Source organism: Moraxella sp. CTOTU48717, assembly GCF_032057165.1.
Taxonomy (GTDB): domain Bacteria; phylum Pseudomonadota; class Gammaproteobacteria; order Pseudomonadales; family Moraxellaceae; genus Faucicola; species Faucicola tetraodonis.
The window spans coordinates 230,686-288,356 of sequence record NZ_DAMBBC010000001.1 but is presented as its reverse complement, the minus strand read 5'-3'; the positions used below and the strand labels follow the sequence as shown (position 1 = coordinate 288,356).

General features: G+C 43.7%; 53 protein-coding genes and 1 other RNA gene (2 of these 54 only partly in view). 29 read left to right on the top strand and 25 right to left on the bottom strand.

Annotated features, from left to right (window positions below; all coding sequences use genetic code 11):
* Positions 1-283: the end of a WavE lipopolysaccharide synthesis family protein gene (locus RT084_RS01445; protein WP_313097342.1), read on the top strand. Its footprint begins 794 nt before the window's first position; the window shows 283 of its 1,077 coding nt (coding positions 795-1,077); its start codon lies beyond the left edge, outside the window; it ends in the stop codon at positions 281-283.
* Positions 284-385: 102 nt separating this feature from the next.
* Here RT084_RS01445 and RT084_RS01440 read toward each other — a convergent pair whose 3' ends face one another.
* The 7 genes from RT084_RS01440 to nadR all read right to left on the bottom strand — a co-directional run bounded on the left by RT084_RS01440 (position 386) and on the right by nadR (position 7,485).
* A complete protein-coding gene (locus tag RT084_RS01440; protein WP_313097341.1) occupies positions 386-1,129 on the bottom strand; it encodes a glycosyltransferase family 2 protein in 744 nt (247 codons plus the stop codon).
* Complete coding sequence (locus RT084_RS01435) at positions 1,120-2,694, bottom strand: aminoglycoside phosphotransferase family protein (protein WP_313097339.1); 1,575 nt, start codon at positions 2,692-2,694, stop codon at positions 1,120-1,122. The genes RT084_RS01440 and RT084_RS01435 overlap by 10 nt, the downstream gene beginning before the upstream one ends.
* Before the next feature lie 46 nt (positions 2,695-2,740).
* Positions 2,741-3,112, bottom strand: coding sequence for an HAD-IIIC family phosphatase (locus RT084_RS01430; protein ID WP_313097337.1), 372 nt, complete (start codon positions 3,110-3,112; stop codon positions 2,741-2,743).
* A 448-nt stretch (positions 3,113-3,560) separates the two neighbouring features.
* Positions 3,561-4,751, bottom strand: coding sequence for a hypothetical protein (locus RT084_RS01425; protein WP_313097336.1), 1,191 nt, complete (start codon positions 4,749-4,751; stop codon positions 3,561-3,563).
* Between the two features lie 153 nt (positions 4,752-4,904).
* On the bottom strand, positions 4,905-5,360 hold the full coding sequence (locus tag RT084_RS01420; RefSeq protein ID WP_219298927.1) for an Mpo1 family 2-hydroxy fatty acid dioxygenase: 456 nt from the start codon (positions 5,358-5,360) through the stop codon (positions 4,905-4,907).
* 183 nt (positions 5,361-5,543) lie between these two features.
* Positions 5,544-6,290 carry a nicotinamide riboside transporter PnuC gene (gene pnuC, locus RT084_RS01415; RefSeq protein WP_313078156.1) on the bottom strand — a complete coding sequence of 249 codons (747 nt, stop codon included), beginning with the start codon at positions 6,288-6,290 and terminating at the stop codon, positions 5,544-5,546.
* A 121-nt stretch (positions 6,291-6,411) separates the two neighbouring features.
* The gene (gene nadR / locus RT084_RS01410; protein WP_313097333.1) at positions 6,412-7,485 is read right to left on the bottom strand and encodes a multifunctional transcriptional regulator/nicotinamide-nucleotide adenylyltransferase/ribosylnicotinamide kinase NadR; all 1,074 of its coding nucleotides are present in this window, start codon (positions 7,483-7,485) and stop codon (positions 6,412-6,414) included.
* Positions 7,486-7,957: 472 nt separating this feature from the next.
* Here nadR and RT084_RS01405 point away from each other — a divergent pair, with 472 nt between their 5' ends.
* Positions 7,958-8,179 carry a PspC domain-containing protein gene (locus tag RT084_RS01405; protein ID WP_096488610.1) on the top strand — a complete coding sequence of 74 codons (222 nt, stop codon included), beginning with the start codon at positions 7,958-7,960 and terminating at the stop codon, positions 8,177-8,179.
* Positions 8,180-8,402: 223 nt separating this feature from the next.
* Here RT084_RS01405 and RT084_RS01400 read toward each other — a convergent pair whose 3' ends face one another.
* Complete coding sequence (locus RT084_RS01400) at positions 8,403-9,944, bottom strand: fumarate hydratase (protein WP_312522048.1); 1,542 nt, start codon at positions 9,942-9,944, stop codon at positions 8,403-8,405.
* A gap of 150 nt (positions 9,945-10,094) precedes the next feature.
* Positions 10,095-10,970, bottom strand: coding sequence for a rhomboid family intramembrane serine protease (locus tag RT084_RS01395; RefSeq protein ID WP_313097331.1), 876 nt, complete (start codon positions 10,968-10,970; stop codon positions 10,095-10,097).
* A 248-nt stretch (positions 10,971-11,218) separates the two neighbouring features.
* Between RT084_RS01395 and RT084_RS01390 the strand changes: the two genes are divergently transcribed.
* Both RT084_RS01390 and RT084_RS01385 read left to right on the top strand, forming a co-directional pair.
* On the top strand, positions 11,219-11,899 hold the full coding sequence (locus RT084_RS01390) for an alpha/beta fold hydrolase (RefSeq protein WP_313097330.1): 681 nt from the start codon (positions 11,219-11,221) through the stop codon (positions 11,897-11,899).
* Between the two features lie 167 nt (positions 11,900-12,066).
* Positions 12,067-13,269 carry an extracellular solute-binding protein gene (locus tag RT084_RS01385; RefSeq protein ID WP_312385624.1) on the top strand — a complete coding sequence of 401 codons (1,203 nt, stop codon included), beginning with the start codon at positions 12,067-12,069 and terminating at the stop codon, positions 13,267-13,269.
* Here RT084_RS01385 and RT084_RS01380 read toward each other — a convergent pair.
* Positions 13,266-14,057, bottom strand: a complete 792-nt coding sequence (locus tag RT084_RS01380) for a methyltransferase domain-containing protein (RefSeq protein WP_203171596.1) — start codon at positions 14,055-14,057, stop codon at positions 13,266-13,268. The two genes, RT084_RS01385 and RT084_RS01380, sit on opposite strands and share 4 nt — an antisense overlap.
* Entirely contained in the window at positions 14,054-14,524 is a 471-nt protein-coding gene (gene smpB / locus RT084_RS01375; protein ID WP_203171597.1) for an SsrA-binding protein SmpB, read from the bottom strand. Before smpB ends, RT084_RS01380 begins: the two co-directional genes overlap by 4 nt.
* A 390-nt stretch (positions 14,525-14,914) precedes the next feature.
* On the opposite strand from smpB, the gene coaD reads away from it, so the two are divergent.
* From coaD to rnpB, 4 genes are all read left to right on the top strand, one after another.
* Positions 14,915-15,439, top strand: a complete 525-nt coding sequence (gene coaD, locus RT084_RS01370) for a pantetheine-phosphate adenylyltransferase (RefSeq protein WP_007115443.1) — start codon at positions 14,915-14,917, stop codon at positions 15,437-15,439.
* Between the two features lie 43 nt (positions 15,440-15,482).
* Positions 15,483-15,746 (top strand): YfhL family 4Fe-4S dicluster ferredoxin, encoded by a 264-nt coding sequence (locus tag RT084_RS01365; RefSeq protein ID WP_007115444.1) that lies wholly within the window; start codon positions 15,483-15,485, stop codon positions 15,744-15,746.
* 65 nt (positions 15,747-15,811) lie between these two features.
* Positions 15,812-16,225: a PaaI family thioesterase gene (locus RT084_RS01360; RefSeq protein WP_007115445.1), complete on the top strand. Its 414-nt coding sequence runs from the start codon at positions 15,812-15,814 to the stop codon at positions 16,223-16,225.
* Positions 16,226-16,253: 28 nt separating this feature from the next.
* An RNA gene (gene rnpB / locus RT084_RS01355) (RNase P RNA component class A) lies at positions 16,254-16,608 on the top strand.
* Positions 16,609-16,741: 133 nt separating this feature from the next.
* Here the strand turns inward: rnpB and RT084_RS01350 are convergent.
* From RT084_RS01350 to hemB, 8 genes are all read right to left on the bottom strand, one after another.
* Positions 16,742-17,248, bottom strand: a complete 507-nt coding sequence (locus tag RT084_RS01350) for a BLUF domain-containing protein (RefSeq protein WP_050324054.1) — start codon at positions 17,246-17,248, stop codon at positions 16,742-16,744.
* A gap of 332 nt (positions 17,249-17,580) precedes the next feature.
* Positions 17,581-18,477, bottom strand: coding sequence for an acetylglutamate kinase (gene argB / locus RT084_RS01345; protein ID WP_076774514.1), 897 nt, complete (start codon positions 18,475-18,477; stop codon positions 17,581-17,583).
* Between the two features lie 61 nt (positions 18,478-18,538).
* Positions 18,539-20,107, bottom strand: a complete 1,569-nt coding sequence (locus RT084_RS01340) for a phosphomannomutase/phosphoglucomutase (RefSeq protein ID WP_313097323.1) — start codon at positions 20,105-20,107, stop codon at positions 18,539-18,541.
* A 112-nt stretch (positions 20,108-20,219) separates the two neighbouring features.
* Positions 20,220-20,684 (bottom strand): dUTP diphosphatase, encoded by a 465-nt coding sequence (gene dut / locus RT084_RS01335; RefSeq protein ID WP_060996361.1) that lies wholly within the window; start codon positions 20,682-20,684, stop codon positions 20,220-20,222.
* Between the two features lie 192 nt (positions 20,685-20,876).
* Positions 20,877-21,446 (bottom strand): porin family protein, encoded by a 570-nt coding sequence (locus RT084_RS01330; protein ID WP_313097322.1) that lies wholly within the window; start codon positions 21,444-21,446, stop codon positions 20,877-20,879.
* 399 nt (positions 21,447-21,845) lie between these two features.
* Positions 21,846-23,885, bottom strand: a complete 2,040-nt coding sequence (locus RT084_RS01325; RefSeq protein WP_096488620.1) for a UvrD-helicase domain-containing protein — start codon at positions 23,883-23,885, stop codon at positions 21,846-21,848.
* 224 nt (positions 23,886-24,109) lie between these two features.
* The gene (locus RT084_RS01320) at positions 24,110-24,322 is read right to left on the bottom strand and encodes a hypothetical protein (RefSeq protein ID WP_284034360.1); all 213 of its coding nucleotides are present in this window, start codon (positions 24,320-24,322) and stop codon (positions 24,110-24,112) included.
* A gap of 448 nt (positions 24,323-24,770) precedes the next feature.
* Positions 24,771-25,775, bottom strand: a complete 1,005-nt coding sequence (hemB, locus tag RT084_RS01315; protein ID WP_313097320.1) for a porphobilinogen synthase — start codon at positions 25,773-25,775, stop codon at positions 24,771-24,773.
* A gap of 150 nt (positions 25,776-25,925) precedes the next feature.
* Between hemB and RT084_RS01310 the strand changes: the two genes are divergently transcribed.
* Entirely contained in the window at positions 25,926-26,534 is a 609-nt protein-coding gene (locus RT084_RS01310) for a thioesterase family protein (RefSeq protein WP_082168224.1), read from the top strand.
* Between the two features lie 99 nt (positions 26,535-26,633).
* On the opposite strand, the gene RT084_RS01305 is transcribed toward RT084_RS01310, so the two are convergent.
* The 3 genes from RT084_RS01305 to RT084_RS01295 all read right to left on the bottom strand — a co-directional run bounded on the left by RT084_RS01305 (position 26,634) and on the right by RT084_RS01295 (position 32,963).
* Positions 26,634-28,226 carry an efflux transporter outer membrane subunit gene (locus tag RT084_RS01305; RefSeq protein ID WP_313097318.1) on the bottom strand — a complete coding sequence of 531 codons (1,593 nt, stop codon included), beginning with the start codon at positions 28,224-28,226 and terminating at the stop codon, positions 26,634-26,636.
* 76 nt (positions 28,227-28,302) lie between these two features.
* Complete coding sequence (locus RT084_RS01300) at positions 28,303-31,566, bottom strand: efflux RND transporter permease subunit (protein WP_313097316.1); 3,264 nt, start codon at positions 31,564-31,566, stop codon at positions 28,303-28,305.
* A gap of 14 nt (positions 31,567-31,580) precedes the next feature.
* Positions 31,581-32,963, bottom strand: coding sequence for an efflux RND transporter periplasmic adaptor subunit (locus RT084_RS01295; protein WP_222086117.1), 1,383 nt, complete (start codon positions 32,961-32,963; stop codon positions 31,581-31,583).
* A 288-nt stretch (positions 32,964-33,251) separates the two neighbouring features.
* Between RT084_RS01295 and RT084_RS01290 the strand changes: the two genes are divergently transcribed.
* A complete protein-coding gene (locus tag RT084_RS01290; protein WP_313097311.1) occupies positions 33,252-33,830 on the top strand; it encodes a TetR/AcrR family transcriptional regulator in 579 nt (192 codons plus the stop codon).
* On the opposite strand, the gene RT084_RS01285 is transcribed toward RT084_RS01290, so the two are convergent.
* Positions 33,827-34,936, bottom strand: coding sequence for an alpha/beta fold hydrolase (locus RT084_RS01285; protein ID WP_313097309.1), 1,110 nt, complete (start codon positions 34,934-34,936; stop codon positions 33,827-33,829). The genes RT084_RS01290 and RT084_RS01285 overlap by 4 nt on opposite strands.
* A gap of 183 nt (positions 34,937-35,119) precedes the next feature.
* Positions 35,120-36,040, bottom strand: coding sequence for a polyprenyl synthetase family protein (locus tag RT084_RS01280; RefSeq protein ID WP_313097375.1), 921 nt, complete (start codon positions 36,038-36,040; stop codon positions 35,120-35,122).
* Positions 36,041-36,480: 440 nt separating this feature from the next.
* Between RT084_RS01280 and rplU the strand changes: the two genes are divergently transcribed.
* The 17 genes from rplU to RT084_RS01195 all read left to right on the top strand — a co-directional run bounded on the left by rplU (position 36,481) and on the right by RT084_RS01195 (position 55,445).
* Positions 36,481-36,792 (top strand): 50S ribosomal protein L21, encoded by a 312-nt coding sequence (rplU, locus tag RT084_RS01275; protein ID WP_007115464.1) that lies wholly within the window; start codon positions 36,481-36,483, stop codon positions 36,790-36,792.
* Positions 36,793-36,832: 40 nt separating this feature from the next.
* Positions 36,833-37,096 carry a 50S ribosomal protein L27 gene (gene rpmA / locus RT084_RS01270; protein ID WP_036591251.1) on the top strand — a complete coding sequence of 88 codons (264 nt, stop codon included), beginning with the start codon at positions 36,833-36,835 and terminating at the stop codon, positions 37,094-37,096.
* A 355-nt stretch (positions 37,097-37,451) separates the two neighbouring features.
* Positions 37,452-38,141 carry an outer membrane lipoprotein periplasmic chaperone LolA gene (gene lolA, locus RT084_RS01265; protein WP_313097305.1) on the top strand — a complete coding sequence of 230 codons (690 nt, stop codon included), beginning with the start codon at positions 37,452-37,454 and terminating at the stop codon, positions 38,139-38,141.
* A 528-nt stretch (positions 38,142-38,669) separates the two neighbouring features.
* A complete protein-coding gene (gene ndhC, locus RT084_RS01260; RefSeq protein WP_409519584.1) occupies positions 38,670-39,203 on the top strand; it encodes an NADH-quinone oxidoreductase subunit A in 534 nt (177 codons plus the stop codon).
* Positions 39,204-39,296: 93 nt separating this feature from the next.
* On the top strand, positions 39,297-39,959 hold the full coding sequence (locus tag RT084_RS01255; protein WP_007115468.1) for a NuoB/complex I 20 kDa subunit family protein: 663 nt from the start codon (positions 39,297-39,299) through the stop codon (positions 39,957-39,959).
* Between the two features lie 145 nt (positions 39,960-40,104).
* Entirely contained in the window at positions 40,105-41,889 is a 1,785-nt protein-coding gene (nuoC, locus tag RT084_RS01250) for an NADH-quinone oxidoreductase subunit C/D (RefSeq protein WP_159769281.1), read from the top strand.
* Positions 41,890-41,902: 13 nt separating this feature from the next.
* Entirely contained in the window at positions 41,903-42,412 is a 510-nt protein-coding gene (gene nuoE / locus RT084_RS01245) for an NADH-quinone oxidoreductase subunit NuoE (RefSeq protein ID WP_007115470.1), read from the top strand.
* A complete protein-coding gene (nuoF, locus tag RT084_RS01240; protein ID WP_065263348.1) occupies positions 42,409-43,881 on the top strand; it encodes an NADH-quinone oxidoreductase subunit NuoF in 1,473 nt (490 codons plus the stop codon). The genes nuoE and nuoF overlap by 4 nt, the downstream gene beginning before the upstream one ends.
* Before the next feature lie 9 nt (positions 43,882-43,890).
* On the top strand, positions 43,891-46,887 hold the full coding sequence (gene nuoG / locus RT084_RS01235; RefSeq protein WP_313097302.1) for an NADH-quinone oxidoreductase subunit NuoG: 2,997 nt from the start codon (positions 43,891-43,893) through the stop codon (positions 46,885-46,887).
* Positions 46,887-47,942, top strand: a complete 1,056-nt coding sequence (nuoH, locus tag RT084_RS01230) for an NADH-quinone oxidoreductase subunit NuoH (RefSeq protein WP_007115473.1) — start codon at positions 46,887-46,889, stop codon at positions 47,940-47,942. Before nuoG ends, nuoH begins: the two co-directional genes overlap by 1 nt.
* A 15-nt stretch (positions 47,943-47,957) precedes the next feature.
* On the top strand, positions 47,958-48,509 hold the full coding sequence (nuoI, locus tag RT084_RS01225) for an NADH-quinone oxidoreductase subunit NuoI (RefSeq protein ID WP_007115474.1): 552 nt from the start codon (positions 47,958-47,960) through the stop codon (positions 48,507-48,509).
* Complete coding sequence (nuoJ, locus tag RT084_RS01220) at positions 48,506-49,150, top strand: NADH-quinone oxidoreductase subunit J (RefSeq protein WP_312384315.1); 645 nt, start codon at positions 48,506-48,508, stop codon at positions 49,148-49,150. The genes nuoI and nuoJ overlap by 4 nt, the downstream gene beginning before the upstream one ends.
* Positions 49,150-49,473, top strand: coding sequence for an NADH-quinone oxidoreductase subunit NuoK (gene nuoK / locus RT084_RS01215; RefSeq protein ID WP_007115476.1), 324 nt, complete (start codon positions 49,150-49,152; stop codon positions 49,471-49,473). Before nuoJ ends, nuoK begins: the two co-directional genes overlap by 1 nt.
* A gap of 7 nt (positions 49,474-49,480) precedes the next feature.
* Positions 49,481-51,382, top strand: a complete 1,902-nt coding sequence (nuoL, locus tag RT084_RS01210) for an NADH-quinone oxidoreductase subunit L (protein ID WP_036591264.1) — start codon at positions 49,481-49,483, stop codon at positions 51,380-51,382.
* 5 nt (positions 51,383-51,387) lie between these two features.
* Positions 51,388-52,974 carry an NADH-quinone oxidoreductase subunit M gene (gene nuoM / locus RT084_RS01205; RefSeq protein ID WP_065252366.1) on the top strand — a complete coding sequence of 529 codons (1,587 nt, stop codon included), beginning with the start codon at positions 51,388-51,390 and terminating at the stop codon, positions 52,972-52,974.
* Positions 52,975-54,495, top strand: coding sequence for an NADH-quinone oxidoreductase subunit N (locus RT084_RS01200; protein ID WP_312384321.1), 1,521 nt, complete (start codon positions 52,975-52,977; stop codon positions 54,493-54,495).
* A 95-nt stretch (positions 54,496-54,590) separates the two neighbouring features.
* Entirely contained in the window at positions 54,591-55,445 is an 855-nt protein-coding gene (locus RT084_RS01195) for a ferredoxin--NADP reductase (RefSeq protein ID WP_312384324.1), read from the top strand.
* Between the two features lie 88 nt (positions 55,446-55,533).
* Here RT084_RS01195 and RT084_RS01190 read toward each other — a convergent pair whose 3' ends face one another.
* Positions 55,534-56,250, bottom strand: coding sequence for a hypothetical protein (locus RT084_RS01190; protein WP_312384326.1), 717 nt, complete (start codon positions 56,248-56,250; stop codon positions 55,534-55,536).
* Between the two features lie 275 nt (positions 56,251-56,525).
* Between RT084_RS01190 and RT084_RS01185 the strand changes: the two genes are divergently transcribed.
* Positions 56,526-57,437, top strand: coding sequence for an energy transducer TonB (locus RT084_RS01185; RefSeq protein ID WP_313097371.1), 912 nt, complete (start codon positions 56,526-56,528; stop codon positions 57,435-57,437).
* 30 nt (positions 57,438-57,467) lie between these two features.
* Positions 57,468-57,671: the start of an HAD family hydrolase gene (locus tag RT084_RS01180; RefSeq protein ID WP_313097290.1), read on the top strand. Its footprint extends 501 nt past the window's final position; only the first 204 of its 705 coding nucleotides appear in the window; the start codon lies at positions 57,468-57,470; the stop codon falls past the right edge of the window.

Here is a 57,671-nt window from a genome sequence, read left to right as displayed (position 1 = left end):
GGCATTTTTGGCGAGTGAAGTGATTGTGCTTGATATGACAGACTACGGGCTGCGGTTACCCAAATACGAGTGGACATTGACCGATGCTTTTATGGCGATGAACTGCATCAGCCATGATGACTGGTATCAGCTGTTTTATCAATATTGGTATCCTAACCAAGTGGACGAAACCCGCTTGGCTCATGCGGATGAACGAGCGGTGATGAAAAGTATTGCCGCGGCAGAGTTTTATCAAAATAGCCCAGTCGATCAACAGCAGATTTTCTCGCGTCTTTATCCCTAAATTCGCTAAATAAAAAAGCTTACCCAACAGATGGTAAGCTTTTTTTCAACAGTTAAACAATTAAACGCCAATTTTTAAACATCAACCTTTAACCATGAGCCTTTAAACATCAATCTTTAAACCGTGGGCTTTAAGCGCTTGGTATTCATCCGGCGTACCACAAAAATCAATGTCGTCATCCGTGATTTTGACATAGCCGATCCTGCCGCCTTGCGCGATTAATAAATTATACATCGGGGCGATATAATATTCGCCGTTAACCGTCAACTGTTGGGCAATCGCTTGTTGAAACAACGATAGATACTGCTGCTTGGATTTAAAATAATACAAGCCATCACTGCAAAGATTGGAGATACGCTGTTTTTCGGTGGTTTTAATCACCCCGTCATCGTCATCGATGGCGATAAATGACCAATGGTCGCCTTCGCCTTCAAATACTTCTAAATAGCCATCAACGGACTCTACCCAGTCAGGTTTTTCAAACCCATAGCGAAAGGTATCGATGTTAAAAATATAAATCGGCTCATCGTCATCAATGCTAGGATTGCCGAGTCCCATTCCGAGTCCTAGCGCTACTGTTTCAGCTTGTCCTGCTGTCTCGCCATCAAGGGTATGAATCATAAAATTGCGCACACCCAAGCGCGTTAATCGCTCAGCAACAAATTGCGGGGTATCATACACATCGCGCACGATAAGCAAAAATAAATCGGTGCTAAAATAGCGCTCAAACGACTTGATTGCCAAATCAAACACAATGGTATCGGCAATCGACAATTGGTATTTTGGCACCTCAAAGCCTGCCTTAAAAAAACGACTGCTTAGCCCTGCCATCGGAATTACGAACATGTCACTGCCTCCATCACATACATTTTATATAAACGATACGCATTGAGCAGCATGGCGCGCTGGCGATCGGGTCTATCTGCGTGCAAGGGTAGCATGGATAAAAACAATAACACCACCGCTGGCATGATAGATTCTGTGGTCATACCATTGACCCAGGTGCCGGCCAAAAATTCTTGCTGGATTTGCTCCAAACGCTTATCAATATCAAATCGTATATTGCTACCACTAGGGCTATCGATAATTTCATAACGCCCTGCGATGATAAAATCATACATACCAATCACAGAATGGGTGAGCTTTGCTAAATCATAGCTTGCGTTGCCAAAAATACTAAAATTGCCGTTAGAATCCGTACCACGTGGGTCAAAAACTTTTACCCGGCGACCGCGCATGTCATACATGATGTTGCTAAAACATAAATCGCCATGCATGACACTCACGGTGTTTGGCAGTGCCAAGGCTTTGTCGATACAGTCCTGCGCAATCTCTAGCGTACTGCCAAGCATCGTTTCATCATATATCACAGCTTTATTCAAATCGACATCGGCATCGTCGGCATACGCATACAGCCGCTTTAAGGTTTTTTTATGGTACAAATCTTCGGCATACGATTTGGCAAACCCAGTTTCGATATGGCGATGCACGTCGGACTGATTGGCCATACTAAAAAATTCTTTTAATAGCTGAAAAATATGTTGCCAAAATTCAGTGCTATTTAACCCATGCACATACAACTCATTGAGCGGTAATAATGGCAAGAACTCTAAGCTATAACTAAACTGTCCGTCCACTTGCTGATAATCAATCAACTGCGGGGTAAAACGTCTGAGTGGCGCAGGAATATGGGTGTACCAATAAATTTCCGCTTCAATTTTGTTGTTGTCATCACTGCTTTTGGTGACAATGCCTTCACGAATCTGCAGTGAATTAAAGGCTCGTTCGGTGGTCATATTGGCGCGGGCATGAATATAATGCACAAAATTACTGCAATCATAATACGGCTCGATTTTTACCGATTTCATTGCGATAGCTTGTTGATACAAATAAATCGCCCGTACAAAATTTTTCTTACTAATCGCTAGGGCTTTAATCAACTCCAGCCGTGAGGAAAAGGCAAAATAGCCAATCCAATCGGTGGGGTTTTCTTTCATTTTTTTGGTTTGTTGCCAATCGTATTGGCGCGTTTTATCCGACACGCCAATACAATCTGAGCAATCAACTAAGTGTGGTAAAAATACATCCCCTTGGATGATACGAATATGCTGGTATGATTTATCAATGGCTAGATTAAGCACATATAAAATCGTCTCAGCCAATGCCAAATTTTCAGGGATTGTTACCACTTCAATGGGAAGTGACTCAATCACTGCTTTTTCATTGAGTGTCAAGGTATAAGCTTCGGGTAGTGACAATAGAATCTTTTCCTTGGGAAAATGTTGGCGTACCACATCGACTTGCAGCTGTAATAGTTTTTTATTGCCGATGGGCAGCATGCAGGGCGGAATGCGCCCAATTTCTGCTTCAAATTCGGCATTGACATAGGAAGAGGCGTTAATGAGTATCATGGCGTTAAATTACCTTAACTGTCGTTATTGTTGTTTTTATTTTTTATTAAGGTGTTAAATCAAGTAACTGGCAAATCTCTGCATAGCTTAGCTTGACCAATTCGTCGGGTCGAATAGCTTTGTCATCCACATAAAACCCTTCAAAGCCGCACCAAGGTTTACCCACATATAATTCATCATACGGGATATCATGTCGTGCCAGCCAATCGATGATAATTGGCAACGTGTTTTTATTAATAGCGCCAATATTGCCTTGGTAGGTGCGCATATTGCGACTGGTATTGATGATAATGGTAAACCCTTGTCGATGGTATTCTTTAAGTTTTTCGATAACTTCGGTGATAGGTTGGGCATTGGCATAGTCGCCATTTTGGGTGGTGCATAAGGTATCATCTAGGTCAAAGATTAGCCGCTTCATTGTTATTATTTTCCTAAGGGGGTAGTGATAGACTTAAACTAAAATTTTTTGTATTTTTAATAAAATCAAGTATTTGATTATCATTTTAACTTCAATACCTTAAAACTAATTCCTGCTAAATGATATTACTTATTCATTACTTATTGTAATTTTAGGTAAAAATGCGAGAAAAAATCGATTATAGGGCTTAATCACAATGCTTAATATTGGCAAGACCGCTTTTAACCAATTAATCAATCGATGTTGACAATTTTTGCGAGTAAGTCATAGCACCAAAAATGCAGTAAAAAGTGGGTGAGAGCCTGATAAATCTAAATGAAATAGGTTGTGATTTGATAAAAGATTGGCTTTTATTAACGATGAGCTAACAGGCTAAAAGATTAAAAGGCTAAAAGGCTAAAAGGCTAAAAGAACAGTAAGCAAAAACACACAGCAAGGCGCGAAAAATTTATTTGATAGCGACGTAACTATAGACTTTGTACATACGACCCAGCGCGTTTTTCCAGCCACGCGCATTGGGCATAAAGGCTTGGCAATGATCTAAGTGATAGCCATAGCCTGCATTGCCATACGCCATCAAAAAACTGCCATCCAAAAAGCCTGACTGCCCTATGACAAAGCCATTACCTTGATTAAATCGCGCTTCAGCACCGTTACCGAGCAAGGTAGCATTGATTGCAGTATAGCCGTGACCCTGATTGTGGTTGGCATTGGCATGGGTGATATCGATACTGGCGTGATGACGCGCAAAATAGCCACCGACCACGTTTTCATTGCCAAGACTGCGATTGGCTAAAATACGTCCGCCATTGTCAGCAAAATAACCATAGCCATAATTGCGATAGGCATTGGTACGTCGGTTGATGCTATTGCAGCTTAGCATGCCATTGTGTAGCGCCAAAAAGCCATGCTTATTTTCGCTGGCACTGGCATCATGGCACCACATAGAACCATTGGTGAGTGCATAAAACCCTGCAATATGGTTGTGTGCAGACACGCTGTTATCGGCATTGATAAAGCCGCTGGATTCCGCGCAAAATCCAAAACCTAAGTCTTCATCCAAATGCGCACAGTGATACGCCTCGCATTCTTGGGCATCTATCGAGCCCCCATACGCGAAAAACCCAACATCCCCCGCAAACTGTACAATCACCCCAGGCTCACAGCGGATACTCGAGCCAAAGCGGGCGGCAACCCCATAATAAAACTTATTGATACGGACCTTTGACCCCACGAGCACTTGGCTATTGTAATTGCACATGATACCGGCACCATAGCCTTCATCTTGCCACTGTCCATAGCCCAAAAACGCCTTAGTCCCATTGATAGTCATGCCATCGATTTTAAAAATACCATTGCCCCGCTGCATCAAAAAGCCACAGCGGTTGTGGGCATCATCAAAATATAATTGCACCTTATCAGGATCGTCCAAATTGCCAACAATCTCTATCCGATCACTAAAAAAATCAATTTCAACTTGGTCTAGATAATACTCGCCATCGGCAATTTTGATTTGAATAAAGCCTTTATCACCCAAGTTATTTAATTGGCTTTTACAATAAGCCAAAGCCGCGTGAATAGTCGGGAATGTTTGCGGCACGTCAATACTTTGCCAACGGTTGGATACTTTTTTAATCATAATAACAGCAAGGTAACAAGTGATATGGCACTCAAAATGAGTGGGTCGACCATACATCGCCAAAAAACCTAGCGATAGTCAAAGCCATTGCAATTATTATCTAGGAAATAGCCGCTGTAATATGTTGGGTTTTCTTAGTGAATATGAAGTTTTTTATGACGTTTTAGGTTTTGCCAATTTTTCACTTAACGAATTCGCGACCCAGGCAGGACCAATCAACAAAAATTGTAAGTCTTCAAAAAATGACGGTTTTTTGCCTTCAATTTTGTGACCGACAAATTGCCCAATCCACGCTACCACAAATACGCCAAAATAAAACTTAAACCCAAATGGCAAGATAGCAATCGCTGCCAAGCAAAACAGCACAAACATGCCCATAGCAATAAATAATTGCGTAGACAGACGTAGATAAAACAGCATTACCAAAGCAATCAATACCAACGTAAACGCCGCCTGCCACGACATTCCCATGCCTAAGATACTGGCAAAAATCGTGGGTACGCACAGCCAATGAATTTTTTTATTGATAGGATGTTGGTGGCTCACCGCGTAGTCAGCCAGCCAGCTTTGTAGGGATTTTTTTGAATGAAGCAGGGTCACGCTTGCCATAATCTTCTTCCTTAAAGACAATAAAGACAATGAAAAAAATTGCTGATAAAAAATGGGTGTGAATCCCATCAGTTACCACTGAATCGTATCACACCCTAGTCGTTTGTCAAATCAGCGACTTTACCCTGACAGGTTTTGATATCAGTGACTTTTGATATCAATGGCTTTTGATACCAGTGACTATTACGCTAAGCCTTTGGCTTTTTGCTCACTGCGATACCATTCATACAGACCCACAAACGCATTAATTTGGTACACCATGGTTTGAATGGCAAAAATATAATTTTGCGACATCAAGTTGACAATTAGCCAAACAAAATTCACCGCAATCCATAACCACCAGTTGAATGAATAGCGTAAAATCATCGTGGCTTGTGCTGTGATAGATAGCACAAATGCCAACACGTTAATCCAAAAAAAATCAATCACGCCCAAAAATTTACTGCCATCGTCGGCGACCACGCCATAACCCATCGACGCTAGCCAATTATTGACAGTTGGAAATAATGCCAAGCCAATCGCGATAAAGGCAATGGTTACCAACCAAACAATTTTATTGGCTGATTTGGGAATCATATTGCCATCGCCGTCGGTATTTTTTGACCAATAAAAAATGCCATATAAATGGGTAAAAAAGTTAAACAGTGGTGCGAGCATCAAACCCACCGCACCTGCGGTTCCCTGTACAATGGTTTCGCCCGCCGTTGCCAACATGCCAAAGCCATTACCTGCGATATTGCGGCGAAAACTCAGCGATACCACACACAATAGCCCGATAAAAGACACCCCCAAATAAAACCAGTCTAACGCTCGATGTTCTGTGGTCAACCAAAAACCGGTACCCAGTGCAATTATCCCAAAAAAGAACCATGCCACCGTCCATTCTTGTGCCCATTCACCGGTAATTTTATCCAAAATTGCAATTCGCATTTCGCCTCCAACAGTCATTACAACCATAACAACATTTTTTTAATTAAGCTTTAAAAAATAAAACCAAAAATTTTCAGCATATTTACCAAGCGTGTCTACTAAGCATGTCTAGAAAATTATTTTATGCCTCGATATCTTGATAGTGGTGAAAAACGTGTGCATCAATAAGCGCAATCGCATCCAAGAATCGCTGATGATAGTCTGGACTATCAATAAACAGCGGCGCAATATGATGACGGGCAAAGATTTGTTTTAAACGATTTTCAAAACGCTCACGCTGGGACTCGCTGCCTAGGGATCGCATCCCATCTGCGACCCAAGGGGTGTTATTGGCAAGCATCAGGGTATAATCTAAGCGAAACTCATCGATACAGGCGGTCAAAAACGGGTGGGTACGCCCTTCATATTCTTCACAGAATGCTTGCGTGGTCACAAAATCCGTATCCACCAAAGTGATTGGGGCAGGGGCAAAGCGTTTAGCGGCGCGTATCGCTTGTTCATGGTCAGTTGCCATGAGCGGATAGTCATCGTATTGCATACCAAGCTCAGTACCCCCCAAATCGGTTTGTACAAACAGCCGTCCCATTTCTAAGCCATAGCTTGCACCATAATAGTTGGCTAATTTATGCAGTAGTGTGGTTTTACCTGAGCTTTCACCACCCACCAATGCCACAGTTTTGGTGTAGTCACCTCGCGCTTGCGGGTGAATGGCTGACCAATACAGCGCGGGGTTATTGTGAATCTTGCGGCTATCAAAACCGCGCTGGCGTGGCGTGGTCACCACGGGTAAATGTAAACCATAATCGACAAACGGATGGGTTTCATCCATAAACACAACCGGGGTTACTACCTCTGCCTTATCGCTAGATGCGCTCAACTTGGGATAACGTTGTTGCAAATCCGCTAATACCGCATTGACCTGATCAACGCTCAAATCTTGATAATTGTCTTCATACGAGGGGGTTACCAAATCAGGTAAAATCTCTATATGCACAAATGGCAAATCAGCAAATGCCATGGTCATCCAGCGCGCTTTATCTTTCAAATCAATGGAAAAATTTGGATTTGGCGCAGGGTGAGCGGTAATAAAAATATATAAATCTTTGACTTGCCCAGACGCATGCAAAATCGTTCTTACATGCCCCAAATGCAGCGGCTCAAAATGTCCAATAATGATACCCACATCTTGCATCATGCTTTCCTCAATACTTTATCATGGTTTTTTAAACTATTCTTTATCGGCTTGATTTTTTGATTACTTGGATAGATATCCCTAATAAGGATATAAAGAATAAGGATATAAAGTAACGCTATGATAATCGATTAGCCGCTACGAAGTTACAATCGTTTGTAACGCTAGTATCACAATTTGTAAGAATCAGTGCACAAACGCTACCAAACACACTATATAGCCGCAAAACTGCGCTTGTTATAATCGCTCATGATAATAATGCGGTAGAAAAAGTTACTAAAAGAAACATCATTCTACGTTTTGTCACCCAACAACCCCCTGCATTTGCTTATAATAAATCATAACCAAAACATAGCATTTTTAATCAATAATTTTAGCTGATGGCATTAAGTTTTAAAGGCATTAAATTTTAGAGATGTTAGGTTTTAACTAAGTCGTAAGTGGTTTTCTCTATTTTTAACAGGTAAAAAATTGAATGGCAAATAAACTGGTAAAACTTCATCGCTCTCAGAATCATCGTATGATTGCAGGTGTGATGGGGGGTATTGCAGAGTATTTAGGCTGGAATGTAACATTGGTGCGTTTGTTGTTTGTCATTATCTCAACCGCGAGTGTCGCAGTGCCAGGTATTTTGATATATATCGTGCTATGGATTGTCATGCCAAATGCTACCCAAAATTCCTATCGTACGGTTTGATGGGTGTATAGGTTTCTTTGTATAACTGTTAGGTAGCAAAAAGAATAGCCAAAAAAATTAAAAATATTATGAATAATAACAACTAGCTATAACAATAACTATAAACTTCTCCACTTTTCCTCCTGCCCAGATAATACATTATCTGGGTATTTTTTTAACCTAAAAAAAGCCTTAAGGGAATGCTTAAGGCTTTTGTCTATATTAAAAATCTTGAAGAAATTGACTAAGGCACAAAACGTACAGGCTCGGCAATCACTTGCTGGGCGCGTTCTGCGACTTTATCGAAACGGTGGATACTGTTGCCTTGGTTGTCCACAGCGACCGTCACCGGCATATCTTCTACTTCAAACTCATAAATCGCTTCCATGCCTAGCTCTGGGAAGGCAAGCACTTTAGCGCCTTTGATAGCTTTTGAGACCAGATAGGCGGCACCGCCCACTGCAATGAGGTAAATTGCGCCATGTTTGGCAATGACTTCACAGGTCGCAGGGCTACGCTCGGATTTACCGATCATCCCGATCAAGCCTTGATCCAAGATTGTGTCGGTGAATTTATCCATACGCGTTGAGGTGGTGGGACCTGCAGGACCGACCACTTCATCGCCCACTGCATCGACAGGACCGACATAATAAATAAAGCGATTTTGTAAATCAACGGGTAGCGCTTCGCCTTTGGCAAGCATATCCACCATGCGTTTATGCGCAGCGTCACGACCCGTTAAGATTTTACCGCTAAGTAGTAAGGTATCACCGATGTTAAACTGACCTAAGGTTTCTTTGGTTAAGTCGTTAACATTGACTTTAATCACATCATCGGAGCCAAAGGACACTTCTGGCCAATCTGATAGTGAAGGTACCGGCAAGGCTGCTTCACCTTGACCGTCTAGGGTAAAGTGAATATGACGAGTCGCCGCACAGTTTGGAATCATGGCAACGGCTTTGCTTGCGGCATGGGTAGGAAAGTCTAGTACTTTCACATCGAGTACCGTAGTCAAGCCGCCAAGGCCTTGAGCGCCAACGCCAAGCTCGTTCACTTTGTCATACATATTGAGACGTAAGCGCTCAACGCTATCAAGCTCGGCACCGCTTTGGGCTTTGGCTTGTAAATCATGGATATCGATGTGTTCCATGAGTGAGCGTTTGGCAAGCATCATAGCTTTTTCTGGTGTACCGCCGACACCGATACCTAAAATACCGGGTGGGCACCAACCTGCGCCCATTTGGGGAACGGTTTTTAACACCCATTCTTCAATCGAATCTGAGGGGTTTAGCATCGCAAATTTTGCTTTGTTTTCTGAACCGCCACCTTTTGCGGCACAAATCACATCAACTTTGTCACCCGGTACCACGCTCATATGCACCACCGCTGGCGTGTTGTCTTTGGTGTTTTGACGTTTACTAATTGGGTCTACTAGGATAGATGCCCGTAGTGGGTTGTCGGGATTGTTGTAAGCACGGCGTACCCCTTCGTTAACCATGTCTTCAACGCTCATATTCGCGTCATCGCCTAAGTCCCATTGCACGTTCATACCGATATCAAGGAATACCACCGCACTACCCGTATCTTGGCAAATCGGACGATGACCCATCGCTGACATACGGCTATTGGTGAGAATTTGCCCCATGGCGTTTTTGGCAGATTGGTTGGTTTCTTTTTGCCATGCTTCATATACAGCATCAACGAAGTCTTTTGGGTGATAATAACTGATGTATTGAAAAGCGTTGGCGATAGAATTGATAAAGTCGTCTTTCTTGATGACGGTCATTGGCTGGTCCTTTTCACTGGCTAAATAGTGGCGCTATTATAGCATTGTCATTTGCTAGATTGGCAAACAAGATTGGCAAAAGGGCGCAGCAATAACCGTTTTAAACGGTCAACCGCTAAAATTTTTATCCCGTTAAAAAATTATTAACAATTAGTGGATAATACTTGGCAATGCAAGATTCAATAATTGCATAAAACTGATATGTAGCCAGCCATAAATCGCCATAAATCCCACTATCAACACTATATAGCTTGCGGTGATAATTTTACCCTTTAATACAACTAAAGAAGGCGGGATGAAGGGGGCAGCGCTATCAGAGATTGGTGCATCGCCAAGATGATGGGGTGGCCAAGGTGTTGTGCTACTAGCTTTATGGGCGAATAGCTGCTGCTGGCGGATAACGCGATACTGCATGACGTACACCATACCCAGCAAGCCACCTATAATTGCACCGCCCACATGACTGGCATTATCGATACCGCCCACCAAAAAACCATAGCTCAAATTAATCGCCATCACTATCAATAACGAGCGAAAATTTAATGCAAAATTATTGAATGATGTTTTGGTTAGCGCTGCCACCAATAGCCCCATCCCAATGCCCATGATACCGCCTGACGCACCGGCACTAATGATTGGCGGCTCACCTGCCATCACGCTATGCAAGCCCAAAAAGTTATTCAGTAAATTGCCGCCAATACCTGACAACAAAAACAACCCTAAAAAATTGACAGCGCCAAACATCCGCTCAGCAACTTGTCCAAAATAATACAAAGCAAACATATTAAACAGCAAATGCATAAAACCAATATGCAAAAACAAGCTGGTCACCAATCGCCACGGCGCTTCACCCAGTGAAAAGGGTAAAAAATTGGCACCCCAAGCAATTAACGATTGGTTAGTGGGATGGGTCGGATTGACGCCAAAAAATAGCTGTAAGGCAAACACCCCAACACACATTACCACCAACGCCAACGTGATAGGGTAGTGTTGTAAAGCTTGTTGGATTGGGGATTCAAATGCCATAGCGCGCCTTATATAAACCAATTTAAGTGTAAACCAATTTAAGTGTAAGCCAATTTAAGCCAAAATTTCAAAAGAAAAAAGCCTGTATAAAATCATTATCATCAATTCATAAATCGCAATTATAGTATGAAATGGTAACAATGTTTTGCAAATCCGTCTGCTCAATCTAGAAAATGATAAGCTAAGTGGGCGGCATTTTCGCCAAATTTTTAGCATCATAGATAAAAATTATAGATACAAAAGGCTTTATGATAAAACGCCAACCCAAACCGCTTGTCATCCTCATTCATGGTTTGCACATGCATGCCTGGGCGATGCGACCGCTTGCCAAAAAACTCACCAAACTTGGCTATGAGTGTCACAGGTTTGGGTATTTTAGCGTCGCGCATAATCTTGCCAACCATAGCCGCCGTTTGCACCGCTGGCTGACCAAACATGAAAAACCGAATGCGCCTATTTATTTGGTCGGTCATAGTCTGGGTGGGCTGGTCATTCGAGACTTTTTGCAGCGCTATCCACAGTGGCAGATTACGCGCTGTGTGACACTTGGAACGCCGCATAATGGTAGCATCAGTGCCAATAACATGTTCAAAATCCTGCCCAAATTCATCGGTCGCTCGTATCTACAGGGGCTAGATGGCAGTGCACCTGCACTCAACGATGGAGTACAGCTAGGTAGTATTGCGGGGGTTCGGTCGGTGGGGCTTGGCAAAGTGGTATTACCCCGTAACCGTGAGCTTGCCAAGCTTGAGCCGCATCTGCAGCCCAATGACGGCACGGTGTTTGTGCATGAAACCCAGCTTGCCGCTGCCAAAGACCATATCATCGTCAATGCGTCCCATACGGGACTCCTGATAAATGATGAAGTGGCGATGCAAATCCATCACTTTTTGCAACAAGGGCATTTTTTGCATACAAAAAATTGTTGAGACAAACTAGGGTTAAAAAACTATTCATTCAAAGTTTTTTTAAGAATTATGTTGGGGCAAAATGCTATAATCATCCAAAGTTTTTTAGGCGCGCTATTGAGCGATGATGTATTTAGCCATAATCCATTTAGCGATGGTCAGGCAAAGCTGTTGAAGAAGGTTAAGCTGTGTTGAAAGCAAGTGATGGGATGGGTTGTATGATGGGTCATAAGGTGCGTACCAATGTCAATGCGCAATCATCAGCCATCAGCGCTTTGTTAATTGCCTTGGTCAGTATATCGGGTGCGACCTTAACTGCCTGTAGTCCGTCATCGACGCCGCCATCCCAAACGTCACAATCGGCTTCGACCACCGCTTCGAGCGCTAATGGCAATGATGCCAGTAATACCAATGCGACCCCAAATGCAAGTATTGCGAGTACAACTCCAGCAGTGCCCAATCAACTCACGATTTACACCTCCATTGACAAAGCGGCCCTTGAGCCGTTATTAACTAGCTATGCTAGGCAAATCAATGTGCCGATTCATATCGTGCAAGATGAGCCAATGTCAATTTTGGCACGGTTAAAAGCAGAAGGTGCCAATAGCCCTGCGGATGTGATCTTGACTGAAGATGCAGGTATTTTTAGCACTGCAGTCGAAGAGGGGCTGTTACAACCCTTTAATGCCGAAAAAGCAGTGGCACATGTCCCAGAGCGTTACCGCGATCCTGATGGCAATTGGATTGCGTTATCGAGCTACGCGCGTACCGCAGTGTATGATAGTCGTGTACTCCACACCAATGACATCTCAAGCTATGCCGATTTGTCTAAACTAAAATGGTCACAAAAACTGTGCCTAAGCCAAGGCAAATATATCCCTAATCAGTCACTGGTGGTCAATCTCATCAATAATCTAGGCGATAAACGCACCCAAGAAGTGATGCAAGGTTGGCTTGCCAATCTAAGTGTCCCTGTGCTGCTGGATGACAGTGAAGTGCTAAAGGCCATAGAAAGCGGTAAATGCCAAATCGGTCTGGTCAACAGCAACCACTACGGACGCTATCTACAAGCGCATCCCGATACCCCGATTAAAATCAAATGGATCAATAAGGGCTACGGCGGCGTCAGTACCAACATCACAGGGGTTGCCATTCCCCATGCCGCCAAGCATACCGAGTTGGCGCTGGGGCTGATTGAATGGCTGGCTGCCAAAGATCAGCAATCACTGTATGCCAGTTTAAGTAACACCTTTCCAATTGACCCCAATGCCGAAGCCTCAGTATTACTCAAGTCTTGGGGGGATATCGAAGTCAGCCCGATACCTGTCAGACTGTATGGCGAAAGACAAGCGTTGGCAGTCGATTCAATGCAGCAAGCGGGTTATTACTAATTAGCTTTGCTCACCAAAAAATGCAAATAACGCCCTAGCCATTTATATGGGTCTTGTCCGCTATAGGCGACTTCCATATCAATCACCGCTTGTGGATTGGTATGTCCACCACGCTTGAGCGGTGAGTAATCATGAAACACCCGTAACCCTGAGGTATGCAAGATTTGGTAATGATGGTCGCCAATCCAAGCAATCACCTCATCTTTTGCCACCGGGTGATTGGGGGTCAAACTGCCATTATCGGCTTTAAAATCTTTATTATGTAGTAGATTAAAATTGCCCATCACCAAGTTACGATACACAAAGCTGGCAGGGTTATAAAAACACAGCGATAGCACCCCTTTTTCAGCGCCATCATCGACAAGCCACCTATCAAAAAAATCCATAATCAGTTTGGGCTCAGCCAACCACTCAAGCACCGCATGGCACAGAATCAAATCGTATTTGCCCGTTAATTTATCATCCAATTGCTGATAGGGGCAGGTATGCCAAGTGATATTTTGTGCTGCCTCGCCTGCATTTTGTTTGGCAATCTCAAGAATATTGGCAGAGATGTCATTGATGGTGACATCATGACCGTCTTTGGCAAGCTCGATACTGATTTGCGCCAAGCCTGCACCAACATCCAACATGCGAAGGGGTCGGGTGTGTGTCTGTTGCCATGACTTTACCCAGCCAAAAATATCATGGCGCAGCACGGCAAGGCGAATTTCACCTTTTAAGCCGCCGTATATTTTTTTTTCAAAATGCGCGCTGATGTCATCAAAATTGCGGTCTTGGTTCATCATACAAGATTTTTCAATCCGCGTTGTTTTTCGCGTTGATAATCACGCTCTTTTAAGGTGGCGCGTTTATCGTGCAGTTTTTTACCCTTAGCAAGGGCAATTTCGCATTTGACGCGTCCATGACTCCAGTACACTTTGAGCGCCACACAGGTATGACCTTTTTGGTTGACCATGCCAAAGAGCCTATCAATCTCGCGGCGGTGTAGTAGCAGCTTACGGGTGCGAAGGGGGTCAGCAACAATGTGAGTCGATGCCGATAGCAACGGCTGAATGTGCGCGCCAAACAAAAAGGCTTCACCATCTCTAAAAATCACATAGCTTTCGGTGATACGCATTTTACCCGCACGGATGGATTTGACTTCCCAGCCGAGTAGCTCAAGCCCCGCTTCAAAGCTTTCTTCAATAAAATACTCGTGACGCGCTTTTTTGTTGCTAGCAATCAGGCTAGGCATTTTTGGTTTTTTAGTCATTTAGGTTTCCTTGCTGCAACATCGCGGACGTACCCAATGCTGCACAGCGTGTGTTAATCATCTTATTGTAATAATCTTATTACAACAATCGTGTTGCCATAAATCAGTATGACAAGCCGTTTAATATGGCGATAAATCCCAATAAATCAATTCATAGATTTCGATTATTAAATTTAAGTTTTTGATTGCTAGGCGTTACCCTAATTTTTCATTAAGCTTTGGGTAAAATGCTGCAAAGCTGTCATGATAACACGCTAAACACAAATTGATAGTGAGATTTGATTGTTAATTGGGGTCAAATTTTGCTAGGATTAGCAACAAACTAGCAATCTTTGTTTTAGCCGTATTGTTAGCGCCAAATAGCGCATTATTTATCATAAAGAGACAGCCATGTCAGCAGCCAGCCAGCCACTTGCCACCCCTTATACTAAAATTATCTATCCGGGTACATTTGACCCGATTACCAAAGGGCACCTTGATTTGATTAAACGCGCTTGCCGCCTGTTTGATGAGGTGATTGTCGCAGTGGCGATTGGGCATCATAAAAAACCGCTATTTACTTTAGAGGAACGGATTGGATTGGTAGAAAAAGCCTGTCATGATAAAGATTTGAGCAATATATCTGTGATTGGCTTTGATGGGTTGTTGGTGGATTTGGCAAAAAATCAACAAGCCACCGGTGTACTGCGTGGACTACGGGCAATGTCAGATTTTGAGTATGAATTTCAGCTCGCCAATCTCAATCGTGAACTAGACCCAAATTTTGAAGCGGTGTTTTTGACCCCATCGCAGCAATATTCTTTTATCTCCTCAACGCTGGTGCGCGAAATTGGCAAATTAGAGGGTGATGTGAGTAAATTTGTACCGCCATGTGTCGAAGAGGCGTTTGAACGAAAAAAACAACAGGGTTGGTAAGTCGTGGTAAAATAAACGTTTCTTGGTAAATGTTTTAAAAGCTATGGCATTAATAATCACTGATGAATGTATCAACTGCGATGTCTGCGAGCCCCTTTGCCCCAACGATGCGATTTATGTGGGCGAGTTGATTTATGAGATTGACCCTGCGCTGTGCACCGAGTGTGTCGGTCATTTTGATGAGCCGCAGTGTTCGCTGTTTTGTCCTGTACCTGATTGTATCCCAAAAGATCCCAACTATCTAGAGACGCCAGCGCAGTTGCTGCTCAAATTTGAGCGCATCACCCAAACTAAAACCAGTCAATAAATTTTCACAACTGCTATTTTCACAGCGTCGATTTTTAACAACGCTATTGTAGATAAGGAATGTCTATGCCCGCCAATAAAGCAGAACTGAGTGCTTTTCTGAAGCAATCTTTCCCCCAAGCCAACTGCCATATCGAATCGGTTGGTAACGGTCAAGCCATTGTATCCCATCCTATCGGTGATGATGAATTACGACCGGGTGGCACGGTATCAGGGCCTGTGATGATGAAAGTGGCCGATGTGGCGCTATATGTGGCTATTTTGGGTGAAATCGGTATCGTGCCATTGGCAGTGACTACCAATCTTAACGTGTCTTTTCTGCGAAAACCCTCTGCACAAGCCAACCTTATCGCCAAATGCCAGCTTATCAAAGTCGGGCGCACGCTTGCGGTAGGCGATGTATTGATTTATTCAGAAGGTGATGACAGACCTGTGGCGCATGCAGTCGGTACGTATGCGTTGCCTGCTGACCGTGACTAAATAGATAAAGCCTGCTATAATGCTTGCCTTGGCAGACCAGACGAACGCTGCTTGTCCCTGTTTACAGTGGGTAAGGGGAGGAAAGTCCGGGCTACACAGGGCAGAGTGCCAGCTAACGGCTGGGGGGCGTAAGCCTACGACAAGTGCAGCAGAGAGTAGACCGCCTTAGCAATAAGGTAAGGGTGAAAGGGTGGGGTAAGAGCCCACCGCATGACTGGTAACAGTTCATGGCAAGGTAAACTCCACTCGTAGCAAGACCAAATAGGTGTCCGTATGGCGTTGCCCGCGTTGGACACGGGTAGGTTGCTTGAGCGTATTGGTAACGATACGCCTAGATGAATGTTCGTCCTAGACAGAACCCGGCTTATCGGTTTGCCATGCTTATTTTAATCAGCCTATTGTTATCAATAGGTTTTTTATTTTTACGGGTGGCAATAATATCGTTTTAACTTCCTGATTATTACAAACCCTGATAGCTAGCTTAATTTCTCGATTTAGTAGATTTGACATTAGCCACTAACCTTGAAACGGCAGGGTGAAATTTCGAATACGCATAAAGCGTTTACTAAACAGTGATTTGATAGGTTTTTGCGGCGTGATGTAAGTGATTCTTTGCTCTGACATGATATCAATCAGCTTGACGACTTCTTGCATACACCAACTATAGACATCAAATGATTCGATAAAAGCATGGTGTTTAAAGAGATAGGAATGCTTGGATAAATCAAAACAACCCATAAACCAGTTGTCAAATACGGCGTTTGAAATATAGCCTTGACCAATGATTTTGATATGGGTGTGGCGATTATCTTGTTTTAAAGCATGCAGCAAGTTTACACATGCTAACTCATCGCCTTCATAATACTGAAAAAACTTACCGGCATCGTACAGCAAAAAACCAGTGATACCAGAGCGGGTATTATTTTTAATCGACTGGTTCAGAATGTGGGTAAACGTATGTTGATTTAACGCTGCAGTTAGCGTTATCTCACTACAATAAGCCATAAAGTATTTTTGCGACATCCCAATAGTCCTTGGTAAGTGGTACGTGAATATCAACTTCAAATAATTGCTATTATCCACTACAGCCGCTTGCAACATTATATAAATTTGCAAATTAAAATAGTCATGATAGTCAATATTAGAAAAAATACCAACTACATTTGTGTTGTAATACTAAAATATATCCTATCGTTGGTATAAAGATTAGCGCAACTGGGCGATTATTGTTGAGAGAGGTAATATTGCTAATAAGCACAATATTTGACCAATATCGTGAGCGAAAAAAAACCGCTTGAATCAGCGGTTTATTAAACCAAAAGCAACCCAAAAACATAAGTGACGCAAAAGCTACTTCAAGGATGGCGGCTAATGAGGGTGCCAACGCCTTTATCGGTAAAGACCTCTAGCAATGTCGCATGCGGGACACGACCATCGACAATCACCGCACTTTTTACCCCGTTTTTTACTGCTTCTAGGGCATAGCTGATTTTTGGAATCATACCGCCAGAGATAGTGCCATCGGCAATCATCTCATCAACTTTGGCAGGGGTAAGTCCAGTGGCAACATTGCCTTCTTTATCAAGCACCCCTTTGATGTTGGTGAGCAAAATCAGTTTTTCCGCGAGCATGAACTCAGCGACTTTCCCCGCCACCACATCGGCATTGATATTGTAAGTATTGCCTTCATCATCCACGCCAAGCGGTGCGATGACAGGAATAAAGTTAGAGGCAATCATCAAATCAATCACATCGCGATTGATGCTGACCACATCACCCACAAATCCCAAATCAATTTGTTGTTCGTTGCCTTGTTCATCCGTTTTGCTCATGGGTAATTTTTTAGCGCGAATGAGACTGGCATCTTTACCGGTTAAGCCAATAGCACGACCACCGTGTTTGTTGATGAGATTGACGATAGATTTGTTGACGCTACCACCAAGTACCATTTCCACCACATCCATGGTGGCTTTGTCGGTCACTCGCATGCCATCAATACGGTCAGAGCTGCGCCCCAATTCTTTAAGCAAGTTATCGACTTGTGGACCGCCGCCATGGACAACCACAGGATGAATGCCTACGGTTTTTAGCATGACGATATCTCTGGCAAAAGAACTCTCTAATATCGGATCAGTCATGGCATTGCCGCCGTATTTGACCACCATCACTTTACCTTCAAAACGCTGGATGTAGGGTAGTGCTTCGGTCAACACGTCAGCGGTATGCATGGCTTGCTCAAGATCTAATGCCATTTCAAATCCTTATATAATTTTGCTAGAGACGTTTTTTAAAATGCGATTTTACAAGCGGTGTTTATACAGGCTGAATTTGTGCGACTTGTTCGGCAAGGTTGTCATCAATCGTACGGCATAAGTCAACAAAAATAGATTGAATATGCCGCAGCTCGGCGACGTCATTGGCAGAAAAACGCACGGTCAAAAAACTGCCCGTATTTGACTTGCGTAAAATACCAAATCCCTCCGCAAAATCCAAGCGTAACCCATCAATCGTATTGACATTTTTGACCGCAAATGAAGATTTTAACCGTTTAAACGGCTTTTTACCCAGTGCCGTGATACGAGCAATCACGGTTTGACCATAATGGTTATCCGCGATAGGTAGGTACATATCCGCCGTACTAATGCAAGTGGGCAAACTTGCTAGAATATCGTTAAGGCTGATAGGCTGATGGCTTAGCCAATTGAGCAAGCGGGCAGCCGCGTACATGGCGTCGTCATGTAGCACAAAATAGCCATCGTTAAAAATAAAATGCCCTGATAACTCACCTGCAAAAATCGCGTTGTCTGATTTGTTTTGTAGCGACTTTCGCATCAAGCTACTGCCAGTTTTGGTCATTATCGGGGCGGCGCCATGCGAAGCGATGAGATTGGGTACGTGATGCGAGCATTTGACATCAAAAATGACTTTTTTATCAGTTGATGTATACGTACTGGGCAATTCTTCAATGGCAATGCGAGAGAGTAGGTAAAGCAAATTGTCAGGGCTAATCATCTGACCCTGTGCATCAATTACCATCACCCGATCGCCATCGCCATCAAAAGCCAAGCCAATATCTGAGCCTGTAGCTTTGACTGTGTGAGCTAATTGTGTCAAGCGATTGGATTGCGTTGGGTCTGGGTTACCTTGGGGGAAATTGCCATCGGGGGAGGCGTTTAGCATGATGCAATAATAGCCAAGCTGGCTAAATAGAGCCTCTGCAAAATCACTGGTCGCACCATGCATACAGTCGATGACAATTTGCTGTGGGGCATGAAAATAGGTGGTCTGAGTGAGTTTGGCTTGATTGATGTGAGTAAAAGCCTGCTCGATAGCCTGGATATAAGCTGCAAAAAAATCCTTGGGCGTTGTATAAGTAGTTTGCCTGATGGCAGCAATAAGCCTGTCATCAGGCACAATGGCTTTGTAGCCAATTAAAGCCTCATAAAGCTGCTGCACATCATCACCGCTTGGCGACTCATGATTGATAAGCCATTTAATGCCATTGATATGTTTTTGCGAATGACTGGCGGTGACCATCAGCCCATTACCCGAAAATTGCTGAGCCATAAACGCCATCATCGGTGTGGTTGTCAATCCCAACCACTGCACTACTAGACCTGCTTGCTGGCAAGCATAGGCGATATATTTGGCAATTTCTTGGCTTTGGTGGCGAGCATCATAACCGATGATAACCGTCGGTTTGGGCGCCGCTAACGTTGGCGTTGTTGCCGCGGTTTGGTGAGCATAGACAAAAAGCTCGGCAAACGCCCTTGCCAATGACCAGACAAAATCATCAGTAAATAAGGTGACATCACCACGAATATCGTAAGATTTAAAAAGGGATTTTTGCGGAAAAAAAGGATGAATAAACAGAGTATTCATAAAAAAAACATCTAACTGATTTTATACCACCAAAATCATAGCATTGAAGTTTGGCAAAATAATTAAATACTCTGTTATAAATTGTTAAAAAAAAATGAGAAAACGGTAACAATTAATGGGTTCCCGTTGAGCCAAAACCGCCTTCACCGCGTACGCTGATATCAGAAAACTCTGCTACAATCTCAAAAGTTGGACGCGCAATCGGCACGACCAAGTACTGCGCCATTTTCTCGCTAGGTTGTAACACATAATCGGTTTGACTACGGTTCCAGATAGAGACCATTAATTCGCCTTGGTAATCCGCATCAATCACACCCGTCAAATTACCGAGGACGATACCATGCTTATGCCCTAGTCCTGAGCGCGGCATGACAAAACCGACATAATCAGGGTCTTGAATATAGATGGCGAGTCCTGTACCAATCAACTGACTTTCACCAGCTTTTATGGTGATGGGCTCATCGATACAAGCACGTAAATCTATGCCCGCCGAGCCGTCTGTTGCGCGATGAGGTAGGGGAAATTTATCATCATTACCAATTTTGGGGTTTAAAATCTTGACTTGTACTTGCTTCATGCTCACCAACTTATCTTAAATTTATAAAAAGATGTATAAAAACCACTCTATTATAAACCTAAATGGCACAATACTGAGCAACTACCAAAGTAAGTTTTTTGAAGAAAAAAAGATACCAAAAAAAGAGCAGCCATAAGCTACTCTTTTGTATTGATATCCAGTATTCATCTATTAATTCAATTAGCAATTCAATTAGAATTTATAGTGAGCACCGACAGTGACTAAGTCTGTATCAACTGAAACATTATTTGTTACGTCAACTGAAGGCAGACGCGTATATTCAGCTTCTACAGATGCATTTGGTGAAAGGTTATAACCTAAGCCGACACCACCTGCTACACCCGACTTGTCATATTTATCACCATCAAAATCAACTTGGGTTTGCGCAATACCTAATTTACCTTTGGCATAAACATTCGATGCTGGAAATTGGTATTTATAAGTACCATATAAACCTGCCGTGTTAGTGCTAATTTCACCTACTTTCGTACCGCTATATTTTAGATCTTCTTTTGAAGAATCCACATATTCAACTTCTGCACCAAAGTTAGGGGTAAAATTATAACCTGCATACACACCATAAGCCGTTTGGTTGTCAGCATCAAAACGGTCAGCATCAGTATTAAATTGACCCGCTTTTACACCGACATAGGGTTGACCGGTGTAGCCAACAGTATTGGTTTGGTAAAGTGCAGCATTTGCACCTGCAGTCACAACTGTACCTGCAATTAAAGCTAAAAGGGTTTTATTTAAAGTTTTCATCGTCTTCTCCTTCAGAAGTTTTTTGAAAAGTATCACAACAAGCCATGTAAAATTATTAGTTAAGTTAATTTGAATCTTTGGAATTCAAATATTGCCCTGCTTGTTTTGTTAAAGCCATCATAGCAAAATAAATTTAGATTACTGTCTGTGTTTAACAGGTCGGACGTTAAGTTATGAAATGAAATTTGCCAAAAAGGTAACTAAGCTACCTATTTGAAATTTTTTGTTACATCTCCTATCAAACACCTGTTTTCTAAGAAATATTTAGTTACATTTACTTGGGTGATTGGATTAAATATTTGTCATACAGGCTGTTTTGCAATAAAAAAAGGGCTTAAAGTTACCTTTTTTGCCCTTTTTTTACGCCTTTTCTGCTATGCCGTTTTTTTTATCAATTAATTATTTGGCAGCTTTGCTTTTGAGTAACGCCTGAATATTGGCCAAATAATCCTCTGCGGTTTTCTTGGGTTGATGCGCTGCCGCTGATTTTTTCATGCCAGGGGCATCGATATGTTCTGTCGGCAACTCGTCAATAAATCGGCTAGGGGTGGTGGTTTTCATTTGCCCGCCTGCACGGCGCTGGGCAGCCATTGTCATGGTCAGCTCTTTACGGGCACGGGTAATCCCCACGTACATCAAGCGTCGTTCTTCTTCGATGGATTCAGCAATAATGGAGTTTTTATGCGGTAATAGTTCTTCTTCAAGTCCCATGATATAGACATAATCAAACTCAAGCCCTTTAGCGGCGTGTAGTGTCATCAGATTGACTTTATTGGTATTTTCCTCTTCCTGCTGCTGCTCAAGCATATCAAGTAACACAAGCTTACGAATGACTGCATCAATGGTGCGATCATCGTCATCATCCGCGCGGTTAATCAGGTTTTGGATACTGGCGTATAGGGTTTCGATATTATCAATACGAATTTTTTCTTGCTGCGGGGTTTTTGCTTCGCTTCGTACCAAATCGATATAGCCAGTTTCATCAATCATTTGCTTGACCAGCGGCACAGGGTCGGGATGCTGGTATAGCTCTTGGGTGTAACGCTCAATAAAATCAGCAAATTCTTTAAGCTCGCCACTGGCTTTTTTGGGTAACACATGCGTCAGTCCACTATGACCACTAGCCATCAATAGTGAGACTTGGTGTTCTTGGGCAAATAGTCCGAGTTTTTCAAGGCTGGCAGGTCCAAGCCCACGTTTTGGGGTATTGATAATCCGTAAAAAGGCACTGTCGTCTTCAGGATTTAGAATCAAGCGCAAATAGCTCATAATGTCTTTGATTTCACTACGGGCAAAGAACGACGTGCCGCCTGATAACTTATAAGGAATTTGCAGCTGACGTAGCTGAGCTTCCAACATACGCGCCTGAAAGTTACTACGATACAGTACCGCATAATCTTGCCATTCATTGGCATTGCGAAGTTTGTGAGTGATGATTTCTTTGGCAACGCGCTCTGCTTCATCATCATCGTTACGACAATTGATGATCCGAATCAGCTCGCCATGCCCTTTATCTGACCATAATTTTTTTTCAAATAAATGCTCATTATTGGTAATCACTGAGTTGGCAGCGTGCAAAATACGCGACGTAGAGCGATAGTTTTGCTCAAGCTTAACCACTTTTAATTTGGGAAAATCCTCTTGCAGCAGTGCCATGTTTTCAGGTTTTGCCCCACGCCACGCATAGATGGATTGGTCATCATCACCCACCACCGTAAAACGCGGCTGCACGCCAACGAGCAGTTTAATCAATTCATATTGCGCGGTATTGGTGTCTTGGTATTCATCTACCAATAGATAGCGTATCCGATTTTGCCATTTGTCACGTACTTGGGTATTTTCTTGCAACAGCCGTGTCGGCATTACAATTAAGTCATCAAAATCCACCGCATTGTAGGCACGTAGGTTACGCTCGTAGAGTTGATACAGCGTTGCAAATAGCATATCTTCAGGGTCGGTCAGCGTATCTGCTGCTTTTTCAGGCGGGACTAGGTCATTTTTCCAATCCGAAATCATTTTGATAGCTTTACCGACCAATTCACGGCTCTCGGCACCGCTCATGTTGTCACGTACCATCAAATCCATCAACAGCCGCTTGCTATCTTCGGCATCCATGATGGAAAAATTGCCTTTAAGCGGGGTATGCAATAACTCGTACCGTAAAAACTGCAAGCCAAACTGGTGAAAAGTCGAGACAGTTAAGCCTTTGGTTTTGTCACTGGGTAATAATTTTTGCACACGGGCTTTCATCTCGCGAGCCGCCTTGTTGGTAAAGGTGACCGCAGTGATACGCTCGGCTGGCATTTGACATTCTTCAATCAGATAAGCAATTTTACGGGTAATCACGGATGTCTTACCCGAACCTGCACCTGCCAGTACCAGCAAGGGTCCAGAGACATATTGCATGGCTTCTTGTTGGCGAGGGTTTAATTGGCTCATAGTCGCTTCCACCGTTAATAAAAGTTGCTCAGTAAAAAATGGACAAATCGACTATTATAGTCTAAAGCGCAAAAGATAAGGACATAGTTGGCGGTAAAATTTTGAGAAATAATCCGTGCAACAATCTATAAGCCAGTGGTCATCAATGACTGCCATAAAAAAAAGATGCGGCATCGCATCTTTTGTTAATTTAATTTTCTGTTAATTGAATTGATAACAATATATTAATTATGGGTAGACAATACCACCTGTTGGCTTGGCTGATTTAAGGTACTAACAACCGCATCAGTCGGACTTATCGATGGCTGAGTATCCGTTGTCAAATCGCTTGACAGTTTAAAGCTGAGTGCCAAAAATGACATCATAGCCACTGCCATCATGGCATTTTTGATTGGGCTATTAGCAATCGAACTATTAGCAATTGGTGCATTACTCATCATCTTATCCTCGATTAATCAGCTAGCAGATACCACTCTCGTCTTTTATTTGTTATTAACCCCATTATCTGCTTATTTTTTTCAAAAATATAATGCCAAAAAGTAATCAATTATTGCAAAACGCTAAAAGTGATGTCAAAAAAGGCTCGTCCAAAATTAGTAAGCCAAACTTAGTAAGCTTAGCCAATAGGGGTAAATAAAAGTGTATATTGTTGCTTTACCTTATTGTGCATGAAATTGAGGGATAAACTAAGTTTCTATTTAGTAAATAAATGGGTAAAAAAATAATTAAAGTTAACAGATTTGTTATTATCTATGACATTAAGTAATTTTTTATAGGCCTCGTTATAGCGCTCGATGCTTTTAAGTTAATAAATGTAACATCAAAAAAAGGCGACACTGATTGATAAACCAGTGTCGCCGTTAGTTTTAATCAAGCTTTAGAAAATTATTGATTGAGCTTTTGGGCCGCTGTCATTGCAAAATAAGTTAAGATACCATCGGCACCTGCACGGCGAAACCCTAACAGTGACTCCAAAATAACGTCCTCGCTTAACCAGCCGTTTTGTATCGCTGCCATGTGCATGGCATATTCACCTGATACTTGATACGCATAAGTCGGCACGCCAAACGTGTCTTTAACCTCGCGTACCAAATCAAGATAAGGCTGACCTGGTTTTACCATTACCATGTCAGCGCCTTCTTGGATGTCGAGGGCGACTTCATGCAGGGCTTCAGCGCGATTACCAAAATCCATTTGGTATTGTTTTTTGTGTCCGCCTTTAAGGTTGTCTGCGCTGCCGACGGCATCACGAAACGGTCCATAATAAGCAGACGCATATTTGGCAGAATACGCCATAATGGCGGTATTAATAAAATTTTCTCCATCCAATGCTTGACGAAGCGCGGCAATACGACCATCCATCATATCGCTTGGCGAGATGATATCCGCCCCTGCACGGGCGTGGCTCAGGGTTTGTTTGGCGAGGATTTCAACGGTAATGTCATTGAGCACGTAGCCATTGTCATCGACAATACCGTCTTGACCATGACTGGTATAGGGGTCGAGTGCCACATCAGTCATCACCACCATCTCAGGTAGGGCGTCTTTAATCGCTTTGATAGCAGTGCAGGCAAGACCGTTCTCATCATAGGCGTGTTCAGCCTGTAGCGATTTTAGGCTTGGGCTAATGACAGGGAATAAATCAATGGTGGTAACGCCTAGACTGAGTAATTGCTTGGCATACTCAATTAGCAAGTCTACGCTCAAACGCTCAACGCCTGGCATGCTTGCCACAGCTTGGCGCTGCTGTTTACCCTCAATGATAAACACAGGTGCAATCAGATGCTTGGGTTCAATGCTGGTTTCTTGCACCATGGCACGGATATTGTCGTTGTAACGTAGGCGACGCAAGCGAGTATTGGGGAATGAACGATTAAAAATATAACTCATAAAAACCTCTTATTATCGAGTGATACTTATTATTAAGTAACGTTATCAAGTAACGCAGAAATTGTATAAGGATAAATAAGCAAAATTTGCTAGAATGATAATTTTTTAAAAAGCTATCTTACCACAATCTACTTACGCATGGAGGGCGCCGTGAGTTTAAACCCTGTAAATGCCAATCAATTAGCCGCTCAGTCATCGACTGATAGCACTAACATGACTGACACGACGTCTAAAGAAAATGATGAGCATTCTGATTTGGCAAACGAGTCGCAACTGCAGCTCAATGAAGACAGTGAGCATCACGCTATCAGCAAACCTAGTATTGATGTGCTAGGGCAGCAGCTCGCCAACATCATGTCCCAAAGCCCATTTGTGGCGCATACCTTTACTACCTATCATTATGAAGATGGCAGAGTATATGGTAAGGTCAAGTCCAATCCTGCCCTCATCGGTAATCCAAATTTTGAGATTTTGCATGGCGGTATGACGGCGACGCTATTAGATACCATAGGCGGGCTTGAGGGCATGCTGGAAATCTATCGTCGTGACCAAGGCACGTTTGAAGAGCAGACCAAAAAAATCAAACGCATGGCAACCGTCGATTTGCGCGTCGATTATCTAGCCCCCGGTCGCGGTCATGAGTTTATGGTCACAGCCGAAGTGATTCGTATGGGACGCAAAGGCTGTACCACGCGGATGATGTTGGTCAATGATGAAGGAAAACTCATCGCGCATGGCATCGCCAGTTATGCGTTTTAAAACAGCCATTTATAGTAAAAAACCCATAAAAAACCCACATCAGTGTGGGTTTTTTACTATAACAGCTTAAGGCTACTCTAAGGCCTGAGGTCTAATTTATTAAGGTTGGACGGTGGTTGTAGTAGTCGTTGTTGAGGTCGTTTTAGTGCTCGCTTGGTTAGGCTGATGGGCTGTATCAGTAATTTTTTGCTGGGCATTATTGGCAACCTGTGACAACTTGGTGCTGAAATTCGTATGTTTTTCTGTGGGTGTTTCGAGTGGTACATCGCGACTCACCCCACCACCTAAAACTTGGTATAGCTGAATTTGACTGAGCAATTGCGACTGCTTGGTATTTAGAATACTTTGTTGGCTGCTATAAATCGAACGCTGTGCATCTAATACGCCCAAATAATTGTCTAAACCTGCTTTGAAGCGCGCTTGAACAATTTGATAGTATTTTTGGTTGGCAGCGAGCGACTGGTTGTATGCGGTCAATTGCTGATTTAACGTTGCGCGATTGGCGAATACGTCATTGACTTCTTTAAAAGCGGTTTGAATCGCTTTTTCATAAGTATTTAACGCTTGTTGTTGCTCGATTTCACTCACTTGGTAATTGGCTTTACGTAGACCTGCATCAAAAATCGGCAAGCTCACACTCGGTCCAAAACCCCAGCTAAATGCGCCTGTTTTAAACAAATCGCCTAAGCTTGAACTGGCAGCACCCACATTGCCGGATAGGCTAATGGTTGGATAAAATGCCGCGCGCGCGGCGTTAATATTTGCGCCTGCAGCTTTTAAGTTATATTCCGCTTGACGCAAATCAGGACGATACAATAACAAATCACTGGGTAAGCCCGTGCCAAAAATACGATTATTGGTGATGCTACTAATGGCCGCTGCGGGTAGTAGGCTATTATCCACCGGGGCACCTACTAAATAGCGCAGGGCATTTTGGTTGGTCAACAAATTGGTTTGTGCTTGGGCGATAGACACTTTGGCAGCTTCAACCGCCGCTTGGGCTTGTACACTAGTTAGCTGTGAATCAAGACCTGCTTTAAAACGCAGCTGGTTAATGCGAAGTGAATCTTGGCGCGTGGCTAAGGTTTGTTTGGCGAGTTGCAGTTGTGCCAGATTATAGCTGTATGCCACATAGCTTTGCGCAATGTTACTAATCAAGCTAATTTGCGCGGCATCTTTGGCAGCGGTGGTCGCAAGATAGTTTTGTAAGGCGGCATCTTTGAGGCTCGCAATACGTCCCCAAAAGTCAAACTCGTAACTTGACATTGCCAGACCGACATTGTAAGTACTACTAGGATTCGCATCTCTTGAATTTGTTGCACCGTAAGAATATGAGCCAGAACTATTGATAGTAGGCACATCTGCGATATCTTGGATTTGGTATTGTGCGCGGGCTTTTTGAATCGCCAAAATCGTGGCACTGATGTCTTTGTTGTTGTCTAACCCCAACTGAATCAGTTGTTTTAGCTTGGCATCGCTATAAAAGTCCTGCCAACGCTGAGACGCGATACTAGGCTGATTGGTACCGCTGACGGTCTGACTGTCATAGGTTTCATAAGGCTGATTAATTGCGATATGCGGCTGCGCCACGACAGGCTCAGTTTTGGCTTTTGGAATGGTTTGACAAGCGCTGAGCGATAGTAGGGTGGCTACTATAGCGGTCAGGGGTACGAGGCGAAAGGTAGAATTCATATAACTTACCTGTATAAACATAATGTCTTTGTTATTGTAAAAGATTAAATGGGTAAAATGTTTACCCATTTATGTCTTATTGATGGTTTGATTGTGAACTGTCATCAGGCTTGTAGATACTCACCTGTGTGGGCTGTGTGACAGCGACAGGTTCAGCAGGATTAGGCGAGTAAGGTGATACGGGTTGTAAGTCACCATCATTACCATCATTGGGGTCATGCGGTTTGCTACCTTTAATCAGTGAGCGTATCCACACATAGAACATTGGGATAAAGAACACCCCCAAGATAGTTGCACTGACCACGCCGCCTAACACACTTGTACCAATCGCATTTTGGCTACCTGAGCCTGCGCCCGTTGCCAAAAATAAGGGCACCACACCAATACCAAACGCCAATGATGTCATGATAATCGGACGTAAGCGTTGGCGAGCAGCGACAGTAACCGAGTCATATAGACTATGTCCCAAATCTTGTCGTTCTTTGGCAAATTCAATAATCAAAATCGCATTTTTGGCAGATAAACCGACAACGGTCAGCAGACCCACTTGCAAATAAATATCGTTTGAAAGACCGCGCAAACCGGTAAACAGCGCAGCACCCAATACCCCAAGTGGCACAACAAGCAGCACTGCAAAGGGAATTGACCAGCTTTCATACAGTGCAGCTAAACATAAGAAAACCACTAAAATCGAAATGGCGTACAGCATGGGTGCTTGGGCGCCAGATTTTTTCTCTTCCAATGATAAACCTGTCCATTCATAACTGATGCCTTTTGGCAGTTTGGCAATCATTTGTTCCATCGCAGTCATCGCTTGACCGGTACTCAGTCCTGGCGCTGCGTTGCCTTGCAAGTTCATCGATGACAAGCTGTTATAACGCGTTAGCGTAGGTGAACCATACTGCCATTCACCGGTAGCAAATGAGCTAAACGGAATCATCTGATTATCACTGTTGCGTACATACCATTTGTTGATGTCCTCTGGGGTGGTACGGCTCTCAGCTTCACCTTGCATATACACTTTTTTGATACGACCACGATCCATAAAGTCATTGACGTAGCTACTACCCCAAGCGGTACTAAGAACACTGTTAATCAGGCTCGGCGCGACACCCATAGCCGCAGCAGCATCATAGTTGACGTTGACTTTATATTGGGGTGAATCTTCTTGTCCATTTGGACGCACGCCACTGACTTGTTTATTTTGCGCCGCCATGCCCAGTAGCATGTTACGGGCTTGCAGCAAGCCTTCGTGACCTAAGTTGCCGGAGTCTTGTAGCTGCAGATCAAAACCCGTTGCCGTACCCAAACCTTGAATAGCAGGCGGTGAAATGGCATATACTTGGGCTTCATTGACTTGGGTCATAAAATAACCCATGGCACGTTTGGCAATCGATTGCGCGGTATTTTCTTTACCAGGGCGCTCATCCCAATCTTTTAAGCGGATAAATGCCAATCCCATGTTTTGCCCTTGACCAGCAAAACTAAAGCCATTGACCGTAAATACAGACTGCACAAGGTCTTTTTCTTGGGTTTTATAATAGGCGTTGACCTTTTCGATAACCGCTTGCGTTTGATTTTGGGTACTACCAGCAGGCAGCTGCACCAATGTCAACAGCACACCTTGGTCTTCTTCGGGAATAAATGAACTTGGAATACGGGTAAATAAGAACACCAATGCCGCAATCACCAAGGCATAAGGTATCATATACAACCAGCGCATTTTGATACTGCGACCCACAAAGCTTTCATAGCCTTCACTAAGACGCATAAACATGCGGTTAAATGCGCCAAAGAAACCGGTCTGATGCCCGCTGTGTTTGTCATGGGCTTTAGTGCGTTTGAGGATAGTCGCACATAGGGCAGGGGTGAAAATCAACGCAACTAAGGCGGATAGTACCATACTGCTGATAAGCGTCACGGAGAACTGGCGATAAATCACCCCGGTTGAGCCGCCAAAGAATGCCATCGGTAAAAATACCGCCGACAAAATCAAGGCAATACCAATGACCACTTTACTGATTTCGCGCATTGATTCACGGGTGGCTTCCAGTGGCGTCATGTCTGGATTTTCTTCCAGCAAACGCTCAACGTTTTCGACCACGACAATCGCGTCATCGACTAACAGACCGATGGATAACACCATGGCAAACAGCGTCAACACATTGATGGTATAGCCAAATGCGTACAAAATACCAAACGTACCCAGTATTACCACAGGTACTGCCAACGTAGGAATAATCGTTGCGCGCCAGCTTTGTAAAAACAAGAACATCACTAAGAATACCAGTGCAATCGCTTCAGCAAGTGTTCTGACCACTTCCTCAATCGACAAACGTACAAATGGCGTGGTGTCATAGGCAACTGAGGCTTTTAAGCCCGCAGGAAAATTAGGTTCAAGCTCTTTAAGTTTGGCTTCTACGGCGTTACGTGTGCTTAAAGCATTGGCGCCAGATGACAGTGAGATACCGATACCTGCCGCATCTTTGCCATTGTAGCGGGCAATGGGGCTGTAGCTTTCACTACCAATTTCCACTTTGGCGACATCGCCCAAGCGAATTTGCGCGCCATTTGTGTTACTTTTAAGCAAAATATTACGAAATTGCTCTGGGGTTTGTAAGTAACTTTGCACAGTCACTGTCGCATTAATGACTTGACGGGCTTCGTCAGTGGGTGTTTGTCCTAGCTGACCGGCTGATACTTGCGCGTTTTGCGCTTGAATTGCGCTGGTGATATCCGAGGGTATTAAGCCATAGGTACGAAGTTTTTCAGGGTCTAACCAAATACGCATGGCATACGCAGAGCCAAACACGTTGACGTTACCCACACCCTCGACACGGCTGATCTGGTCAACCACGTTGGAGTTGAGATAATCGGCAATATCGGCACGATCCATACTGCCATCTTCAGATGTCATCGCCAGTACCATCAAGAAGCCACTCGTGGACTTATTGACGTTGACCCCCATGCGCTGCACCATCTCTGGCAGCGAACTCATGGCAGATTGCAGTTTGTTTTGGACTTGGACTTGTGCTGTATCAGGATCTGTCCCATTCTCAAAGGTCAAGGTAATTTGCGCAGCGCCACTTGATGATGAACTTGAGGACATATACATCAATCCATCAAGCCCTTTCATTTTTTGCTCAATCACCTGAGTGACGGAGTCTTCAATGGTTTGGGCAGCGGCACCTGGATAAGTTGCTGAGATACTAATGGTAGGTGGGGCAATACGTGGATACTGCTCAATCGGTAATTTAAAAATTGCTAAGATACCCATCAGCATGATGAGCATGGCAATCACCCAAGCAAAGATGGGTCTATCAATAAAAAAGCGTGACATGATATCTCCCGTGCTTATGGTTGCGCAGTTTTGGCGGTAGTTGAGCTATTTGTTACGGTCGTTTTGGTCGTCGTCGTGGTAGAAGCATTGGTCGGTACCGCGGTTGAGGCTGGCTGCGATGCCACATAAGGCATGGCTTTGACTTGCTGATCTGGTTTGACTTTGGCGCCACCAACCATCACCACTTGCTCACCTTGTTTTAGACCGCTAGTGACAATCCATTGACCTTGGTGGGTACCTTGAACCGTAACTGGGCGTACTTGGATTTTATTATTGGCGTCAACCACATACACGGTTGATTCACCTTTGGCTGTACGATTAATGGCACTTTGTGGCAATAATACGGCATTATTGATAATACCTTGAATCAACTGGGCATTCACCATCATCCCGGGCAACAACACAAAGTTATCATTGCTAAATACCGCACGTAGATTGACCGTGCCTGTGGTACTATCCACTTTAGCTTCTTCGAAGCGAAGTTGCCCCACCATCGGGTAGGTTGAGCCATCAGCGAGCTTTAACTGAACCTGTGCGGTACGCGGTGTGCTAAGTTTACCAGCCGCAAATTGCTGACGAAGCGCCAATAACTCGGCAGATGATTGACTGATATCGACATAAATTGGATTAAGTTGCGAGACGGTTACCATCTGCGTCGTGCCCGCGGTGGCAAGCGCACCGACATTGACATTTGAGCGACTGGTGATACCACTAATAGGCGCTTTAACCACAGTACGGCTCATGGTGAGCTGATTGCTATTCACTGATTGTTGTGCGCCGCGAGCCGCTGCTTGGGCGGCATCAATATTGGCTTGTGCCACCCCGACTTGCGCCTGCGCATTTTTAACCGCTGCTTGAGCGGTACGCACGGCGGTTGCCCCTTGGTCATATTCTTGACTTGAGATAGCCTCAGTACCACGTAGCTGTTTTAGACGGTTTAAATTGGTTTGAGCCAGCGCAAGTTCGGCTTGGCGGGTTTCTAGCACCGCTAAGGCATTATTATAGTTGGCTTTTGCGGTATTGACACTAGCAAGGCTTTGGTCAAGGCTTGCGCGACTACCGGCAAGTACACTGGTGTAGCTATCGGTATTGATTTGATATAACGGCTGATTTTGTTTGACAAAAGTGCCTTCGCGAAACAACTGGCGGTCAATAATACCTGACACTTGCGGCGTAACGGTGGCTTCTTGATAGGCGACAACTTTACCTGATAACTCTTTGGTAAGTGGAATCGTCTGGAATGTTACAGGCTGTACATTGACTATTGTGGGTGGCATTTGCGCCTGTGCTCCTGCACCGCCGCCACTTTGTTGCTGGGCTGCTGTGTCTGACTTATTACACCCGATTAATAAGCTACAACTCGCTAATGACACCATGAACAACACTGGGTATCTCATACCGACCTCATAAAAAATAGGGAATCTTTGAAAAAATATTATAAAATAAATGCGACATTGTTGTTGCAATATTTACGATAAGACACAAAACTTTAGGATAACTAAAGGATAGCTACATTACTACCTAGTTATCGGCAGCGGTTATTTTAAAAAAAAATCTCCAATTGGGAAACCAACAATATTAAACAAAGTAAGTGTTTAAGCAACAATTATTGCCTATTTGTATGGATAAAAATTTTAAAATTTCAAAGCCATTGATAGATTTTTTTAATAAGGAAGTATTTGCGCATGACTTTAAGTCGTAACAAGTCACCTGATTTACGGGTTGTCAAAACCCATAAAGCCATCCGTGAAGCCTTTATCCTGTTGTTGTCTGAGCATGAGTACAACGATATCGCTATCCAAGCAATTTTGGAGCGCGCCAAAGTCAATCGTGCTACTTTTTATAAATATTACAGTGGTAAGGGTGATTTGGCAGGGCAGATGATTGCTGATTTCAAGCAGGAAGTTAGCCAGCTATTTCAAGACAGGCTCAATGCCGATAGTCAAATGCTACAAATGATTATGGAAAATCATTCACAAAAGCTCTTTGAACGCCGCCAACAGATGCTTGCCCTGTGGAAAATCCGTAGCCAACACCACAATCTTTATCATGATATGTTTTTGATGGGTAAACAAAACTTTATTGAACTGGCTAAAAAACAAAAGGCGACCGACTATTTAACGGCGGAGGCGATTGATTACCAAGCCACCATGATGGCCACTATTTTTATGGCAAGTTTGAAATACTATTTTGAAAAAGATTTGCCATTACCGAAGAAATTGCCAGTGGATTGGCAACAAATGCTGGACATCATAAAAAGCTAGCCCAGTTGGCTATCATAACGAAAATGATTAATAAAATAACTTGCTAATACCTCGACCAGTGCCACGGGCATATCGTGACCAAGCTCATCAATGAGTATCAATTGACTATGCGCAATATGCTTGGCAAGCGAATAGGCATGACTAAATGGAATGAGTTTGTCTTGTTTGCCATGAATGATGAGGGTGGGCTGGTGGATTTGTTTGTCAATATCGACCAGTGACCCCGTCGCCAAAATCGCCAGTAACTGCCGCTGCGTACCTTTTGGGTAAAAACGCCGTTTAAACAGTTTTTTAGCTTTGCTGAACGCCGCTTGTTCATCAAAGTAATCGGGGCTGGCGATGGTCTTGATGGTTTGCACGAACTGCTGGGTCAATGCGTCAGCATCTTGGCTTTTGGGTAGTGGCTGGGTAAAGGCCTTGATGGCTTCAATGGCGGGTGGGCGAGAAAAGGGTCGATTGTTACTGGTGGATAATAGTCCCAATTTTTCTACTTGGTGTGGATAACGCACTGCCATGATTTGCGCAATCATACCGCCCATCGATTGACCAATCACAAAGTATTTTTTGATGCCCAACATTTTGAGCAGTTGATAGGCATCTTCTGCCATGTCGTACAAATCATACGGTGTTTGCAGGTTTTTAAGCGGTAAACCCAGTCCGAATCTGCCTAGCAATTTGGCTTTATAAATGGGCGAATCATGAGCGGGAGTCAGTTTTTTGTGCTTAAGCTTGCTAGATTTGCCAATGTCGCGATTGTCAAATCGCACGACCTGAAATCCAGCATTGATTAATGCATAGCAAAATTCATTGGGCCATACCAAGCTTTGCGCGCCTAGCCCCATAATCAGTACGATGGTAGGGTGGGTAGGGTCGCCACCGACTTCAACGTAGAATTTATACTTTGGGGTGTGCACCTTGGCGGCTTGCATAAAATCCGCGTGTTTGGAAGGTCGAAATTTAATGTCAATGGTGGTGGGGTTAGCAGGGTCGATCGTGGCAAGTGATTGAATGGTATCTAATGCCGATAGTTCTTGAGTTTTTTTGGCTTTATCTTCGATAAGTTGTTGTTTAATATCTGATAATGAAGAGGGGATAGTATTAGACATACAGCATCCATAATCTTAAAGCTAACCATCAAAAAGCCATCAATCACAAAATTATTAATGATAAAAGTATCAATCAAAAAACTATCAAAAAATTAGCAAACTTGTATGACGATTTAATGACGTATTATTTACCGCCCATCGAATTGGACATCAAACTGATCACCACACAGCCTTTATTAACAATTAATAAAGCCGTTGGCTGGCAAGCGTCATCAAATCGAGTAAACCTTGGCGATATCGTGAATCAGGTAAGGTCAGCACGGCTTGTCTAGCAATCTCGCTTTCTTGCATCGCTTTGTCACGGCAGTACGCCAGTGCGCCGCTGTTTTTGACAATCTCAATAATCTCGCCCGTGTCTTGCACTTCCCCTGTCTGAATGGCAATCCGCAATTTTTCATGCGTATCACCCGTGGTCATTTCAAGCGCTTTAATCAGCGGCAAGGTTGGCTTGCCTTCAGCGATATCATCACCCACGTTTTTGCCGAGCACCTCACTGTCACCGACAAAATCGAGCACGTCATCAATGATTTGGAAGGCATTACCAAAGTGCTGCCCAAATTTGGCGAAGGCATCATTGTATTCGGGGCGATTTTCCAAAATAGCCACGCCTTGACTTGCCATCATAAATAGCCGAGAGGTTTTACCGTCAATGATTTTCATATAATCGGCTTCGGTGGCTTTAGGGTCATGCTGATGTTGGAGCTGCAATACTTCCCCTTCAGCGATATCACAGGTGCCATCTGAGAATAACTGCAATAACGGCAACGAGCCAAAACCCACCAAAAGATTAAATGAACGGGCAATCAGATAGTCACCGACCAATACAGCGGTTGCATTATCCCAAGTTGCATTCGCGGTCGGCTTACCACGGCGCATACCTGACTCATCAATCACATCGTCGTGTACTAACGTTGCGGTATGCAGCATTTCGGTGATTGCGCCCAAATGCATGGCAGCTTGTGAGGGCTGATCGTTACAAATACGTGAGCAAAGCAGCGAAATCAGCGGGCGCATACGCTTGCCGCCTGCATTGATGACATGCTGACTCACCGACATGACCAGTTTGACTTTAGAGCTTAGACTGCCATACACCTGCTTATCCATAATCTCGAAATCGTCAGCGATAATAGATTGAATCTGCTGATAGGTGACAGGCGTGCTGTTACTGTCTTTGGTAACAGCATTGATAGCAGTGGATGTAGGATTTGATTGTTGATTGTCTAGCATAGGTTGGCTCAAAGCTTGGAGTGAAAATTCGTGAAATTTGGCTTGTGGTGAAAGTCGGCAAAATCATACCATACTGCTGTTTTTTGTGTAAGTTATAGCTGTGTATTTTTATTGGCGACTTGTATTACTGAGCGGGTATTGCGTTGAGAAACGCGCAATAATTCATCAGCCAAAATCGCACCCGCATCCGTGAAGTTTTACTTGATTTTAAACACTAAAAACGTTAAAATCGCGACCTTATATTTCCCTGTGTATCCGTCGTAGAAGTGTTATCGCCCTTGGTAGCCACGGTGTACGGGTTTATTGGAGCAACCAAGATGTATGCAGTAATCAAAAGTGGTGGTAAACAACATCGCGTCGTTCAAGATGAATATTTAAAAGTTGAATTGCTAAAAGCTGAAAAAGGCGATACCATCAAAATTGAAGACGTTTTAATGGTCGTTGATGGCAGCGATATCAAAATTGGTCAACCTGTGGTTGCCGGTGCAGTGGTCGAAGCTGAAGTAGTAGAACATGGTCGTGGCGAAAAAGTACGTATTGTCAAACACAAACGTCGTAAACACTATCATAAAGAACAAGGTCACCGTCAATGGTATACTTTGTTAAAAATCAAAGCAATCACTGCTTAATTGACTATTTCAAACACATTAATCTCTAGGAGACATCGACATGGCACATAAAAAAGCCGCAGGTTCTACCCGTAACGGTCGTGATTCAAACCCAAAAATGCTTGGCGTAAAAATCTTTGGCGGTCAACAAGTTGTTGCTGGTAACATCATTGTACGTCAACGTGGTACAGAATTTCACGCAGGTGAAGGTGTAGGTATGGGTCGTGACCATACGTTATTTGCTTTAACTGACGGCGTGGTAAAATTTGCCGTTAAAGGTAAATTCAATCGTCGCTACGTATTTGTTGAAGGCGCAGCTGAATAATCACTCAGCTTGTTGTTAAACAAATTAACCCAATAAGTCGCACTTATTGGGTTTTTTATTGCTTATAGCCAAGCGTCTTAACGGGTTTTGGATAGTCTTCAATGGTTTGGCAGTGGTTAGTCATTATCTAGTCAAAACTTTCTTATCACTCAGCTATCGTTACATTTGTTACAACTTCAACAACAATCATTGCATGGGGCGTCTAGTAGGGTAAGAAAAATTTAGCGACAATACTTGTCAGCGAATTTAGCTTAACTTGTTAATTTTTAATTTATTGATTAGCCTGTTGGGCTGATATTATTTTTGAATATTTTTTCTAAACTTTTAACAATTTTTATTGAATGAGGAACCTACTATGACAATATCTACCAATAAAATTATCAGTAAATTAGCCACCGGTACATTATCAGCATTATTGATTACCAGCATGCCTATGACAGTCGCCATGCAATCAGCCAATGCCGCTGTCGCCAATTCATCAACTGCGGCAAAAAACTTAAACAACCTACTTAAAAATGTCAAAAGCATGACCGCCAATTTTAGTCAAACTACCTCTGGCACAGGTGGCAAGGGCTTAAGTAAGGCATCAAAGAATTTCTCAGGTACCATGGCTGTGCAGCGTCCAAACCAGTTTCGTTGGCAGATTGATGGTATGGCATCGCAACTGATTGTTGCCAATGGCAATACGCTTTGGGTGTACGATAAAGATTTAAATCAAGCGACCAAGCAAAACGTGAGTAATCAAGTAGGGGATACTCCAGCACTGATTTTGTCAGGTGATCCTAGCAAAATCGCCAATAGTTTTAATGTGACCCAGCCGATTGCCTCAAAAAATTACTATGTGCTGTATCCAAAAAGTGGCAATGCCAACTTTAAAAGTTTAGGTATCGCTTTTAACAGCGGTAATCCTGTCATGATGGTATTAAATGATAATTTGGGACAAACCACCACTATTCGATTCAACAATGTGAAACGCAATACGTCAATTGCCAGTAATCAATTTAGCTTCACGCCACCTAAAGGCGTGGATGTGATTAACCAATAAGTATTTAACTATTTCATTCAATGAATTATTTAAATGATTTTTGGCTGATAAACCCTGCTTATGGCAGGGTTTTTTTGCTAAAGTGTTGCTATTCAATTAACGGTTAATTAACGGAAGATTGAACCCTGCTACTAGCATTTTTTACATAAAATGAGTAAACTATCCGTGTTTTAGCCAGTTAACAGCAATATATAGTTACTTTTGTTAGAATACGCATTTTTATAAAGTGATGTAATGCCACTTTATATTAGGTTTTCATCGTGGTTTTAGCAATATATTTGACTAGCCTGTTTAGTAACTAGCCAATCACTCACCGATTACAATAATGGTCAATGGATGTGCAGCGGGGCAGCTTGTTAGCTGGTACGAGGTAATCTTAAGGAAAATAGTTCTTAAGACGTTATCTGCCATCGTCTTTGTGATATTACGCTTGAGCCAGACGGGCTTGGTGGAAATATCAAAAATATCGTCCCAACTTGAATTGCTTAACCTACGTAACGGTTAGTCGTATTGCCCAGGAGTATCCTCATGATTCCAGTCATTGATTGGTCTGCAATTGTATTTATTTTGGCAGCCATAGGACTTTGTATTTTCATGCTTGTTGTACCAAGATTGTTAGGTGGTACTTCTAAAGGCTTTCAAAAGCAAGAAAATTTCGAGTCGGGTGTGGTCAGTGCTGGTTCTGCCAGAATCCGTTTATCTGCAAAATTCTATATCGTCGCTATCTTCTTTGTTATCTTTGACTTAGAAGCATTATATCTATATACCTATGCGGTATCGGTCAGAGAAGCAGGTTGGCTGGGATTTTGGACCGTTGTGCTGTTTGTGGTAGAGCTGTTAATCGGTCTATATTATCTGCTCAAACTAGGGGCGCTTAACTGGTCACCTGCTGACAAAAAGCCTAAACCAAAACGTTTGGCTGCTGCGCCTGCGGGCTTTAATCTGGCGGATATTACCCGCTTTAATGGTGTTGAAGAGTTAAAAATTGACCCTACTGGTAAAATCCCTGCACAGTTGTCTGGCGCAATGAACCAAAACCCAAACAATAACGCGGTAAAATAATAATCCGACTTTGTAATCTGTGTTGCAAGGTCGTTTGCATTTGTAGTGATATAGAGCGAAATCCTGCTTTAAAAATCAAGGTGATCGAGCATTATGAAATATACATTAACCAAAGCCAATCCAGATGCCGACAGATTTCCAGACCAAACCCGTCAAATTATTGACGAAGAGGAAGTCAATAAAAACGTCGTCATGACGCGATTAGAAGATTTGACCCATAGCCTTGCCAACTGGGGCCGTAAGCATTCATTGTGGCCATTTAACTTTGGCACCTCGTGCTGCTATGTAGAATACGCAACGACATTAACAGGCGTGCATGACTTGTCGCGCTTTGGCGCTGAGGTTATTCGCGCGTCACCACGCCAAGCTGACGTGATGATTGTGGCCGGTACTTGCTTTATGAAGATGGCGCCTGTTATTCAGCGTCTCTACGAGCAAATGCTTGAGCCTAAATGGGTCATCTCAATGGGTGCCTGTGCCAATTCAGGCGGCATGTACGATGTGTATTCAGTGGTGCAAGGCGTTGATAAAATCATTCCCGTCGATGTGTATATCCCTGGTTGCCCACCCCGTCCAGAAGCTTTGATTCAAGCCATCATGCTGCTGCAAGAATCGATTACTAAAGAACGCCGTCCACTCGGTATTCATGTCAATGACCAAGGTATCTACCAACCTGTCATGCAGCCAGAACGTGACCGTAAACAAGCCGATCGCATCGCGGTCAAAAATCTACGCAGCCCAGATAACATTGATTAATGCTAGAGATTGATTAATGCTAGAGTCAATCTCTGGATAGATTTAGGATGAATTTTCGCTAAGTGAAAGCTTAGCGAATTGCGTTCAAAACAAAAAAGGTATTCCACTACCTTCTTAATAATTGTGAATGAGGAAAGTGCCACTCATGGTAACGGTAACTGATAATCAAGCACAAACTGATGTCCCAGCAGTGATTGCAGAATTAAATCGCAAGTTTGAGGGGCAGTTTGTTGTACAAAAAACCTTTGACGCTTTTCCCACTATTTGGGTCAGCCGTGAACAGGTCATCGAAGTACTCATGTACCTTCGCACCTTGCCACAGCCTTACGTGATGTTACTGGATATTTCAGCGATTGATGAGCGCTTACGCCAGCATCGTAAAGACAGGGATGGCAATGCCTTGCCTGACAGTGATTTCACCGTGTTCTATCATCTAATGTCGTTAGAGCGCAACACAGACATCCGTATCAAAGTGGCGCTCAAAGAATCTGATTTACACATCCCTACGGCAACCCGCATTTGGCCCAATGCCAACTGGTATGAGCGCGAAGCGTGGGATATGTTTGGTATTACCTTTGATGGTCACCCCCATTTAACCCGTATTTTATTGCCAAAATACTGGGAAGGTCATCCACTGCGTAAAGAATACGCCTCTCGTGCAACTGAAGTACCGCCTTATTATCTCGATAAAGGCAAGCAGATGTTTGAGCAGGAGAACCTACGATTTATCCCAGAAGAGTGGGGCATGAAACGTAGTGGTCGTGACGAAGACTTTATGTTCCTAAACTTGGGTCCTAACCACCCTTCTGCGCACGGTGCCTTTCGCGTTGTGCTTCAGTTAGATGGTGAAGAGGTCATCGACTGTATTCCAGATATTGGTTATCACCATCGCGGCGCTGAAAAAATCGCCGAACGTCAAACTTGGCATTCATTTATTCCTTACACTGACCGTATCGATTATCTTGGCGGGGTGATGAATGAATTACCCTACATCATGTCAGTGGAAAAATTGGCAGGCATTACGGTGCCGGATCGCGCGAATACCATTCGTATCATGATGAGTGAGTTCTTCCGTATCACCAATAATTTGCTGTACTGGGGCACCTTCATTCAGGATGCGGGCGGTATGACGCCAGTATTTTATATGTTCGCCGACCGTCAAAAAGCGTATGATGTGATTGAAGCGGTAACCGGTTATCGTATGCATCCAGCGTGGTTTCGTATCGGCGGTACCGCGATGGACTTGCCAAACGGCTGGCACAAACTGGTTCGTGAATTCTTAGATTGGATGCCAAAACGTATCGATGAATACGTCAAAGCTACCATGAAAAACAAGGTGCTACAACTTCGTACCCAAAACGTTGCCCAATACGATGCTAAATCTGCACTGGCTTGGGGCGTATCAGGTCATGGACTTCGTGCCACCGGTATCCCTTACGATGTACGTAAAGCGCGTCCTTATCTTGGCTATGAAAATTTTGATTTTGAAGTGCCAATTGAGTTTAATGGCGACGCGTATGACCGCTGTTTGGTCAAAATTGAAGAGATTCGTCAGTCACTGCGTATCATTGAGCAATGTCTCAATAACATGCCAATGGGGGCATACAAAGCCGACCACCCACTGGCTGTCCCACCACCCAAAGACCGCACCTTAAATGACATTGAGACCTTGATTAACCACTTTATCTCAGTATCGTGGGGTCCTGTTATGCCAGAAGGCGAGTCCTCCTTTATGGTGGAAGCAGTGAAAGGTATTACCAACTATTATATTACGTCTGATCGCTCAACCATGAGTTACCGTACCCGTATTCGTACACCGACCTTTGCCCACTTACAGCAAATGCCGTCAGTGATTAATGGTAGCTTGGTATCTGACTTAATTATTTATCTAGCGTCAATTGACGTTGTTATGGCAGACGTTGACCGTTAGGAGAAAACCACCGATGAAGATTGTAACTGATAAAACCCCAAAGGTGGATGTCGCAAGCATTCTAACCGAAGCAGAAATTCACGACATTCATGAATTTATGCATCATTACCCACAAAGCCGCGCGGCATCCCTTGATGCGCTAAAAATTGTCCAACGCCGTAACGGCTGGGTGGATGATGCACAAGTCAACGCGATTGCTAATATCTTAAAAATCCCAGTCACCGATGTGGAAGGGGTTGCAACATTTTATAACCGTATCTACCGCTCACCGGTTGGTCGTCATGTGATTTTGGTCTGTGACTCGATTGGTTGTTATCTGGTAGGTGCAGAGAATTTAGGTCAAGCCTTTGAGCGTACCTTAGGTATTAGTTTTGGTCAAACCACCCCAGACAATCGTTTTACCTTGTTACCCATTTGTTGTTTGGGTAACTGTGATAAAGGTCCAGCGGTTTTGATTGATGAAGATACCTACGGTCCTGTCCAAATTGAAGAGATTGCTGAATTGCTGGAGCAATACGCATGAATATAACCCGTCAAATTAATAATCGAAAAATTGGCAAATCACCCAGTCAATTGGGCGAGCAAAGCATTCCTATTTATGGTGACAAAGCGACAGCCACCAGTGAGACCAAGCCCCTGACTTGGCGTTTGGCGCATTATGACTCAGTGCTAGATTTGGCAACTTATGAAAGCCTAAAAGGGTTTGAAGGTTTAAAAAATGCCTTGGCTAAATCTGCCAAAGAAGTGGGCAACATGATTAAAGATGCCAACGTGCGTGGACGTGGCGGTGCAGGCTTTAATGCAGGTCTTAAATGGACCTTTATGACGCCACCGGATGGCGGACCCCGTTACTTGATTTGTAACGCAGATGAGATGGAGCCAGGCACGTTTAAAGACCGTCTATTGATGGAGCGCCTACCATTTCAGCTGATTGAAGGGATGATTATCTCAGGTTATGCCATTGGCGCAACCGCAGGGTATATTTTTATCCGTGGTGAGTACATTGAAGCCGCCAAACGCCTAAATAATGCATTGGATGAGTGCCGTGCCAAAGGGTATTTAGGTGATAATATCTTAGGTTCAGGCTATAGCTTTGATTTACACGTGCATACCGGTGCAGGCCGTTATATCTGTGGTGAAGAAACTGCGCTCATTAACTCGCTTGAAGGTCGCCGTGCCAATCCACGTACTAAGCCACCCTTCCCACAAGTATCAGGGGCATGGGGTCGTCCCACTGTGGTCAATAACGTAGAGTCTTTAAACAACATGCCGGGCATCATGCTGCATGGCGTAGAATGGTATAAAGGCTTGGCACAAGGCAAATCAGAAAACCCCGGCACCAAAATCATGGGTTGTTCAGGTCTAGTCAATGAGCCCGGTCTATGGGAACTGCCATTTGGTACCACCGCTCGCGAAATTATTTTTGATTATGCCAAAGGCATGAAAGATGGGCGTAAATTAAAAGCTTGGTTACCAGGCGGTGCGTCAACTGACTTCTTAACCGCCAGTGATGAGCATTTAGACCTACCCATGGACTTTGAACCCATCATGAAAGCAGGTAGCCGTTTAGGTACCTGCTTGATTATGGTGGTAGATGAATCGCAAGATATGGTGTCACTGTCGCTCAATTTGCAAAAATTCTTTGCCCGCGAATCCTGCGGTTGGTGTACGCCTTGCCGTGATGGTTTGCCATGGGGGGTCAAAACCTTGCATGCCATCGATACAGGCAATGGTCAACCTGTCGATATTGACGTGCTGCGCCAATTGACCAAAGATTTGTGGTTAGGTAAAACCTTCTGCGCCCACGCACCGGGTGCGGTTGAGCCATTACAAAGTGCGTTAAAATACTTTTTACCAGAATTTGAAGCCAAAATTGGTAACAATGTGGCGCCTGAAGAACAATTGTCCCCAACGGGCGTGCCTTCATCTGCAAATAGCGGAAAAGTTGAAGTGTATCAACCCGTTAAGACCACCAATGGGCAATCAGTGTAAGGAATTAGCATGGCAATTATTCATATAGACGGTCAAGACGTCGAAGTTGATGGTGCCGATAACTTGCTACAAGCTTGTTTATCGCTTGGCATCGATATCCCTTATTTTTGTTATCACCCTGCATTGGGCTCGGTGGGTTCTTGCCGTCAATGTGCCGTCAAGCAATATAATAACAAAGAAGATTATGAAGCGGGTCGTGGTCGTTTGGTCATGTCGTGTATGGTCAATCCGACCCCAGACATGTGGATCTCAGTGACGGATGCAGAAGTCAAAAACTTCCGTAAAAGCTTGGTTGAGTTCTTAATGACTAACCACCCCCATGACTGTCCAACCTGTGAAGAGGGCGGTCATTGTCACTTGCAAGATATGACCTACATGTCAGGTCACAATCATCGTAAATACCGCTTTACTAAACGTACCCACCAAAACCAAGACTTGGGTCCATTTATCAATCATGAGATGAACCGCTGTATCGCGTGTTATCGCTGCGTGCGTTATTACAAAGACTATGCAGGTGGTGAAGATTTGGGCGTTTACGCATCAGCAAGCCGTGTGTACTTTGGTCGTGATAAAGACGGTCAGTTTGAAAGTGAATTCTCAGGTAACCTCACCGAAGTTTGTCCAACTGGGGTATTTACTGACAAAACTCACTCAGAGCGCTACAATCGTAAATGGGACATGCAATATGCACCAAGCATTTGTCATGGCTGTTCGGCAGGTTGTAATATCTCAGCGGGTGAGCGCTATGGCGAATTGCGCCGTATCGAAAACCGTTTTAATGGGGAAGTCAACGCTTACTTCTTATGTGACCGTGGTCGTTTCGGCTATGGCTATGTTAACCGCCAAGACCGCCCAATTCAAGCGGTTGAAACACTCAACGGTAAACAAACCAATCTGAGCATTGACCATACTATTGATGCCATCAAAAACCGGTTACAAGGCAAAAAAGCCATCGGTATTGGTTCACCTGTTGCCAGCCTTGAATCAAACTATGCCCTAAAACGCTTAGTCGGTGCCGAAAATTTTAGCATTGGTATTAGCAAACAAGAAAAAACTGTGGTACAAAAATGTATCGATGTGTTGACCACAGAAAATATCCATAATCCAAGCATGCGTGAGATTGAGGATTATGATGCGGTATTGATTTTGGGTGAAGATATTACCCAAACCAGTCCGCGTATTGCACTGGCAGTACGCCAAGCGGCAAAAAATCGCGCCAAACAAATGGCAGATGCACTAAAAACACCAGATTTCTTGGCAGAGCCTGTGGCTCGTATCGGTCAAAAAGACTACAGCCCAATCTTTATTGTGGATGTCAAAGATACGCGCCTTGATGATATTGCCAAAGTAAGCTGCGTTGCTACCCCAAGCGATATCGCTGAACTAGGCTTTAGCATTGCTGAGCACATGAAAACGTTGGCTACCTCACAATTACCAAAAGATTTGGTCATCGATGAAGACGATAATGCTGATATGCAAGCATTTGCTAAACATATCGCGCAGACGCTACTTAAAGCAACCAAACCCCTTATCATCTCAGGCTCATCACTGTACCACACTGCTATCATAGAAGCGGCGGCACAAATTGCCAATATCGCCGAACAAAAACGCGGTGAAGTGGTCATCTATGAAAAAGGCGTGGTTGACGCCCACAACGTCCAAGTGGATGCAGAGATTGCCAAAATCGATGCAGAGCAAGCCAAACTCAAACAAGAGATGGATGAAGCGGCATTTGCTGAACAAGCTAAGCAAGTTAAACGCCCAAGCCGTATGAACCCGACCAAAGGCTATCAAGAAAAAGCAGGTTTGTACTTGTCAGTACCTGCTGCCAATAGCATAGGCGTCAACTTACTCGGTGGTAAAGCGATTGATGAATTAGGTGATGATGCCGATGTGGTGATTGTCATGGAAAATGACATCAGCCGCCGTCTAACCGCTGAGCAAATGAACCAATTGGTAGCCAACAAATCACTGATTGTACTTGATCATGAAGCTTACCAATGGCATAACCATGCAGATGTGATGGTACCTGTAGCAACCTTTGCAGAAGCGGACGGTACACTAATCTCAGCAGAAGGTCGTGCACAGCGTTTCTTCCAAGTTTATGATCCTGTTTACTATCGCCCGCAAAGTATGGTCAAAGAAAGCTGGCGTTGGTTACATGCGGTAGAGTCTGAGCTCAATGGCCGTGCGATTGACTGGACGCAGCTTGATGATGTGATTACTGCGGTCGCAGATACCAATCCACAATTAGCCGCAATCAGACAAGCAGCGCCATCAGCCGATTACCGTATTACCGGTCTAAAAGTCGCGCGTGAGCCACGCCGTTATTCAGGTCGTACGGCGATGCGTGCACCGATTTCTGTGCATGAGCCAGAGCAGCCAAAAGATATCGATACTGGCCTAACCTTCTCCCAAGAAGGTTATGTGGGCACCCAAACGGATTCAGCAATGATTCCATTTGCTTGGTCAGCAGGTTGGAACTCACCGCAAGCTTGGAATAAATACCAAGATAAAGTGGGTGGTCATTTAAAACATGGCGATCCAGGCGTGCGTATTTTCGATGCGTTAACCGCATTGCCAAAACGTGAGTATATTGCGCCTGCGGCAGCTAGCCAACAAGGTTCAAGCCAGCTAGTGCCTGTGTATAATATTTTTGCTAGTGATGAATTAACCGCCCGTAGTGAAGTGGTCGCCTCACAATTGATGCCAGCTGCTTTTAGTGTATCAACGGATGATGCCGATAAATGGCAGCTGCAATCAGGTGATATGTTAACGGTCACAGTGAAGGGTGTAGCGACTACATTACCTGTGCAGCTTGTCGATTACTTAGCCGAAAGCTGTGTGGGCTATCCTGTGGGTCAGGCGGGTGCATTAGAAGCCTTGCTAGCGCAGCCTTATACCGACATCAGTATCGTAAAATCAGCAACTACCAACACTGTCGTACCACCAGCAGCTAATAATGGTGGCGTGACAGCTCAAGTAACTCCAGGGGAGGGGGTATAATGGATTATTCTGTTAGACAGATGCCCGATTTACCTGCATGGCTGGCTGGGGTAATGTCCCCTGAAGCTTGGTCAATTGTATTTTTGGCAGTGCAATCAATTGTTATTTTCTTGGCGGTGGTGATTTTTGCCGCGTTGATGATTCCTTATGAACGTCGCATGTTGGCACTTTGGCAAGACCGTTATGGTCCAAACCGTGTGGGTTGGCAAGGTTCGCTACAAGTAGCCGCGGATATGCTCAAAATCTTCTTTAAAGAAGACTGGACCCCCAAATTTGCCGATAAATTTATCTTTGTCTTGGCGCCTGCGATTTCATTGTTTACCGCTTTAGCCGCTTATATCATTGTACCAGTTACGCCATCACTCGGTGGCGCAGACTGGAGCATCGGTATTTTGTTCTTCTTTGCGATGGCAGGGTTGGCGGTTTATGCCGTGATGTTTGGTGGCTGGGCATCAGCCAATAAATATGCCTTGCTTGGTGGTCTACGCTCTGCTGCCCAAACCATTAGTTATGAAGTCTTTCTAGGATTATCGCTAATGGGTGTGGTGGCATTGGCAGGGTCATTTAACTTACGCGATATCGTATACTCACAAGCCGGTGGTTTTTGGCACTGGAATGTATTTGGTCAAATTTTAGGGTTTTTAACCTTTATGGTCGCAGGTGTGGCAGTCACCCACCGTTTCCCATTTGACCAGCCAGAAGCAGAGCAAGAATTGGCAGAAGGTTACCATGTTGAATACTCAGGTATGAAATTTGGTATGTTCTTTGTCGGTGAGTATGTGAATATCGTGTTGGTATCATCGCTGATTACTATTTTATTCTTTGGTGGTTGGTTGCCATTATTTGATGGACTGAGTTTTATCCCGCCGATTATTTGGTTCATGTTAAAAACGCTATTTTTCATGACCATGTTTGTATTGGCGCGTGGGGCGTTGATGCGTCCACGTTATGACCAAGTAATGAACTTTGGCTGGAAAATTTGTCTGCCCATTACCTTGATTAATTTACTCGCGACGGCGGCCTATGTATTATGGCGCACCCATGGTGTAGGGTAAGGTGGAGATTAACGTATGTATTTGACTATGGTAAAAAACACGATTACGGGTTTTGGCTCAATTCTGCGCACCCTAATCATGGTCGCAAGTCATGCGACCCGTAAACGTGATACGATTTTATACCCAGAACAACCTGTCCCTGTACCGCCGCGTTTTCGGGGGCGTATTGTACTGACACGTGACCCGGATGGGGATGAGCGCTGTGTGGCCTGTAACCTATGTGCTGTCGCTTGCCCGGTGGGTTGTATTTCACTGCAAAAAGCGGAACGTGAAGACGGACGCTGGTATCCAGAGTTTTTCCGTATTAACTTCTCACGTTGTATCTTTTGTGGTATGTGTGAAGAAGCGTGCCCGACAACGGCCATTCAGATGACGCCAGATTTTGAGCTCGGTGAGTACAACCGTCAAAACTTGGTGTATGAAAAAGAGCATTTGTTAATTTCAGGCCCGGGTAAATTCCCTGACTACAATTATTACCGTGTGACTGGGATGGCGACCAAAGATAAACCTAAAGGGGCACACCAAAATGAGTCTGCACCGATTGATTTACGGAGTTTATTGCCATGATAACCGGAGCAACGATAGGGTTTTATTTATTAGCGATTGTCGCTATTTTGGCTAGTTTGCGCGTGATTACTCGTACCAATCCTGTGCATGCGTTATTAAACATGATTGTCACGCTGCTGGCGTTATCAGGTATTTTCTTTGCCTTAGGTGCGCCATTTGCCGGTGCGCTTGAAATCATCGTTTATGCGGGTGCGATTATGGTATTGTTCGTTTTTGTGGTGATGATGCTGAACTTAGGCACCCAAACTACCTTAGAAGAAGAAAGCTGGTTATCATCCTCGGCTTGGGCAGTACCGGCAGGACTTGCATTTATTGTGGGTTTGACCTTGTTTAGTTTGATTGGCATGAAACATGGTTTTGAAGGAATGATGCCAGCGTTTATCGGGGTAGAGCCAGTTACGGCAAAAATGATCGGTGCCAAATTATTTACTGAATATTTATTGTTGGTCGAAATTGCAGGGTTTTTATTACTAGCGGGTTTGGTGGCGGCTTATCATTTGGCAAAATCTGCCTTGGATGATGAAAACGAAAGTCATAACAGTGAGCTTGGTAATACCATACAACCTGCCTTAACGAAGTTTATTGATAGAGAGCCCAGCCAACCGGCTGTGTTACGCGAAGTTCAGGAGGAGAAGGCATAATGGGACACTTTCCATTAGAGCATGTGCCATTAGAGCACGGTCTAATCTTGTCAGCGATTTTGTTTGCCATTGGTTTTTGTGGTGTGATGGTACGACGTAATTTTTTGTTTATGTTGATGAGTCTTGAGATTATGATGAATGCTGCTGCCTTAGCATTTGTAGTGGCAGGTAGTCGCTGGGTCAGTCCTGACGGACAAATTATGTTTATTTTGGTGCTAACTTTGGCAGCCGCTGAAGTTGCAATTGGGTTGGCTATTCTTTTACAGTTTTATCATAAGCGTGGTCATTTAGATGTCGATACGGCAAATGAGATGAAAGGGTGAAATCAAAATGAGTATGTTACCTTTAACCTTTATGCTGCCGCTGATTGGCTTTCTGATTCTAGCGACCATGCGTGACCGCTTAAGCGAAAACGCAGCCGCAGTGGTCGGTGTCGGCAGTATGGGTTTGGCTGCTTTGTGTGCCTTGATGGCAGGCAGTGATTTTTTAATGAACCATCCACAAGGCGCTGTCATTAATCAGCCGTTGTGGACGTGGATGCAAGTCGGTAGTTTTGCCCCGAAATTTGGTCTCATGCTGGATGGTTTGGGCGTGACCATGATGGGCGTGATTACCGGTGTCGGTTTTTTAATTCATATTTTCGCGTCATGGTATATGCGCGGTGAAACAGGCTACGCAAGATTTTTTAGCTATATGAACCTGTTTGTCGCAAGTATGTTGTTACTTGTGCTTGCTGACAATTTAGTGCTGTTGTACTTAGGTTGGGAAGGCGTTGGTATCTGTTCTTACTTATTGATTGGTTTTTATTATCACGAGCGCGCCAACGGCCGTGCTGCGATGAAAGCCTTTACCGTAACCCGTGTGGGTGATGTGTTCTTAGCGTTTGGCTTATTTTTGTTGTTCCGTGAATTGGGTACGTTAAATATCTCAGATATCAATGCCAATGTATCGCAAATGCTAACGTCGGCAGGGTCAACGGTGACGATTTTTGGTCATAGCTATCCTACTATCAAAGTTGCGGCTGTGATGCTAGTGCTTGGTGCGATGGGTAAATCTGCACAAATTCCGCTACATTCTTGGCTTGCTGATGCGATGGCAGGTCCTACGCCTGTTTCAGCCTTGATTCATGCGGCAACGATGGTTACCGCAGGTGTGTATTTAATTGCCCGTTTACATCCTGTGTTCTTATTGACCCCTGACGTGTTGGCAAGTTGGGTGGGTATCGTTGGGGCAACAACATTGTTGGTTGCTGGTTTCTGTGCGCTTGCACAAACCGATATCAAACGTATCTTAGCTTATTCGACCATGAGTCAAATCGGCTATATGTTCTTGGCATTAGGGGTAGGCGCTTGGCAAGTTGCGATTTTCCACTTGATGACCCATGCGTTCTTTAAAGCTTTATTATTTCTAGGGTCAGGCGCTGTTATCTTGGCTTACCATCATGAGCAAAACATCTTTAAAATGGGTGGGTTATTTTATAAAAATAAATTTCTATTTGCGGTGTTTGCGATTGGGGGTGGGGCACTTGCTGCGATTCCTTGGATTACAGTGGGTTATTACTCAAAAGATGAAATCATTTGGGAAACCTTCGCATCAGGTCATATGAATTTATTTTGGATGGCAGTAGTAGGTGCGTTTTTAACCTCGATTTATACGTTTCGTATGATTTGGATTGTGTTCTTTGGTGAAGAAAAAACGCCTATTCACGATCTTAAAGGTTGGACATACTGGCTGCCGCTTGCGGTATTGTTGGTGCTATCAACTGCAGTGGGGGCGATGATTCATCCACCATTAGCAGGCGTATTGCCACAAAGTTTTAGCGTGATTCATCCTGAGGTAGAATCCGGTAAGCACACGGCAGAAATGATTGTGATGGCTGCGATGTTGGCGGGCTTGATTGTGGGTGCTTTCTTGTTTGCCCTAGATAAAGGTCGCATCGTGAGTAAGTTTAACCAAACAGGTTTGGGCCGTGCGCTTAATTACTGGTGCTATCATGGTTTAGGCTTTGATGCTTTGTATGACATTGTATTTGTTAAACCATTCTTATTGATTGGTAAATTAATTAAAATTGACCCGATTGACCGCACTTGGAATATTTTACCAGCCCTATCGCTGGCAGGTAACCGAGTGGCGACATGGTTCCAATCTGGCTCGATTCGTGGGTATGCTGCAAGCTTCGGTCTTGGCATGGCAGTATTGTTGGTGTTGGTAATGATGATGATAGGGAAGTAACAGTTATGCAAAATAATCTCTTATTACCCGCCTTGATATTTATTCCAATCATTGCAGGTTTTCTGTGCTGGTTGGTTGAAAAAGTTGATGAACGTTTTCCTCGTTGGATTGCGTTTCTTGGCATGCTATTAACGTTTTTGATTACGGTAGCTATTTGGCAAAACGGTAACTTTATTGGTTCAGCACAAACCATTGCGGAAGTGACTGCTAAACCGACTTGGTTGGCAGAGTTTCAACTATCTTGGATGCCCTCATTGGGGGTCAGTTTCCATCTAGCTATTGATGGGTTATCGCTGTTGATGGTGAGCCTAACAGCCTTCTTAGGTATGATGGCGGTGGCGTGTTCATGGGGTGAGATTACTCGCCGTGTGGGCTTCTTCCATCTTAATCTACTTTGGAGCTTGGGCGGTGTTATTGGTGTTTTCCTAGCAATCGATATGTTCTTGTTCTTCTTCTTTTGGGAGATGATGTTAGTTCCTATCTATTTCTTGATTGCAATCTGGGGACACAATGCGATTGGTGGTAAAACCAAAGAATATGCCGCAACCAAATTCTTTATTTATACCCAAGCATCGGGTCTGATTATGTTGATTGGTATTTTGATTTTGGTGATGATTCATGCATCAACGACAGGTCAAATAACTTTTAACTATATGGACTTGCTCGGTACAGATCTTGGCAAATGGCAATATCCAATCATGCTGATGTTCTTTATTGGCTTTGCGGTTAAATTACCAATTTTCCCACTGCATGGCTGGTTACCCGATGCGCACGCACAAGCACCGACTGCAGGCTCGGTCGATTTGGCTGGTATTTTGATTAAAACTGCGGCGTATGGTTTATTGCGGTTTGTCCTACCATTATTCCCAGAAGCCAGTGCTCAGTTTGCACCGATTGCGATTACCTTGGGCGGTATTGGTATTTTTTATGGGGCTTGGCTTGCGTTTATGCAGCAAGATATCAAGCGGTTACTGGCTTATACCAGTATTTCACACATGGGTTTTGTGGTACTTGCGTTGTATGCCGGTACCTTAATTAGTTTCCAAGGCTTGATGATTCAAATGTTGGCACATGGTCTTAGTTCAGCGGCATTATTTATCATGAGCGGTCAGCTTTATGAGCGTCTACATACCCGTGATTTGAGCCAAATGGGTGGTATGTGGGGTCAAATGCGTTATTACCCACCGTTACTTATGTTCTTTGCCGCGGCATTATTAGGTATTCCAGGTACCGGTAACTTTATCGGTGAGTTCTTAATTCTTCTAGGGTCTTTTGCCTCGCATCCTGTGGCAGTGGTGTTTGCAACCTTTAGCTTAGTCGTTGCAGGTTTATACGCATTAATTATGATTTATAAAGCATTATTTGGTACGCCGACAGCGACGATTGAAAAAATGTCACCGATGCGTGATATTAATGCGCGTGAAGCGGCAATCTTGTTGGTGCTTGCGTTTGGTTTAATATGGTTAGGTCTATATCCGCAATCATTCTTAGATACCTCTGATCACAGTATGCAGTGGATTAGTGAGGCATATCATGTCCAGCAAGTTGTACCTACTTCTCAAGAGCCATTTGCTCATATGGAGGTAAAATAGATGAATCCTATTATTCCATTTGCTAGCAATGTGCTCATGCCATTGTTTCCAATGATTTTAATTTCAATTACCACGGTAGTGGTGATGATTGCCATCGCCATGAAGCGTTCAAATTTTGTGGCAGGTACCATCAGTGTGATTGGCCTTAATGCCGCCTTGTTTGTTGTCCTTATACAATTATTGGGTGGCAATCCTGATAGCATGTTGCATGGTCTGTATGAATTATTTACGCCATCGCAAGGCTTGATTGCTCCCTTATTTGTGGTGGATAGCTTTGCCCAGTTCAATATGGTGATTATTTTAATCAGCTCATTGGCGTGTTTTACCTTGGCGTATGGTTACATTGAGGGCTATGGTGACAACAAAGAAGAATTGTATTTGCTAATGCTTATCTCAACATTGGGCGCGCTGTTTATGGTATGCGCTGATAACTTAGCCTCTTTCTTTGTCAGCTTAGAGTTATTGTCGGTACCGCTATATGGTATGTTGGCTTATACTTATGCGCGTGGTAAATCATTAGAAGCAGGTTTCAAATACCTCATTTTATCGGCGACAGCCTCTGCTACCATGTTGATGGGTATGGCACTGATCTACTCAAACACAGGTACTTTATCCTTCCGTCAAATTGGTATGGCAATCGTACCCATGTTTCAAAATGGTATGATTATGCCGATTTTGGTGGTGGGGACTGCATTAATGTTATTTGGTATTGCCTTTAAACTCTCAGCAGTACCATTCCATACTTGGACGCCAGACGTTTACCAAGGTGCGCCTGCGCCTGTGGCAACTTTCTTGGGCAGTGTTTCCAAAGTAGCTATGATGGCGCTAGGATTACGTTTCTTATTGTCTACGGCGACCTTAGCCTTGCCAGCAATCAATACCTTGATTGTGGTGATTGCCAGTTTATCGATGATTATCGGTAACGTACTGGCGCTTCGTCAGCACAATATAAAACGTCTGTTAGCCTATTCATCTATTGCGCACATCGGCTATGTGTTAGCGATTATCAGCGCCGTAAAAGTTGAATCAGCAGGTTTTGTCAGCCTTTACATGGCAGTGTATGCGTTTACCACCATTGGTGCGTTCGGTGTCGTGACTATCATGTCAAGCCCGTACAAACGTCAAGGTGAAGCAGAGTTAGTTGAAAACTTCCAAGGGATTTTTTGGCAACGTCCTGTGCTAACTGCCGTATTGACTGTGATGCTATTATCATTGGCAGGTATTCCATTGACCGCCGGGTTTATCAGCAAATTCTTTGCGATTTTTGCTACGGTTTCAGCGCAAAGTTGGTGGCTCACTGCCATGATTATCGTGGGTAGTGCAATTAGCTTGTATTACTATCTAAATCTTATGGTCACCTTGTTTAGACGTCCTCAAGAAGTACAGCCGCACGATGCGGTCAATCATTGGGGTATTCAAGCAGGCGGCATCATGGTGTTGTTGGTGACGTTAGCGGTATTGTACTTCGGTATTTTCCCCGAAACATTATCAAAAATTATCACGCTAGTTCGTATGTATTAATCCAATTTTAAGACTGCGACATAAAAAAGCGTATCTTAGCTCATTAAGGTACGCTTTTTTGTTTATAATGATGCAAAAAAAATGGTCAAGATAACATGTCAGATGATAAAAGTATTCGCGTTAAAGTGATTGAAGTGACCCGTTGGGCACCCACCTTGCTAAGTTTTAAAGTCACGCGTCCCGATGGCTTTAAATTTACCGCAGGGCAATTTGTTAGGCTCGGTATCCATGGCAAAGATTTGCAATATTTTGCACAAAACCATGAGACCAAGTTAATAACTTCTGAGACACAAGATTATGAGACGAAAGGTCAGCACGTTGACCTTGATGGCTATGTGTTTCGCGCCTATTCCGTCGCATCTTCACCCTATGATGAATTTATTGAATTTTTTTCGGTCGTCATTCCTGAAGGGGAATTCACCAGTAAGGTTAATCATATCCAAGTGGGCGATAGTTTATTGCTCAATACCACGCCATTTGGCTATTTGACCTTAGCCCGCTACCAGTTACCCCTACCCAATGATTTGTGGTTGCTGGCAACAGGCACGGGTTTAGCACCATTTTTATCGATTTTAAAGACCATTGATGTATGGCAGCAATATCAGCGCATTATTTTGGTTTACAGCGCACGCACCTCGCAAGAGCTTGCTTATCAAGAGGAGATTGGCTCAATTAAGTCAATCTATGGCGACAATGGAGCAGCGTTTGTATTTTTGCCCATTGTCACGCGGGAAGCGGATTATGCCGGAGAAAAAGCGCGGGTTCCTAACTTGATAGTGTCGGGAAAATTAACCCAGTTGGTAGGGCAAAAACTGGATAAAGCGCGCAGTCACGTGATGCTGTGTGGTAATCCACAGATGGTCGAAGATACCAAAGAAGCGTTAAAATCAATTGGATTGACCATGAATCGCCGCGGCGAAGGCAATATCGCCGTTGAAAACTATTGGTAAACACCTCGTTAATTGGCAAAGCACAATCGGTAAAAAATCAGTAGAGCAAAAGCGGTAAAGGATGAGGTTTGATACCGATGAAAAAATTCTAAGCCGCTTTTGTGGCGTTAGTGGTCACTGCAGGATTATCCGCTTCGGTAATCAATTGGTCATTACTACCTATATTGAGAATTTCACCGACGTTGGCATTGGCTCTCAGCAGTAGTTGCTGTTCAGCAAGATAGCCATGATTAACTTGCACTTTGCGCAGCGTTGCCATGATTTTTTCGTTCTTCTTCAGCCAGCGACCAATATCGAGATACAAGATATCATCTTTTTGGTGCACCAAATTGATTTTCTCCAAAATCATGCCGAGGGGGTCTTTCTTTAACACCCGTTTGAAAAACCAAAGCGCCGCATGAATCGCTTTTGATTTAACATAGGAATCTGAATACAAGCTAATGACATCGGTGTCAGTCAGTTGCTGAAATACCAAGCGCTGGCGATAACGGTCAAATTGGGCATGTACCACACCCAAGTTGACAGCAAGGTCAGCGAAAATGCCATTATAGTTAATCGTTGCATACAGTCGAAGCCAGCCTTCATGAATCTCTAGATGCATACTCAATATCGCTTTGACTTTTTCAACCACAAATTTTTGAATGGCATCGTTCAGCTGCTTTTCGGTGGCGGGCACGATAAACTCTTGACTGGCAAAATCTTCGATTTTTTCATACCACGTTTGCGATTTTTGCATCAGTTCACGTGCGATTTCTTCAGAATGGGTGGCAAAAAATTCATCCAGTTGCGTTTTGCTCGTTATCACTATCGTTTCTCAGTTTTTTATATTTGGATTGAAAGCTATTATTGTAGTCAGTTTTTGGGCATTGTAAAGTTGCTAATCATAAAGTCACTGACCAGTCTACAAAAAATCTTTTACCAGTAATTGGTAAATATTGATTGCTAATGGCGTATGAATTTAGCTTCAGCCAATGTTTGATTTAATCTATAATATCTGCGCGTTATAATACATGAGTGATTTGTATTTTTTTAGCAAGGTTGTAGAGATAGCGTCATCATCGTTTAAAGGGTTATATTTTGGTGTATAGCAAAGACAGTCACCGTGATGTTTTTCATAAGTTAATGCCACATACTGCGGCTTGCAAAGACAGCGTCATGCTATTTGCTACCATTACGGCAGTGGCAATTCATGCGGCTGTTATTTTTGGTATACAATTTGAAGATAAAAGCTCACCAACCGCAGCGGTGCAAGAAGTCACCACGGTGTTGACCGAAAATCTGCAAAAGAATGAAAAAGCCGATTTTATCGCCAATGCAGGCCAGCAAGGTGGCGGTGAGTCCAACGAAAAGCTACGGCTTGAAAACAATACCATGAGCCCTTTAGAAGACGAGGCAATCAATGAAACCGATGATATCGTGAGTCAAGAACGCCAAACGCGTCAACAAGCGTTTCAAGAAAGTTATCTACGTACCACGTTAAGCTTTGAAAAAATCCGCAGAGAAAATAATAATAAAAAACAAGATGATAGCGAAAATCTAGCCGCGCAAGAACAGCGAGTACAGGCACAAATTGCCACCCTTGAAACCAAAATCAGCAGTAACCGCCAATTACTAGCCAAAAAATCTGCGGTCAAAACTATCAGCAGCAACTCCACCACCACGGGTGAAGCCGCGCGCTATATCGAGAATTTTCGCCAACAAGCCTATCATATTGGTAACCAGCAATATCCCCAAGAAGCCCGCGCCAAAGGCATCAAAGGCGATGTCATGCTGATGGTGATTATCGAGCCTAACGGGCAAGTCAAATCTATCAAAGTGTTACAGTCATCAGGCTCTACCATCTTGGATGAAGCAGCAAAAAATTCGGTGCGTAAAGCCGCGCCATTTGGTAAGTTCTCAAAACAAATGCAAGATTATTTGGAGCTGCGCATTATCCGTACTTGGCGATTTGGTGATACCTTAACCGTCGATGACCAAAACCCCGCAATTTAACTTTTCAATAACTATGCTAAAGGCTGTCCTATGTCAACCGTACTACACAAAGAATTGGCGCTATTTGACCTCGATAACACCCTCATTGATACCGATAGTGATTATATGTGGGGCGAGTTTTTGGTCAAACATCATCTGGTAGAAGAATCGCTGTATCGTGCTAAAAATCGGGAGTTTTATGAGCACTATATCGCAGGAACGCTCGATGCGGTCGTCTATAATGAGTTTGTGGCA

Coding starts and splice junctions, on each gene's coding strand:
- RT084_RS01440 (WP_313097341.1), bottom strand. CDS start 1,129: ATGTTCGTAATTCCGATGGCAGGGCTAAGCAGTCGTTTTTTTAAGGCA.
- RT084_RS01435 (WP_313097339.1), bottom strand. CDS start 2,694: ATGATACTCATTAACGCCTCTTCCTATGTCAATGCCGAATTTGAAGCA.
- RT084_RS01430 (WP_313097337.1), bottom strand. CDS start 3,112: ATGAAGCGGCTAATCTTTGACCTAGATGATACCTTATGCACCACCCAA.
- RT084_RS01425 (WP_313097336.1), bottom strand. CDS start 4,751: ATGATTAAAAAAGTATCCAACCGTTGGCAAAGTATTGACGTGCCGCAA.
- RT084_RS01420 (WP_219298927.1), bottom strand. CDS start 5,360: ATGGCAAGCGTGACCCTGCTTCATTCAAAAAAATCCCTACAAAGCTGG.
- pnuC (WP_313078156.1), bottom strand. CDS start 6,290: ATGCGAATTGCAATTTTGGATAAAATTACCGGTGAATGGGCACAAGAA.
- nadR (WP_313097333.1), bottom strand. CDS start 7,485: ATGATGCAAGATGTGGGTATCATTATTGGACATTTTGAGCCGCTGCAT.
- RT084_RS01405 (WP_096488610.1), top strand. CDS start 7,958: ATGGCAAATAAACTGGTAAAACTTCATCGCTCTCAGAATCATCGTATG.
- RT084_RS01400 (WP_312522048.1), bottom strand. CDS start 9,944: ATGACCGTCATCAAGAAAGACGACTTTATCAATTCTATCGCCAACGCT.
- RT084_RS01395 (WP_313097331.1), bottom strand. CDS start 10,970: ATGGCATTTGAATCCCCAATCCAACAAGCTTTACAACACTACCCTATC.
- RT084_RS01390 (WP_313097330.1), top strand. CDS start 11,219: ATGATAAAACGCCAACCCAAACCGCTTGTCATCCTCATTCATGGTTTG.
- RT084_RS01380 (WP_203171596.1), bottom strand. CDS start 14,057: ATGATGAACCAAGACCGCAATTTTGATGACATCAGCGCGCATTTTGAA.
- smpB (WP_203171597.1), bottom strand. CDS start 14,524: ATGACTAAAAAACCAAAAATGCCTAGCCTGATTGCTAGCAACAAAAAA.
- coaD (WP_007115443.1), top strand. CDS start 14,915: ATGTCAGCAGCCAGCCAGCCACTTGCCACCCCTTATACTAAAATTATC.
- RT084_RS01365 (WP_007115444.1), top strand. CDS start 15,483: ATGGCATTAATAATCACTGATGAATGTATCAACTGCGATGTCTGCGAG.
- RT084_RS01360 (WP_007115445.1), top strand. CDS start 15,812: ATGCCCGCCAATAAAGCAGAACTGAGTGCTTTTCTGAAGCAATCTTTC.
- RT084_RS01350 (WP_050324054.1), bottom strand. CDS start 17,248: ATGTCGCAAAAATACTTTATGGCTTATTGTAGTGAGATAACGCTAACT.
- argB (WP_076774514.1), bottom strand. CDS start 18,477: ATGGCATTAGATCTTGAGCAAGCCATGCATACCGCTGACGTGTTGACC.
- RT084_RS01340 (WP_313097323.1), bottom strand. CDS start 20,107: ATGAATACTCTGTTTATTCATCCTTTTTTTCCGCAAAAATCCCTTTTT.
- dut (WP_060996361.1), bottom strand. CDS start 20,684: ATGAAGCAAGTACAAGTCAAGATTTTAAACCCCAAAATTGGTAATGAT.
- RT084_RS01330 (WP_313097322.1), bottom strand. CDS start 21,446: ATGAAAACTTTAAATAAAACCCTTTTAGCTTTAATTGCAGGTACAGTT.
- RT084_RS01325 (WP_096488620.1), bottom strand. CDS start 23,885: ATGAGCCAATTAAACCCTCGCCAACAAGAAGCCATGCAATATGTCTCT.
- RT084_RS01320 (WP_284034360.1), bottom strand. CDS start 24,322: ATGAGTAATGCACCAATTGCTAATAGTTCGATTGCTAATAGCCCAATC.
- hemB (WP_313097320.1), bottom strand. CDS start 25,775: ATGAGTTATATTTTTAATCGTTCATTCCCCAATACTCGCTTGCGTCGC.
- RT084_RS01305 (WP_313097318.1), bottom strand. CDS start 28,226: ATGAATTCTACCTTTCGCCTCGTACCCCTGACCGCTATAGTAGCCACC.
- RT084_RS01300 (WP_313097316.1), bottom strand. CDS start 31,566: ATGTCACGCTTTTTTATTGATAGACCCATCTTTGCTTGGGTGATTGCC.
- RT084_RS01295 (WP_222086117.1), bottom strand. CDS start 32,963: ATGAGATACCCAGTGTTGTTCATGGTGTCATTAGCGAGTTGTAGCTTA.
- RT084_RS01290 (WP_313097311.1), top strand. CDS start 33,252: ATGACTTTAAGTCGTAACAAGTCACCTGATTTACGGGTTGTCAAAACC.
- RT084_RS01285 (WP_313097309.1), bottom strand. CDS start 34,936: ATGTCTAATACTATCCCCTCTTCATTATCAGATATTAAACAACAACTT.
- RT084_RS01280 (WP_313097375.1), bottom strand. CDS start 36,040: ATGGATAAGCAGGTGTATGGCAGTCTAAGCTCTAAAGTCAAACTGGTC.
- rplU (WP_007115464.1), top strand. CDS start 36,481: ATGTATGCAGTAATCAAAAGTGGTGGTAAACAACATCGCGTCGTTCAA.
- rpmA (WP_036591251.1), top strand. CDS start 36,833: ATGGCACATAAAAAAGCCGCAGGTTCTACCCGTAACGGTCGTGATTCA.
- lolA (WP_313097305.1), top strand. CDS start 37,452: ATGACAATATCTACCAATAAAATTATCAGTAAATTAGCCACCGGTACA.
- ndhC (WP_409519584.1), top strand. CDS start 38,670: ATGATTCCAGTCATTGATTGGTCTGCAATTGTATTTATTTTGGCAGCC.
- RT084_RS01255 (WP_007115468.1), top strand. CDS start 39,297: ATGAAATATACATTAACCAAAGCCAATCCAGATGCCGACAGATTTCCA.
- nuoC (WP_159769281.1), top strand. CDS start 40,105: ATGGTAACGGTAACTGATAATCAAGCACAAACTGATGTCCCAGCAGTG.
- nuoE (WP_007115470.1), top strand. CDS start 41,903: ATGAAGATTGTAACTGATAAAACCCCAAAGGTGGATGTCGCAAGCATT.
- nuoF (WP_065263348.1), top strand. CDS start 42,409: ATGAATATAACCCGTCAAATTAATAATCGAAAAATTGGCAAATCACCC.
- nuoG (WP_313097302.1), top strand. CDS start 43,891: ATGGCAATTATTCATATAGACGGTCAAGACGTCGAAGTTGATGGTGCC.
- nuoH (WP_007115473.1), top strand. CDS start 46,887: ATGGATTATTCTGTTAGACAGATGCCCGATTTACCTGCATGGCTGGCT.
- nuoI (WP_007115474.1), top strand. CDS start 47,958: ATGTATTTGACTATGGTAAAAAACACGATTACGGGTTTTGGCTCAATT.
- nuoJ (WP_312384315.1), top strand. CDS start 48,506: ATGATAACCGGAGCAACGATAGGGTTTTATTTATTAGCGATTGTCGCT.
- nuoK (WP_007115476.1), top strand. CDS start 49,150: ATGGGACACTTTCCATTAGAGCATGTGCCATTAGAGCACGGTCTAATC.
- nuoL (WP_036591264.1), top strand. CDS start 49,481: ATGAGTATGTTACCTTTAACCTTTATGCTGCCGCTGATTGGCTTTCTG.
- nuoM (WP_065252366.1), top strand. CDS start 51,388: ATGCAAAATAATCTCTTATTACCCGCCTTGATATTTATTCCAATCATT.
- RT084_RS01200 (WP_312384321.1), top strand. CDS start 52,975: ATGAATCCTATTATTCCATTTGCTAGCAATGTGCTCATGCCATTGTTT.
- RT084_RS01195 (WP_312384324.1), top strand. CDS start 54,591: ATGTCAGATGATAAAAGTATTCGCGTTAAAGTGATTGAAGTGACCCGT.